Source organism: Endothiovibrio diazotrophicus, from assembly GCF_054657215.1.
This window is the reverse complement of the sequence record NZ_BAAHXB010000017.1, coordinates 1-57671: the sequence shown is the minus strand read 5'-3', so window position 1 is coordinate 57671 and position 57671 is coordinate 1. Positions and strand designations below refer to the sequence as shown.

42 protein-coding genes and 1 riboswitch (1 of these 43 running past the window's edge) are annotated in these 57671 nt (G+C 66.3%); of the genes, 9 read left to right on the top strand and 33 right to left on the bottom strand.

Annotated features, from left to right (window positions below):
* The 3 genes from ACYQ2W_RS06945 to ACYQ2W_RS06935 all read left to right on the top strand — a co-directional run.
* Positions 1–787, top strand: the 3' end of a protein-coding gene (locus ACYQ2W_RS06945; RefSeq protein ID WP_459864631.1) for an FG-GAP repeat domain-containing protein. 1970 nt of this gene lie to the left of the window's left edge; the window shows 787 of its 2757 coding nt (coding positions 1971–2757); its start codon lies off the left edge, out of view; its stop codon occupies positions 785–787.
* 206 nt (positions 788–993) lie between these two features.
* Positions 994–3633, top strand: coding sequence for an FG-GAP repeat domain-containing protein (locus tag ACYQ2W_RS06940; RefSeq protein ID WP_459864629.1), 2640 nt, complete (start codon positions 994–996; stop codon positions 3631–3633).
* 55 nt (positions 3634–3688) lie between these two features.
* Positions 3689–6424: an FG-GAP repeat domain-containing protein gene (locus ACYQ2W_RS06935; RefSeq protein WP_459864627.1), complete on the top strand. Its 2736-nt coding sequence runs from the start codon at positions 3689–3691 to the stop codon at positions 6422–6424.
* Positions 6425–6509: 85 nt separating this feature from the next.
* On the opposite strand, the gene ACYQ2W_RS06930 is transcribed toward ACYQ2W_RS06935, so the two are convergent.
* The 11 genes from ACYQ2W_RS06930 to ACYQ2W_RS06880 form a co-directional block, all read right to left on the bottom strand.
* Positions 6510–8117 carry a GGDEF domain-containing protein gene (locus tag ACYQ2W_RS06930; protein WP_459864625.1) on the bottom strand — a complete coding sequence of 536 codons (1608 nt, stop codon included), beginning with the start codon at positions 8115–8117 and terminating at the stop codon, positions 6510–6512.
* Positions 8118–8316: 199 nt separating this feature from the next.
* A complete protein-coding gene (locus ACYQ2W_RS06925; protein ID WP_459864623.1) occupies positions 8317–8607 on the bottom strand; it encodes a hypothetical protein in 291 nt (96 codons plus the stop codon).
* A gap of 10 nt (positions 8608–8617) precedes the next feature.
* The gene (locus ACYQ2W_RS06920) at positions 8618–9784 is read right to left on the bottom strand and encodes a response regulator (protein WP_459864621.1); all 1167 of its coding nucleotides are present in this window, start codon (positions 9782–9784) and stop codon (positions 8618–8620) included.
* Between the two features lie 41 nt (positions 9785–9825).
* Positions 9826–13101 carry a GAF domain-containing protein gene (locus ACYQ2W_RS06915; RefSeq protein ID WP_459864619.1) on the bottom strand — a complete coding sequence of 1092 codons (3276 nt, stop codon included), beginning with the start codon at positions 13099–13101 and terminating at the stop codon, positions 9826–9828.
* A gap of 468 nt (positions 13102–13569) precedes the next feature.
* Positions 13570–15306: an allophanate hydrolase gene (gene atzF / locus ACYQ2W_RS06910; protein WP_459864617.1), complete on the bottom strand. Its 1737-nt coding sequence runs from the start codon at positions 15304–15306 to the stop codon at positions 13570–13572.
* Positions 15303–18899, bottom strand: coding sequence for an urea carboxylase (gene uca / locus ACYQ2W_RS06905; protein WP_459864615.1), 3597 nt, complete (start codon positions 18897–18899; stop codon positions 15303–15305). The genes atzF and uca overlap by 4 nt, the downstream gene beginning before the upstream one ends.
* A gap of 278 nt (positions 18900–19177) precedes the next feature.
* Entirely contained in the window at positions 19178–19825 is a 648-nt protein-coding gene (locus ACYQ2W_RS06900) for an urea amidolyase associated protein UAAP2 (RefSeq protein WP_459864613.1), read from the bottom strand.
* Positions 19822–20574 (bottom strand): urea amidolyase associated protein UAAP1, encoded by a 753-nt coding sequence (locus tag ACYQ2W_RS06895; RefSeq protein ID WP_459864611.1) that lies wholly within the window; start codon positions 20572–20574, stop codon positions 19822–19824. Before ACYQ2W_RS06895 ends, ACYQ2W_RS06900 begins: the two co-directional genes overlap by 4 nt.
* 157 nt (positions 20575–20731) lie before the next feature.
* On the bottom strand, positions 20732–21529 hold the full coding sequence (locus tag ACYQ2W_RS06890) for an ABC transporter ATP-binding protein (protein ID WP_459864609.1): 798 nt from the start codon (positions 21527–21529) through the stop codon (positions 20732–20734).
* Positions 21526–22344 carry an ABC transporter permease gene (locus tag ACYQ2W_RS06885; RefSeq protein ID WP_459864607.1) on the bottom strand — a complete coding sequence of 273 codons (819 nt, stop codon included), beginning with the start codon at positions 22342–22344 and terminating at the stop codon, positions 21526–21528. Before ACYQ2W_RS06885 ends, ACYQ2W_RS06890 begins: the two co-directional genes overlap by 4 nt.
* A gap of 173 nt (positions 22345–22517) precedes the next feature.
* Positions 22518–23606, bottom strand: coding sequence for a putative urea ABC transporter substrate-binding protein (locus ACYQ2W_RS06880; RefSeq protein ID WP_459864605.1), 1089 nt, complete (start codon positions 23604–23606; stop codon positions 22518–22520).
* Between the two features lie 60 nt (positions 23607–23666).
* Positions 23667–23797, bottom strand: a riboswitch (guanidine-I (ykkC/yxkD leader).
* Between the two features lie 288 nt (positions 23798–24085).
* Here ACYQ2W_RS06880 and ACYQ2W_RS06875 point away from each other — a divergent pair.
* Entirely contained in the window at positions 24086–24406 is a 321-nt protein-coding gene (locus ACYQ2W_RS06875; RefSeq protein WP_459864603.1) for a DMT family transporter, read from the top strand.
* A 252-nt stretch (positions 24407–24658) separates the two neighbouring features.
* Here the strand turns inward: ACYQ2W_RS06875 and ACYQ2W_RS06870 are convergent, their stop codons facing one another.
* From ACYQ2W_RS06870 to ACYQ2W_RS06860, 3 genes are all read right to left on the bottom strand, one after another.
* Positions 24659–25045: a type II toxin-antitoxin system VapC family toxin gene (locus ACYQ2W_RS06870; RefSeq protein ID WP_459864601.1), complete on the bottom strand. Its 387-nt coding sequence runs from the start codon at positions 25043–25045 to the stop codon at positions 24659–24661.
* A complete protein-coding gene (locus ACYQ2W_RS06865; RefSeq protein ID WP_459864598.1) occupies positions 25042–25266 on the bottom strand; it encodes a type II toxin-antitoxin system Phd/YefM family antitoxin in 225 nt (74 codons plus the stop codon). Before ACYQ2W_RS06865 ends, ACYQ2W_RS06870 begins: the two co-directional genes overlap by 4 nt.
* A 66-nt stretch (positions 25267–25332) precedes the next feature.
* Positions 25333–25707, bottom strand: coding sequence for a hypothetical protein (locus tag ACYQ2W_RS06860; protein ID WP_459864596.1), 375 nt, complete (start codon positions 25705–25707; stop codon positions 25333–25335).
* A gap of 307 nt (positions 25708–26014) precedes the next feature.
* Between ACYQ2W_RS06860 and ACYQ2W_RS06855 the strand changes: the two genes are divergently transcribed.
* The gene (locus ACYQ2W_RS06855) at positions 26015–26314 is read left to right on the top strand and encodes a hypothetical protein (RefSeq protein ID WP_459864593.1); all 300 of its coding nucleotides are present in this window, start codon (positions 26015–26017) and stop codon (positions 26312–26314) included.
* 61 nt (positions 26315–26375) lie between these two features.
* On the top strand, positions 26376–27383 hold the full coding sequence (locus ACYQ2W_RS06850) for a rod shape-determining protein (protein WP_459864591.1): 1008 nt from the start codon (positions 26376–26378) through the stop codon (positions 27381–27383).
* 11 nt (positions 27384–27394) lie between these two features.
* Here the strand turns inward: ACYQ2W_RS06850 and ACYQ2W_RS06845 are convergent, their stop codons facing one another.
* From ACYQ2W_RS06845 to nifU, 15 genes are all read right to left on the bottom strand, one after another.
* Positions 27395–27850 carry a type II toxin-antitoxin system VapC family toxin gene (locus ACYQ2W_RS06845; RefSeq protein ID WP_459864588.1) on the bottom strand — a complete coding sequence of 152 codons (456 nt, stop codon included), beginning with the start codon at positions 27848–27850 and terminating at the stop codon, positions 27395–27397.
* A complete protein-coding gene (locus ACYQ2W_RS06840; protein ID WP_459864586.1) occupies positions 27840–28067 on the bottom strand; it encodes a type II toxin-antitoxin system Phd/YefM family antitoxin in 228 nt (75 codons plus the stop codon). The genes ACYQ2W_RS06845 and ACYQ2W_RS06840 overlap by 11 nt, the downstream gene beginning before the upstream one ends.
* A gap of 53 nt (positions 28068–28120) precedes the next feature.
* Positions 28121–30487: a PEP/pyruvate-binding domain-containing protein gene (locus ACYQ2W_RS06835; protein WP_459864584.1), complete on the bottom strand. Its 2367-nt coding sequence runs from the start codon at positions 30485–30487 to the stop codon at positions 28121–28123.
* Positions 30484–32070: a type III PLP-dependent enzyme domain-containing protein gene (locus ACYQ2W_RS06830; RefSeq protein ID WP_459864582.1), complete on the bottom strand. Its 1587-nt coding sequence runs from the start codon at positions 32068–32070 to the stop codon at positions 30484–30486. The genes ACYQ2W_RS06835 and ACYQ2W_RS06830 overlap by 4 nt, the downstream gene beginning before the upstream one ends.
* A gap of 50 nt (positions 32071–32120) precedes the next feature.
* Positions 32121–32309 (bottom strand): hypothetical protein, encoded by a 189-nt coding sequence (locus ACYQ2W_RS06825; RefSeq protein WP_459864580.1) that lies wholly within the window; start codon positions 32307–32309, stop codon positions 32121–32123.
* Between the two features lie 12 nt (positions 32310–32321).
* Positions 32322–33947, bottom strand: coding sequence for an ATP-binding cassette domain-containing protein (locus ACYQ2W_RS06820; protein WP_459864578.1), 1626 nt, complete (start codon positions 33945–33947; stop codon positions 32322–32324).
* A complete protein-coding gene (locus tag ACYQ2W_RS06815; protein ID WP_459864576.1) occupies positions 33944–35641 on the bottom strand; it encodes an ATP-binding cassette domain-containing protein in 1698 nt (565 codons plus the stop codon). Before ACYQ2W_RS06815 ends, ACYQ2W_RS06820 begins: the two co-directional genes overlap by 4 nt.
* Complete coding sequence (locus ACYQ2W_RS06810) at positions 35638–40365, bottom strand: thrombospondin type 3 repeat-containing protein (protein ID WP_459864574.1); 4728 nt, start codon at positions 40363–40365, stop codon at positions 35638–35640. Before ACYQ2W_RS06810 ends, ACYQ2W_RS06815 begins: the two co-directional genes overlap by 4 nt.
* Positions 40366–40422: 57 nt before the next feature.
* Entirely contained in the window at positions 40423–41268 is an 846-nt protein-coding gene (locus ACYQ2W_RS06805) for a prohibitin family protein (RefSeq protein WP_459864572.1), read from the bottom strand.
* Complete coding sequence (locus tag ACYQ2W_RS06800) at positions 41265–42941, bottom strand: cyclic peptide export ABC transporter (RefSeq protein ID WP_459864570.1); 1677 nt, start codon at positions 42939–42941, stop codon at positions 41265–41267. Before ACYQ2W_RS06800 ends, ACYQ2W_RS06805 begins: the two co-directional genes overlap by 4 nt.
* Positions 42932–44554: a cyclic peptide export ABC transporter gene (locus tag ACYQ2W_RS06795; RefSeq protein WP_459864568.1), complete on the bottom strand. Its 1623-nt coding sequence runs from the start codon at positions 44552–44554 to the stop codon at positions 42932–42934. Before ACYQ2W_RS06795 ends, ACYQ2W_RS06800 begins: the two co-directional genes overlap by 10 nt.
* Before the next feature lie 253 nt (positions 44555–44807).
* The gene (locus ACYQ2W_RS06790) at positions 44808–45323 is read right to left on the bottom strand and encodes a YcjF family protein (RefSeq protein WP_459864566.1); all 516 of its coding nucleotides are present in this window, start codon (positions 45321–45323) and stop codon (positions 44808–44810) included.
* Between the two features lie 487 nt (positions 45324–45810).
* Positions 45811–46362, bottom strand: coding sequence for a YcjF family protein (locus tag ACYQ2W_RS06785; RefSeq protein ID WP_459864564.1), 552 nt, complete (start codon positions 46360–46362; stop codon positions 45811–45813).
* A 267-nt stretch (positions 46363–46629) separates the two neighbouring features.
* Entirely contained in the window at positions 46630–47835 is a 1206-nt protein-coding gene (gene nifS, locus ACYQ2W_RS06780; protein ID WP_459864563.1) for a cysteine desulfurase NifS, read from the bottom strand.
* A gap of 185 nt (positions 47836–48020) precedes the next feature.
* Positions 48021–48875, bottom strand: coding sequence for a Fe-S cluster assembly protein NifU (nifU, locus tag ACYQ2W_RS06775; RefSeq protein ID WP_459864561.1), 855 nt, complete (start codon positions 48873–48875; stop codon positions 48021–48023).
* A 441-nt stretch (positions 48876–49316) separates the two neighbouring features.
* On the opposite strand from nifU, the gene ACYQ2W_RS06770 reads away from it, so the two are divergent.
* Together ACYQ2W_RS06770 and ACYQ2W_RS06765 are read left to right on the top strand one after the other, a co-directional pair.
* Positions 49317–50471, top strand: a complete 1155-nt coding sequence (locus ACYQ2W_RS06770; protein WP_459864559.1) for an ABC transporter substrate-binding protein — start codon at positions 49317–49319, stop codon at positions 50469–50471.
* Positions 50472–50496: 25 nt separating this feature from the next.
* Complete coding sequence (locus ACYQ2W_RS06765) at positions 50497–53454, top strand: hybrid sensor histidine kinase/response regulator (protein WP_459864557.1); 2958 nt, start codon at positions 50497–50499, stop codon at positions 53452–53454.
* 387 nt (positions 53455–53841) lie between these two features.
* Here the strand turns inward: ACYQ2W_RS06765 and ACYQ2W_RS06760 are convergent, their stop codons facing one another.
* A complete protein-coding gene (locus ACYQ2W_RS06760; protein ID WP_459864555.1) occupies positions 53842–54198 on the bottom strand; it encodes a 2Fe-2S iron-sulfur cluster-binding protein in 357 nt (118 codons plus the stop codon).
* 18 nt (positions 54199–54216) lie between these two features.
* Complete coding sequence (locus tag ACYQ2W_RS06755) at positions 54217–54501, bottom strand: 2Fe-2S iron-sulfur cluster-binding protein (protein WP_459864553.1); 285 nt, start codon at positions 54499–54501, stop codon at positions 54217–54219.
* A 282-nt stretch (positions 54502–54783) separates the two neighbouring features.
* Between ACYQ2W_RS06755 and ACYQ2W_RS06750 the strand changes: the two genes are divergently transcribed.
* A complete protein-coding gene (locus tag ACYQ2W_RS06750) occupies positions 54784–56721 on the top strand; it encodes a methyl-accepting chemotaxis protein (RefSeq protein ID WP_459864551.1) in 1938 nt (645 codons plus the stop codon).
* A 1-nt stretch (position 56722) separates the two neighbouring features.
* Here ACYQ2W_RS06750 and ACYQ2W_RS06745 read toward each other — a convergent pair whose 3' ends face one another.
* Positions 56723–56860: a hypothetical protein gene (locus ACYQ2W_RS06745; RefSeq protein WP_459864549.1), complete on the bottom strand. Its 138-nt coding sequence runs from the start codon at positions 56858–56860 to the stop codon at positions 56723–56725.
* A complete protein-coding gene (locus ACYQ2W_RS06740; protein WP_459864547.1) occupies positions 56860–57543 on the bottom strand; it encodes a helix-turn-helix transcriptional regulator in 684 nt (227 codons plus the stop codon). The genes ACYQ2W_RS06745 and ACYQ2W_RS06740 overlap by 1 nt, the downstream gene beginning before the upstream one ends.
* Between the last annotated feature and the right edge of the window lie 128 nt (positions 57544–57671).

Sequence of the window (57671 nt, the reverse complement as noted above, 5' to 3'; positions counted from 1 at the left end):
GCTGGCCGCCGTCGACTTCAACGGCGACGGCGCCCTCGACCTGCTGGCCCATAGCGCCCCGCCGGGAGGCGTCGACGCCCACGGCGAGCTCCTGCTGCTGCTCGGGGACGGCAGCGGCGCCTTCCCCGAGATGGCCACCCTCGCCTCCGCCCCCTACCTCTACGCCGCCTACGGCCTGCTGGCGGACGACTTCGACGACGACGGCCACCCGGACGTCGCCTTCACCGGCTACGCCTCGGACATCCCCCTGCAGATCTATTTCGGCGACGGCTCGCGCGGCGTGGCGGAATATGTCGAATACCCCGTGGGCTGGTACCAGAGCGGTCTCGCCAGCGCCGACCTCAACGGTGACGGCGCCCCGAACGTCCTCCCGCTGCTGAGCGACCTCCCCGGCGTGATGGTCCTGCTCCGCCGCAGCGCCGCCGACGGCAACGACTGCCCCGAGTCCTCCCGCGCCACCCTCACCGGCGACCTCAGCACCCTCCACCTGCCCCGGGTGAACTACCGCCACCTGGGCGGAGAGACCGCGGTATCCATGGAGCTGGAGCAGGTCCCCACGCTCCCCGGACTGGTCTACCGGGTCGACCGGATCGAGACGCTCGACGACACGCCGAACGCCGCGTGCGCCACCCCCGACCTTGCCCTGGACCTGACGCTGACCCTGCCCGAACTCCACTACCCGGGGGCCGGCGGTGATACCCGCTTCGAAGTGCGGATGGACTACCGGGCGAGCGACGACGGCGACTACTTCGAGGTGGGGGAGTACCGGCTGCTCGACACCCCCTGACCCGTCATCGGCGCCTTCCCGCATCACAAACCAGGGAAATCCTCCCTGTCACCGGGGAAAGACCCGAAGCGTGCACTTTTGGTATCGACGGATCGAGACGCAGTGAGACCGTTGCAGGCCGAAGGCGATGCGCCTTGCGGCGCGCACCGACAGCCCCCACCACCGAACCGCTGGCCGATGACCACATAACGAACAGGACGCCCACGATGGACCGAAACCGACCACTGATCCGCCGCCTTCTCTTCGGCCTGCTCGCCCTGGCGGCCGCCGCGCTCCCGCCCACCGCCGCGGCGGAGACGGACGCCTCGCCGCGCTTCGCTGGCGAGCGTTACGCCGTCGGCACCTACCCCTCCTCCGCGGTGGCGGGAGACTTCGACGAGGACGGCCACACCGACCTGGTGGTCACCCACATCCGCTCCCTCGATCTGTCGCTGCTGCTGGGCGACGGCACCGGTCGGTTCTCCTCGACGACCACCATCACGACCGGGGGCTACAGCGTCAGCGCCGTGGCCAACGGCGACCTGAACCGCGACGGCCACCTCGACCTGGCGGTGGCCGCCTGGAGCGGACAGCGCGTGCTCATCTTCTCGGGGGACGGTGCGGGCGGTTTCACCCTCACCGCGCAGCAGGCCACCGGCGGCCTGCCGAACCGGATCGTCGCCGCCGACCTGAACGGAGACGGCTGGCTCGACCTGGTGACCCTCAGCGGCTTCGTCTACACCAGCAACGTCTCGGTGCTGATGGGCGACGGCGCGGGCGGGTTTCTCCCCGCCACCACCCTATGGACCACCGGCATCCCGAGCGACGTCACCGTCGCCGACCTCAACGGCGACGGCATTCCCGATCTGGCGATGCCGCAGAGCAGCGACTTCGCGGTCTACCCGGGAACGGGCGACGGCTCCTTCTCCGCTCCGCTCACCTACCCTGTCGGCGACGACCCCACCCGCGTCCGCTTCGGCGAGTTCACCGGGGACGATCGGCTCGATGCGATCGTCGCCAGTACCTACTACGTCGACCCCGGCGAGTGGGGCCAGCGGGTCAGCCTGCTCGCCGGAGACGGCAACGGTGGATTCTCCGAACCGCAGACGGTCGCCGAGATCACCGCCGGGGATTTCGAGGTCGCCGACCTCGACGGCGACGGTCGACTGGATCTGGTGTTGGAGCACGGCGTGATCCTCGCCGACCCCGCCGGGGGATTCGCCCCACCGCTCCGCTTCCCGGTCACCAGCGAGGAGATGGATCGCCGGCAGATAATCCACCGTATACCGGTCGATCTGAACGAAGACGGCCTCCCCGACCTGGTGACCGTCAATCCCTACCGTGACAGCGTCTCGGTGCTGCCCAACCGCGCCCCGATGGAGCCCGCGATCTTCTTCACCGCCTACCCCGTCACCGGCACCCCGTCCGCCATGGCCGAGGCGGACTTCAACAACGACGGCATCGCCGACCTGGCGGTCAGCCACTACGACGACACCGCCGATCCGCCAACGGAGATCACCGCCGGTGCCGTGACCCTGCTGCTGGGCGACGGCGCCGGCGGTTTCACCACCCTCGCGCCGCTGCCGGTGGGCGGCCACCCGCAGGAGATCGTCGCGGCGGACCTCAACGGCGACGGCATCGCCGACCTGGTCAGCGCCGACGAGACGGCCGATGAGCTCTCGCTGCTGCTCGGCAACGGCGACGGCACCTTCGCCACCCCGCGCGCCCTGCCGGCGGGGGGGCAACCGAAGGAGGTCGCGGTGGCGGACGTGGACGGCGACACCCTGCCCGACCTGATCGCCATCAACTACGGCAGCGCGACGGTGACCCTGCTGCGGGGCGACGGAGCAGGGGGTTTCACCCCGCTCGAACCGCTCGCCGTCAATGCCCAGCCGATCCATCTGGCCGTGGGCGACCTAGACGGCAACGGCTACCCCGACCTGATCCTCGACAGCGGCCAACTCGCCTACCTCGAGATCCGCTACAACGGACCCGCCGGATTCGGCGCGCCGGCCCGCTTCCCGGCGGGGGGGCCGGTGAGCGACCTGGCCACCGCCGACTTCGACGGCGACGGCCATCTCGACCTGGCGGTGACCTTCGACACCGGGACCGACCCGAGCGCTGACGCAACCCCGGGCCTGCGGGTGTGGCCGGGCGACGGCGATCGCCACTTCGGCGACCCGATCGAGTTCCCCGCGGTGCAGACCGCCGCGGCCCTGCGCATCGCCGACCTGAACGGCGACGGCACCCCCGACATGGCGGTCGCCTCCCCCGCCGTCGGCGAGGTCGCGCTGGTGCTGAACGACGGCACGGGAGGCTTCGCCGAGGTGATCCACGTCGGCCAGACGGTGACCGGCGCGGCCCCGGTGGTGAGCGACCTCAACGGCGACTCCCGCGCCGACCTGGTCACCCTGAACGACGGCGCGTCGGCCGCGGCCGGGGTCTACCCGCTGCTCCAGCGGGGGGCGGCGGGAGAAGACGGGACACCGATCTCCGACAGTGGCACCGACAGTGGCGACGACGCCTGCCCGCCGGCAACGGTATCGCGCGATCTCCGGCACCTCGTCGTCCCCGCCGTGCGCTACCAGGTGGGACTCGGCGGGCTGTGGTTCCGGCTGGAGCTGCAACGGGTGGCGGACGGTGGCGCGTTGACCTACGCCCTCGCCGCCATGGAAGCCCAAGCGGCGCCGACGGACGACGCCTGCCGCCTGGCGACCCTGTCGCCTGCCGAGGGGATGGTGCTCCCCGACGTCCGCTACGACGCCCCCGGCGGCAGTCTCGCGCTGAGCGTCCGGTTCGCGTTGGAACAGCGGCAACAGGGCATCCGCTTCCGGGTGACCGGTTACGAACTGCTCGCCGAACCGTGAGGCGCTACGGCCCAACCGGCAATCCGGGCAACCGATATCGACCCACGGAGTTCGCATGAAGACCCTTTCGCGATCCCCCCTCCTGAGTGGGGCGCTGGCCATCCTGGCGCTCCTCGGCAGCCCCCTCCCCGCCGCGCACGCCCAGGCGACCGCCGGGGAGCGAAGCACCCTGTTCGAATCGAACCGCTTTGCCGCGGGTGGCTGGGGCATCCTCGCCGCCGACTTCGACGAGGACGGCCTGGAGGACCTCGCCACCACCTCGCAGCGCCTGGTGTCGATCCGCCTGAGCAGCGGCGACGGCCGGTTCACCGTGGCCAGCGAACTGGAGCTCCCCGGGACGCGCTGGCAGGACACCATGCGCGTGGTCGGAGCAGACTTCAACGGCGACGGCCACCTCGATCTGGCGGTCTTCGTCATCGGTTGGACGGAGCGAACGGCGAGCCTCTTCATGGGGCGGGGAGACGGCACCTTCTCCGCCGCCGACACCCTGACGCTGGACGCCGCGATCGAGACCATCGCCGCCGCCGACACCAACCGCGACGGCGCCCCCGACCTGCTCCTCGCCGGGGCGGAGAACGACCCACCGGAGAGCGACCACCGCATCGGCTTCATCCAGCCGATGTGGGGGGACGGCCGCGGCGGCTTCCGCCTCTCCCCCACCCACTACCCGACCGGCGGGAACGACCTCGACCCTACCTGGGAGCCCTACCTCCCCGCTCCCGCCGGTCCGAAGGCGGCGGTGGCGAGCGACCTCGACGGCGACGGCAACCCCGACCTGGTGGTCGCCACCTGCTTCCGGTTCTGGCAGGCGCGTCATCCCGGCCACCTCAGCGTGCTCTACGGCGATGGCCACGGCGGCTTCCGGGCCCCCACCACCCTCGACGACGGGGAGTGCTTCAAGACGGTCGCGATCGCCGACTTCAACGGTGACGGACACCCCGACCTGGTCGCCTCCGCCCCCTCCCGCGAGCAGCTCCTGGTCCACCTCGCCGACGGCGCCGGCGGCTTCGGCGAGCCGCTCGCCCTCGCCGCCGACGTAGGGACCATCGACCTGGCGACGGCCGACCTCGACGGCGACGGCGCGGTGGACATCGTCGCCGGCTCCAGCGCCGCGGTGACCATCCTGCCTGGCGACGGCAACGGCGCCTTTCCCGCCCCCTACTCCTTCCCCGACGACGTCACGAGCGTGCGGATCGCCGACTTCAACGGCGATACACGCCCCGATCTGCTGCTCACCGGCGAACACGGCGCGACCACCCTGCTCAACGACGGCGATCCCCTGCGCCCCTTCCACTTTCCCTTCATCCCACCCTTCGCCGTCACCGGCGCCATGCCGACTTCCGCGGTGAGCGGCGACTTCGACGGCGACGGCCACCCCGACATCGTTACCGCCGACAGCGGCACGCGCACGGTCGGCGAACCGGACCCGGCCACCGGACTGGCGGCGCGGGAACCGGTCAGCGGGATATCGCTGTACCGCGGGGACGGGCGCGGCGGACTCACCGCAGCCGGCTGGTGGGAGATCGGCGCCGGGGGGCTGGGAGGGCTCACCACCACCGACCTCGACGGCGACGGCAACGCGGATCTGGTCGCCGCCGACGGCAGCGCCGGTGAAATCGTGTTGCTGTACGGCGACGGCCAAGGCGACTTCCCGTTCACCGCCACCCTCCCGGTGGAGGGGACCCTGCGCTCGGTCACCCCGGCCGACCTCGATGGCGACGGCCGCCCCGACCTGATCGCGGCGACCGCGAGACCGAACCAGGTCGCACTGTTCCTCGGGGCGGAGGGACGGACCTTCACCACCGGCGCCATCGTCCCCCTCGGCAACCCGCCCCAGTCGAGGAGCTTGGCCGACTTCAACGGGGACGGTCACCCCGACCTGATGGTCTCCACCGCCGAGGAGACGGGCCCGATATTCAACAAGTGGATCATCGGCGACGTCGGGCAGTTGGAACTGCTCGCGGGGGATGGCAACGGCGGCCTCCAGGTGCCGGAGGCGTTCAACATCGGGCGGGTGGCACAGGCGGTCAGGGCGACCGACTTCGACGGCGATGAAACCGCCGATCTGCTGGTCTACAGCGCGCCGCCCTACGACCGGGCGAACGGCGAACTGCTGCTGCTGCACGGCAACGGGGATGGCTCTTTCGCCTCCCCCAGCGTTCTGGTCAGCGCCCCCGATTTCAGTTACCTCACCCACCTGACGGCGGCCGACTTCGACGGCGACGGGCACCCGGACGTCGCCGCCGTCCTATTCTCCGATTTGCGACTGCTGTTCGGCGACGGTAGCGGCGGCATCACGGAGAGCGCCGATTTCACGCTCGGCGGCTATGTGAGCGGCGCGACCGTGGTCGACCTCAACGGCGACGGCGGACCGGAGCTGGTCTCCCTGATACCCAACCTCCCCGCCGTATCGGTGCTCCTCCACCGCAGCACGGCGAGCGCCGACGACTGTCCCACCGCCACCCTCACCGCCGACCTCGCGACGCTCCACCTGCCGCAGGTCGACTACCGCAACCTCACCGGTGAGACGACGATCGCCCTGGAGCTGGCGCGCGACCCTGCGTTGGGGGAACTGGTCTACCGCGTGGAGCGGGTGGAGACGGCCGACGCCACGCAGGAGCCGACCTGTTCCAGCGCGGCCCTCTCCCCGAACCTGGCGCTGGAGCTGCCGGAACTGCACTACCGGGGCGACGGCGGCGACGCCCGCTTCGCGGTGTGGATGGAGTACCGGACGATCGACGGCGGCGACTACTTCGAGGTACAGCGGTACCAGTTGCTGGGCAGCCCTTGAACGAACCCGCTTTGGCCGGCGCTCAGCCAGCGGGAGGATCGGCGTCCGCGGTGGGAAGTTATTCTTTCGCGGGCCCTAAGGTTCCCTACGCCGGCGCCGAGGCCGGCTCGACGGCGGGCGACTCGTCGCTGCAGACCCGGTTGCGCCCCTCCCGCTTGGCCCGGTAGAGCGCCTCGTCGGCGCGCTTGACGAAGCGCTCGGCGCTGTCCTCCGGGTGCCACGCGGAGATCCCGAAACTGCTGGTCACCGTGCCCACCCGGGGATGGTCGTAGGCGGAGAGTAGCGCCCGCAGCTTCTCGGCAAGCCCCGCGGCGGCGTGCAGGTCGTCATCGCGCAGCAGCAGCACGAACTCCTCGCCGCCCCAGCGGCCGAAGAAGTCCACCGCGCGGATCGAGCCGGAGACCAGCTGCGCCACCGCCTTCAGCACCTCGTCGCCGACGTCGTGGCCGTAGTGGTCGTTGACCCGCTTGAAGTGGTCGATGTCGAAGAGGATCAGCGCCATCGGGCCGGGGTGGCGCCGCTTGTGGGCGATCTCGTCGGCCAGCCGTTCGGTGAAGCTGCGCCGGTTGCGCACGCCGGTCAGCGCGTCGTGGGAGGCGAAGTAGTCCTTCTCGGTGAGCAGCCGGTCGGCCACCTCCAGCAGCTGGTTGAAGCTGCGGCTGATGCGCCCGATCTCGTCGCCCGACTCCACCGGGATGCGGTTGGCGAAGTCCTGGCTGGAGGCGATGCCCTCGATGCTGTTGAGCATCCGGTCGAGCGCCCGCAGCAGGCTGACGATCGAGGAGATGGTGAGCGCCGCCACCAGCAACCCGACCAGTAGGGTCGCCGCGATGCCGAGGAACATCAGCCGGTTGAGGCTGGCCAGGTCGTGTCCGGAGCGCTCCACCACCCGAGCGAGCACCCAGTCCTCCACCTCCTTGATGCGGTCCACCGCCGCGGTCGCCGTCGCCCACCAGCGCCCCACCGCCATCCCCGACGGCAGCGCCCCGTCCTCGGCGAAGCGGGTCACCGCCGCCAGGGTGGTCGCCACCTCGGGCGAGGCGAAGCGGGCCTCGAAGCGCTGGCGGCTGGCATCCGAGGCCTCCAGGCGGAACTTGCGCAGCTCCTCGTCGAACAGGCTCTTCAGCCGCACCACGCTCAACCGCGCCTGCGCGTCGCGCCCGTGGTCCTCGATGCCGTAGCCGACGGTGGCGCGCAACTGCCCCAGGTACTCCTTCGCCGCCACCAGCCGGGCGTGGGCGGCGACATCATCCTCCCGCGAGGCGCCATCCGGTCGCCGGGTGAGGCCGTCCATCTCATCGGTCAGCCGGCGGATCACCCGGGTGTAGCGGTCGCGCGCCGCCAGCGGTTTGAAACTGTCGGCATCGACCGACTGACGAATCCCCGCCACCTCGGCGGCCAAGCGCACCCCACCGCCCGCGGCCACCAGCCCCGCCACCGCGTCATCGGTCAGCGTGCGCTGGTGGAGCACCTCCCCGCGGTCGCCGCCGGAGAGGACGATGGTGGTCAACCCCCGCTCCTTTTGCAGTTCATGGACCACCCGCGAATGGGCATCGATACTGCGGGTGTTGTGGGAGATCGCCTCGATCAGACGGTACTGGTCGAGATAGGCGTCGTACTGACGCCACAGGGCGAAACAGAGCGCGACCAGCGCAGAGAAGCCGAGCAGCAGGATCTTTTGTCGGAGGGTCATGGGGAGGGTTCCGGGTCGTCCATCGGGCGCCCCCTGTTGGCGGGGGTCATTGTTGGCGTAGATGGTACGGAACCGCTCCGCGGCTGGCTACCCACCTGAGGCACTTGTCCCAATGAAAATGGTAGCGCGCTGGAAGAACGCCGACACGCCCTCTGACATTAACTTCAGAGCCCGAAAAAACCTACAAAAAGGGTGACCATCATTCTCGAGCCTTATTCGCGCCGACAAAATACCCTGTCAACACCGCGAACAGCTTGTAGAACACAGCGAGAATATTATCCGCCACATCAGAGCCAATAAGAATGAGATACATCCACAAGACTAAAACAACACCGGAGGAACCAATAACGAAATACAAGAAAAATACTATCATCCTCTCTTTCGCATCGACATTTAATTTACTCTGCCCAGCTCCTACATTACCCTCCTTAACTTCTTCAGCTTTTTCTGCCTCTCGACCACATGGAACAAACATCCATCTTCTCAACATCACACCCGCCTCACATCAAATCAGTTTCTGAAGCTTCTCCATCCAAAACTATCCGAACGCTGTTCTTAGTTAAGATATCTCGACCGATGAACGCATCTCGGTCATCGTAGTTCATCAACATCGGGCTATCACCCCAGTTAACAACGGCTCTAAACGTAAAATCAATACCTTTCCGCCCCCCGTTTCTTCCAACAACTGAACACGGCCGTTTAATTAAATAATATTTATAGGATTTCCCCCAAAGCCTCTCTTTTTTCCCCTCGTCATTCACGTTACTATTCCATCTAATTCGCCTCTTTCTCGTAATGATATTATTTTTGACTAGAATCTCATAACTAATACTAGAAAATGGACAGCCGGTATCAAAATCGCCCTTGATCCGCTTTGGCTCACCAGACAAGTCGTAAAATTCAAAAGTGATGGTAGGATAAATAGTATCATCATCTTTACGAGACCAGCCAGTACCATACTCCTCGACGACTACCGGCCTAGAGTAGGCGTAAACCAAGCATCCTTCACTCTCGGAGAATTGATCTAAATCGTCGCTTAGCGGGGCATCAGACATTTTACCGGATGCCACAACTTGCCCAGGACGATGAGCAATCAATACCCAATCTATACTGCGGTCTTTGCAAAACACGTCCCTTACATATGGCATATTCTCCTCATCTGCCCTTTGATAAAGCGAATCAACCTCATCGTCCGAAAGTTGGTGAAACTGAGCAAGCGTTATACAAAATGGGTCTTTCAACCAGGACTTACTCAGATCCGTTCTAATGGGAATCAAGCCTTCATGCGGGCTCTCCATAGATCTTTTTATTTCGTTAATCTCATCGATAAATTTCTTATATCGCACACCAAAAGTCGGCGGCAAAGGCTTCTCAATCCTCATATCCGGACGCAGCTTGTGAACCCTCATTCGCCACTCCGGCTGATCAGCATATGCGCTCATAACAGCAATTGGTATATCGCTATTTATTGTTCGGACTCTCTCTGCAACCTCGATTCCGTCCATATCTGGCATCCTCAAGTCAACGAACACCATCTCACATCGACCAAGGTTTTTCTCAACCAACCTAACGCCATCTTCACCCGTACTAGCAGTCATAACGGACATACCACTTCCCTCAAAAAAAGAGGTCGCCTCACTCAAAAATGTAACGTCATCGTCAATCAATATAGATATACCAGACATCCCGACACCCCCAAATTTCCTAATCACTCGCAACTAACCGGCAGCACGATAACAACGGATGTATATTTTCCAAACTCGGATCTTACCCCAATATTCCCGCCATGACTATCCCTGATAATTCTCTCGCATATGGGAAGCCCGAATCCACTACCCTGGGTACCTTTAGTGGTAAACAAATATTCAAATACTTTCTTACGAACATCTTCATTCATTCCTATTCCATTATCTTTTATCAACACCTCAATACGTTCACCACGCAACTTTCTAACCACGACATCTATACGCCCACCCTTATCCCCCTTTTTATTAATCGCATACACAGAATTATTGATCACATTAACGAACACCTGCTCAATCTGCCTTCTATCCCAACAAACTTTAATATCTTTAACGCCATCCCCTTTATACGAAGCAGCCCATTGAATAACTCCTGCCGGGGTATTTCTGATAAATCGCTGCTCGTAAATATACCCAACATAATCAATTATGTCGCTCAGAGAACACCACCTGAAATCCGGATCTTGACTTTTTGAATACCCCAAAAACCCACCAAATAAATCTTTTAAATATGTTGTCCAATGTTCCAGCTCTTCCAGAACACGGACAGTATTAGTTTTATTTCGAGTAGATTCCGGAATCAAAGAGACTAAAGATGACAACCAATGATTTATCGAGTTCATTGTGTGTCTTGCATCGTGAACAAAACTCAACGCAACTATACCAGGATTTGCCATTTGCGCTGTACTTAATATCTGCTCATTCCTATTTAATATAGTTTCATTTAGCTCGGCGTTTCGCAGAGCGATAGCACTACTAGCCGCTAAGTTTCTTAGAAAATAAATTTCTTTTGGAAGAAAAGAAGAACGCCTTTTTGCGTACACATTAATAACACCGTAAACACTATCACCAGCAACAAGAGGCATAGATATCATGGATTTTAGCATATGCGAACGAGCAAACCCTTGCCTTAAAAATCCCTTTTTTGGATTTTCTATATTATCCACCTCTTGATGAACTTTGGTAACTTTACCACCACCATCGGCATTAAGCCTAACTTTAGCCTCCGCTTTTCGAATAACACCCCATGACACTCCTCCGCCACTTGCCGGCATATCATAGGCAGAATAACTTTTCAAATTTACACCTGTATATGATGCTAATTCGAGAACCTCATTAGGTCCCTTGCTCTTTTTTAACCACACTGTAGCAACAGGCGCCTCAAGCAACTCTGACGCCGTCACACACAATGTATTACAAATCTTTTTTCTTTCAACGTCATCAAATCTCACCTCTCCCAAACGAACAGCAGATTCGCTAAGCCTTTTGTTCTGAATAACAATAGAACTTTCCTGAGCCAATGTATTTATAAAAATAACCTCATGCCCAGAAAAGAAATTCACCTCTTCCGATGCCAGCGTGAGAAGGCCAACCACTCGATTTCCATACAATAGAGGCGCAATCACTTCACTCTCAATATCAATTCCCCCAACGAATTTCCGATATGATGTATCAACTTCACCACCCGGCCATCTGTATGGCTTTCTATGCCTACAAACCCATGAAATCAATCCATGCTCATTAATATTAATATCCGGTATATTATCTTTATTTAACCCATGACAAATGAAAAAATGATCTCTTAGGCTCTCCGAGTCTTTATTGAAAAGACATATATACCCATAGGAACACCCCAGCGCTTCTATCAATTCACCAAGAATTGATTTAAGATTTGCCTTCAAATCATCGTGAGCAGATATACTCCTATGGGTTCTTTCAATTACAGCACTTTTTACTCGGTTACTCTCACTATCTTCGGATAACTTATGGCTTTCAACAGCAGCCCCCATCAAATTACTCAGTGTTTCAAAAAAACCTTGACCAACTTCAGTTAGCGATTTTCCTTCGTTATCCACGTAGTTCGGCTGCGAAAACTCATTATCTCGCACCAAATTAAACATCAATATCGCCCCATAAACCGACGAATCACCACGCTTTATAGGAATATAGGCGATTGGATATGACGGATCGACGCCTATTGCGTTATATTCCTTCCACCCAATATCTTCAGCGGAAACAAATCCCGGACCGCAAAATTCACTACCAACAGTTGGATGAGCAATAATAGATTCCCCTACAAGCTCCTTCTTTGTCGACTTTATTATTTGACACTCTCTTCCTTCCACCCCTTCGTGGTGACTCTTCGTCACCACACACACGTCCATAGCAACGACCTCAACCAAATAGCTCATCGCGGAATCAAAAAGCTCGTCAAGAATGTTTGTCTTCAGCATCAACCTAGACAGTTCATTTAACATTCTCAATTCTTTCTTTTCATTAATATTCTGTATAACCAGCGACACCTGATTTCCAAGGCTCTTCAAGAACCCCTTCTCTTCATCTGCAAATATATGGTAAAAAGGAACCCCAACAATGAGAACCCCAAACGGCATTGACGATAGATTGTTTTTTATCGGTATGATAGCCAAGGAAGTCTTATCAGGAATACCGCCAACCAATCCATCAGCATACAGTTCCGTATTTTTATAGTCAGCACATACAAAAGAACTTTCCGAACCTACAACCTCGCTCCAAATACTACTGCGACAATTGATCGATTTATTTCCATATTTTTTTAAAAACTCACTACCCGCCTTCATATCCATCAATTGTCGGCCGCTATTGAGAATATATATTCCACTAAATATGTAATCATGAAATGCAATCCCTTCAATCAAATCGCATATTTTTTCATAAATATCACCTCCCTCTATATCAGCCAACAAAGAATCTAGATCATTTATAGATGAAGAACGCACCAAATACATGACTTTCCCAAGACACGAGTCAACCATTTTGGCTAGCGAAATAAATTTATCAATTTCATCAGACGAAAATCTTGGCCCAGGACCATCATGCGTAATAGTAATATATTCAAATGGGTGATTTTCGTTCTGAAAAACATAAGCCATCGCATCATCAAATACAATTAAATTGCTATCCAGAACCCCCACAAGAACACCATCTATATTTCTATTTTGAACCCTCAAATAACTTAATTCAGATTTGTCGAATTTACATAATTTTACATTTTCATCACGAGACTTATTGCTTCCTCTCGGGCGGAGCGACTTACATTCACCAATTTTTGAGATGTATGCCAACTGAACACTAGCCCCCTGCAACCAGTCGTCCACATAAATACCCACACTAAGCAATAAGTCGTCAATATTTTCACAACCAACTATTTTTGCCAAATCAGAAGACACATTTGCCAGCACGTTGCTTTTGTTGAAATCCATACCCCCCCCTGATAAACTTATTCTTCTCAACGCTGGTCCGATTATCTAAAAGACCGATTCTTACATATATGATATCCTATAGGATCTCCTAACAAATCCTATACTTTTGCTATACCCCCATACTAACCAAAACAAATTCAGCATCTACTTATAAAACAAAAATCCAACAATCCGATTCTTTTATTTACTTTGTAAATAACACTCCCCTTTTCCGACCATTACGTCCACGTGACCCTTACACGATCGGTGATTCATATCTGCCTTGTAGACAGAGACATGAAACCACACTAAGTCTGCTGACTAGTCTCCCAACGAAGCAGGAAAACCGCCTCGCTCAGTCAACTTAATATGAGCATCAGAAAGATCGCTCTCGAATTTTATAGCCTAAAAAGCCAAAATTCGCGCATCTATGTCATGAAATTGAAGGATAACCAAATCGTCTCACTATTCCAATACTTCGTCTCTCGATCATTCTGCGCCGCGATCGAGGTAATTGCGCCATCCGCCCAGGGCCGTGATCTCCTCCGCCCCGTCAAGCGCCGCCGATTCGCAGAGAAAACCCTTCTCCAGACCACCGTCCGCCAGCTCCACCGAACCGATGGCGAGCGGCGCGGGGACCAGCGCCATGAAGGAGCCGAAGGCCGACTCGGGCAGCTCCCACAGCTCCACCTCGACGGCGCCGCCGCCCTCCTCCACCCGCACCAGCCCCGGCCGCTTCGGCGGACCACCGGGCAGGGCGTAGAAGCGGTAGTTCGGCGCGGTGGAGGTACGCTCCAGCAGACGCGCACCGCGCTCGGCGAGCTGGTGGTTCAGCGGCAAACCCGCCATGTGGGCGCCGCACACCGCCAGCCGCATCCAGCGCCCGCCCTCGCCCGTCTCCTCCTCGCCGAGCAGGCGGGCGGCGTAGTCGGCGAGCGCCGCATCGTCGCAGGCGGGGCCGACCAGGGTGACGCCATAAGGCAAGCCGTTGGCGCCGAGGCCGGCCGGTACGGCCACCGCCGCCAGATCCAGCAGGTTCATGAAGTTGGTGTAGTAGCCGAGATTCGCGTTGAGGCGGATCGGGTCGGCCTCCACCTCGGCAATGGTGTAGATGGTGCCGGCGGTGGGGGTGACAATGAAGTCGACGGTATGCAACTCGCGGTCGGCCTGGCGCTTCAGCTCGGCCAGCCGATATTGGGCCTGGAAGGCGGCCACCGCGCCGGCCTGCGCCGCCGGCTCGATGATCGCGCGGGTCACCGGCAGCAGCGCCTCGGGGTTCGACTCGATCAGCGGCTGCACCGCGGCGTAGCGCTCGGCCACCCACGGCCCCTCGTAGAGCAGGCGGGCGGCGTCGAGGAAGGGCTGGAAGTCGATCGCCACCGCCTCGCCGCCGAGGGACTCCAGCTTCACCACCTGTTCGGTGAACAGCCGCTCCATCTCCGCGTCGCCGAAGAACTCCAACTGGTCCTCGCGCGGCACGCCGAAGATGAAGCGCGGACGCGCCGCCACCCCCGGTGCCATCAGCCGCGCGTAGGGATCGTCGTCGTCGTAGCAGCCGGCCACCGCGGTCACCGCGCGGGCGTCGCTCACCGTGTGGGCGAAGACGGTGACGCAGTCGAGGGTGCGACAGGCGGGCACCACACCACTCGTGCTCAGCCAACCGCGGGTCCCTTTGATCCCTACCAGGTTATTGAAGGCGGCGGGGACCCGGCCGGAGCCGGCGGTGTCGGTGCCGAGCGAGAAGGCGGCGAGCCCCTTGGCCACCGCCACTGCGGAGCCGGAGCTGGAGCCGCCGGAGAGGTAGTCGGGGTTGAAGGCGTTGCGGGTCGCGCCCCACGGCGAGCGCACCCCCACCAGGCCGGTGGCGAACTGGTCGAGGTTGGCCTTGCCCACCGGCAGTGCGCCGGCCTCGATCAGCCGCTCGACGACGAAGGCGGAGCGCTCCGGGGTGTAGGTGAAGGCGGCACAACCGGCGCTGGTCGGCACCCCGGTAAGGTCGATGTTGTCCTTGATCGCGAAGGGGATGCCGTAGAGCGGCAGCGACGCGGGGTCCAGCCCGTCGAGGCGGGCCAGCCACGGCTCCATCAGCTCCAGTGAGGGGGGCGTGATCCACAGGTTGTGGTCGGCCAGTCCGGCCGCACGCTCGACGATGCCGGCGGCGACCTCCCGCGGGGTGGTCTCGCCGTTGCGGTAGGCGGCAAGCAGCGCGTCGATGGTCAGTTTCATGCGTTATTCCCCAGTTTCAATACCAGCAGCGGCTGCCCCGGCTGCACCTGGGCGCCGGCGCGGCAGAGGATGCGGGCGACCCGCCCGGCGTGCTCGGCGTGCAGCCCGATCTCCATCTTCATCGACTCCAGCACCATCAGCGGGTCGCCGGCGGCGACCGCCTGCCCCTCTTCCACCGCCAGTTGCCAGACGCTGCCGTGGACGTGGGCCTCCACCGCCACCTCGCCGTCGGCCAGCGCCAGCTCCTCCGCGTCGGCGTCGATCAGCGCCCCCTCGTCGTGCTCGAAGTGGGCCTGGCCGGTGGCGATCCAGCGCTCGCGCTCCGCGTCGAAGGCGGCCTGCCGCTTCGCCTGGAACGCCTCGATCTGCGCCGCGTTGTCGGCCAGGAAGCGGTTGTAGTCGCGCAGCCGGAAGGTGGTCTCCTCGATCTTCAGCGGGTAGTCACCGCGCGGGAAGCGCTCACGGATATCCTTCAGCTCCTCGGCACTCACCGGGTAGAAGCGGATCTGATCGAAGAAGCGCAGCAGCCACGGTTTGTCGAACTCGCGGGTGCGCCGGTAGCGGTTCCACATCTGTAGCGTGCGGCCGACGAACTGGTAGCCGCCGGGCCCCTCCATGCCGTAGACGCAGAGGTAGGAGCCGCCGATGCCCACCGCGTTCTCCGGGGTCCAGGTGCGCGCCGGGTTGTATTTGGTGGTGACCAGCCGGTGGCGCGGGTCCATCGGCGTGGCGACCGGGGCGCCGAGGTAGACGTCGCCGAGGCCCATCACCAGGTAGCTGGCACCGAAGACGATCTCCTTCACCGCCTCGATGTCGTCGAGGCCGTTGATCCGGCGGATGAACTCGATATTGCTCGGGCACCACGGGGCCTCCTTGCGCACCGACTGCATGTACTTGTCGATGGCCAAGCGGGTGGCTGCGTCGTCCCAGGAGAGCGGCAGGTGGACCACCCGCGCCGGCACCTCCAGGTCGTCGATCTCCGCCAGCGTCCGCTCCACCGCCTCCAGCCGGTCGAGCAGCGCCTCCAGGGGGATCACCCGGCTGTCGTAGTGGAGCTGCAACGAACGGATACCGGGGGTCAGCTCGAGCACCCCGTCGATGGGCTGCTCGCGCAGCTTGAGCATCAGCGCGTGGACCCGGAAGCGCAGGTTGATGTCGAGCGCCATCGGACCGTATTCCACCAGCAGGTATTTGTCGCCGGAGGGGCGGTAGGCCACCGCCACCGGATTCTCCATCTCGCTCAGACGGCGCACCACCGGGTTGCCCAATGCGGCCCGCTCGACCGTCAGAGGTTGCGGCGCGAGGGTCTCGATGGCGGCGTCCCGGGCCCGCTCCATGGCGTTGGCGGTGGCCTGGCTCACCGGCACGAAGCGCACCTTGTCGCCGGGGCTCAACTGCCCCATCTTCCAGCGGTCGGCGCGGACGAGGGTCGCCGGGCAGACGAAGCCGCCGAGGCTGGGGCCGTCGGGGCCGAGGATCACCGGCATGTCGCCGGTGAAGTCCACGGTGCCGATGGCGTAGGCGTTGTCGTGCAGGTTGGAGGGGTGGAGCCCCGCCTCGCCGCCGTCGGCCCGCGCCCACTGGGGCTTGGGGCCGATCAGCCGCACGCCGGTGCGGCTGGAGTTGTAGTGGACCTCCCAGCGGCTGGCGAAGAAGGTATCGATGTCCCGCTCGGTGAAAAAGTCGGGGGCGCCGTGGGGGCCGTAGATGACGTGCAGGGTCCAGTCGCGACTCAGCGCCGGGCGCAGCGCCACGGGCGCTTCGAGGGATCCTGCGGACACGGCCGGCGGCGCCAGATGGAGCACGTCGCCGACCCGCAGGGTACGCCCGCCGTGGCCGCCGAACTGGCCGAGGGTGAAGGTGGCGCGGCTGCCCAGGTAGGCCGGCACCTGGATGCCGCCGGCCACCGCCAGATAGGCGCGGGCACCGGCGCCCTGCACCGCGCCGAGGGCCAGGGTCCGCCCGCGCGCCACCCGCAGCGGGCGCCAGAAGGGGACCGGCTCGCCGTCCAGGGTCGCCGCCATCGGCGCGCCAGTCAGGCAGATGTCGCAGGCGACGTTGAAGCGCAGGGTGGGGCCGTTGACGGTCAGCTCCAGCCCCGCCGCCTGCGGCGGATTGCCGAGCAGGCGGTTGGCGAGGCGGAAAGAGTAGTCGTCCATCGGCCCCGAGGGGGGCACGCCGATGTCCCAGTAGCCCTGACGGCCGGGGAAGTCCTGCACCGTGGTCTGGGTGCCGGGGGCCAGCACGTCGATGGTGGAGGCGTGGAAGTCGAAGTGGTTGAGGTAGCGGGTGGTCGCCTCACCGCGGGCGAACACCCCGTCGGCGACCACCTGGCGCAGGTAGTCGAGGTTGGTCTCGATGCCGGCCAGCTCTACCCGCTCCAGCGCCGCGGCCAGCTTGGCCCGCGCCGCGTCGCGATCGGCGCCGTGGACGATCAGCTTGGCCAGCATCGGGTCGTAGAAGGGGGGCACCTCCACCCCGGCGGCGATCCAGTGGTCGCAGCGCACCCCCTCCGGGAAACGCACATGGGTGAGCAGCCCCGAGGAGGGCTGGAAGCGCTTGCGCGGGTCCTCGGCGTAGAGCCGCACCTGGATCGCGTGACCGGCCGGCGCCGGCTCCTCCGCCGGCAGCTCCAGCTCGCCGGCGGCCAGCCGCACCATCCACTCCACCAGATCGACGCCGGTGACCATCTCGGTCACCCCGTGCTCCACCTGCAGGCGGGTGTTCACCTCCAGGAAATAGAACGCCTCGCTCTGCGGGTCGTAGATGAACTCCACGGTGCCCGCCGAACGGTAGGCCACCGCCTCGCCGAGGCGCCGGGCGGTGGCCAGCATCGCCTCGCGCACCGGCTGCGGCAGGTTGGGGGCGGGGGTCTCCTCGACCACCTTCTGGTTGCGCCGCTGCAGCGAGCAGTCGCGCTCGCCCAAGGCCACCACCCGCCCCTCGCCATCGCCGAAGATCTGCACCTCGATGTGGCGGGCGTGCTCGACGTACTTTTCGAGGAAGATGCCGGCGTTGGAGAAGTTGTTGCGGCCGAGGCGGCGCACCGAATCGAAGGCATCGGAGAGCTCCTCCTCGTCGTGACAGAGCTGCATGCCGATGCCGCCGCCGCCGGCGGTGCTCTTGAGCATCACCGGATAGCCGATCATCGCCGCCTCCTGACGGGCGTGCTCCAGCTCCTCCAGCAGGCCGGTGCCGGGCAGCAGCGGCACCCCGCTCGCCTCGGCCAGGGCGCGCGCGGTGTGCTTGAGGCCGAAGTCGCGCAGCTGCTTCGGGGTGGGGCCGATGAAGGCGATGCCGCGCGCCTCGCACGCCTCGGCGAAGGCGGCGTTCTCGCTGAGGAAGCCGTAGCCGGGGTGGATCGCGCGAGCGCCGCTGGCCTCGGCGACCTGGAGGATCTTGCCGACGTCGAGGTAGGTGTCGGCGGCCAGCGCCTCGCCGATGAGGTGGGCCTCGTCGGCCTGCTCGACGTGCAGCGAGTGGGCATCGGCCTTGGAGTAAACGGCCACCGAGCCGACGCCCATGGCGCGCAGGGTGCGCTGGATGCGGCAGGCGATGGCGCCGCGATTGGCGATCAGGACCTTTTCGAACATTGGAGTACGCCTGTCACGGGTCGTCCCGTGGAATGAATCGCGGCAGCGGGGTCGTCCCCGGCCGAGGTAATCATGGAACATCCAACCGACGGCACCACCCTCCCCTGTAGGAGCGGCCCCTAGGCCGCGATGGTGCGGAGTGCCGCAGGCTGAATCTGCTTGCGGGGGTTGGCGGAAGGGGCGCCCGGCTTCCGCATCCTGCTCGCGCCAAGCACCTGCTTCCCTGTAGGCAATCGCGGCCTAGGGGCCGCTCCTACAGGGAACGCCGTGCCCCCCGCTCAATCCCAGATCAACATCCGCGCCGGCGTCGGGTTGTAGGCGTTGCACGGGTTGTTGAGCTGCGGGCAGTTGGAGACCAGCACGATCACGTCCATCGCCGCCTCCAGCTCCACGTACTTGCCCGGCGCGGAGATGCCGTCCTCGAAGGTGAGCCCCCCCTCCGGCGTCACCGGCACGTTCATGAAGAAGTTGATGTTGCCGGTGAGATCCCGCTTGCCCATGTCGTAATCCGACTCGGCCAGCGCGATCAGGTAGTTGTCGCGGCAGTTGTGCATCGGCCGCTTGTCCAGCGCGTAGCGCACCTGGTTGCTCTCCGCGGCGCAGGCGCCGCCCAGGGTGTCGTGGCGACCGCAGGTGTCGGCGACGATGGTCAGCATCACCCGGCCCTGGTCGGAGCGCAGCCGCGAGCCGGTGGTGAGGTAGATGTTGCCCTGGCCGCGCACGGTGTCGGCGGCGCTGTAGCGCTCGCTCGGGTCGGCCGCGTTGTAGAACAGGGTGTCCACCGCCTGGTTGCCCTTGAGGTCGACGATACGCAGGGTCTGGCCCGCCTTCAGCTCGTGCAGCCACGGCTCGCCGGCGGGGACCTCGAAATCATAGACCGCGGTGGCGGGGTCACGGGTACTTTCGATCAGTTGCTGTTCACTCACCGGTCCGCTCCTCCGTATTGGCAGTGGTAGATGGCGGTATTGTCGAAGCCGCGGCGGTTCTCCTCGCAGGAGGTACGACAAGGGTCGTCGTCGCCCGGCGGGTCGTTGCGCCAGATCGCCAGCTCCACCGGCTTGGGGTTCCAGCCGTGGGCCAGATCCAGCGGGTGGGGGCAGGTATTGAGCACCACCAGGGTGTCCATCTCGGCGCGCAGGTCGACGAAGTCGCCCGCCTTCGAGTGGCCCTCGTGGAAGTGCAGCGCACCGGAGTCGTCGACGGTCACCTTGGAGAAGAGATTGAGGTTGGCCACCAGGTCGCGCTTGCCCAGCCCCCACTTGCCCAACTCGATCAGGAACAGCTCGCGGCCGTTGCGGTGGAAGCCGTTGCGCAGCTCCTGGTAACGCCCCTCGCCGTACTGGCGGCGCACCTCCTCGGCGTTGGAGACGCCGCACATCGTATCGTGCCAGCCACAAGAATCTTCGGTCAGCGAGAGCAGCACGCGCCCCATGTCGGAGTAGCAGACGTGGCCCTTGGTGAGGAAGGCGGTGTGCTGCGCCTTCAGGGTGTCGGCGGCGTTGTAGCGCTCCAGCTTCTCGGCGGCGTTGTAGGCGAGCAGCGAGACGTTGGCCCCGCCGTTGGGGTCGGTGAGCCGCAGGGTGAAGCCGCGGCGGATGATGAAGGACCAATTGCGCGCCCCCGGGAGGCTCTCCCGGTGGACCACGCGGGTCGGGTCGAGGTCGGTCTGGGTCATGGTCGTACTCTCGAAATCAGGGTGTACGGATAGCCGGTTGAGATCGGGTAGGGCGGATTAGCGCTAGCGTAATCCGCCAAATCGGAGCTGCCTCCGGCGAAGGTGCCCTCGTTCCCGGCGGATTACGCTGTCGCTAATCCGCCCTACTACGCTCCATTCAACCGGCGGCGGCCTCCAGGGCCTTGGGGGTCTCCTCCTCCACCTCCTCGCGGATCTCTTCGTAGAGGGTGCGGTCGGCGAGCCCCACCGGCAGGTCGTAGGTGATGCCGGCGCCATAGGCGTTGGGCGCCTGGGGGTCGAGACGCAGCTTGTCGAAGACCAGCAGCCGGGTGCCGAGGTAGAACCCCTCGGCCAGGTCGTGGGTGATCATGAACACCGTCGGCCGGCGCTGCTCCCACAGCGACAGCACCAGCTGGTGCATGTCCGCACGGATGCCCGGATCGAGGGCGCCGAACGGCTCGTCAAGGAGCAGCACCCGCGGTTCGGTGATCAACGATTGGGCCAGCGCCAAGCGCTGCTGCATGCCGCCGGAGAGTTCGTGGGGATAGCGGTTGGCGGCCTGCGTCAGCCCCACCGCCTCCAGCATCTCGTCGACCTGCTCCAGCGCCCGCCGACGGGCTGCGCCGAACAGCCGGGCCACCAGCGGCGCCCCCTTCAGCTCCAGCCCGAGCAGCACGTTGCGGCGCACCGTCAGGTGGGGGAAGACCGAGTAGCGCTGGAAGACGATGCCGCGATCCGGCCCCGGCTCCCGGGGCAGCGGCGTGCCGTCGAGGAGGATCTCGCCGCGGGTGATCGACTCCTCCCCGAGCAGCAGCCGCAGGAAGGTGGTCTTGCCGCAGCCGGAGGCCCCCACCACGGTGCAGAACTCCCCCGACGCCACCTTCAGGTTGATGCGCTCCAGCACCACCTGTTCGCCGAACGCCTTCCACACGTTCTTCAGCTCGACGGTGCTCATCGGCCCCCCCCGTGGTACCAGGGGAAGGCGAGCCGCGAGAGGCCGCGCAGCCCCAGGTCGGTGAGGTAGGCGAGCAGGGTGATCCACGCCACATAGGGGAGGATCACGTCCATCGACAGGTAGCGGCGCACCAGGAAGATGCGGTAGCCGAGCCCGTCGGTGGCGGCGATCGCCTCGGCGGCGATGAGAAAGATCCACGCCGCGCCGAGCGACAAGCGCACCGCGTCGAGCAGTCGCGGCAGCAGCTGCGGCAGCACCACCCGCAGCACGATCTGCCAGGTGGAGGCACCGAGGCTCTGCGCCTTGACCATCAGCTCGCGGGGAAGCTCCTCGACCCGCTGGCGCAGGTCGCGGACGATGAACGGTGCGGTGCCGAAGACGATCAGCACCACCTTGGAGAGTTCGCCGAGGCCGAAGACGATGAACAGGATCGGCAGCAGCGCCATCGGCGGGATCAGCGAGAGGGCGTCGACGAACGGCGAAAGCCCCGCACGGATCAGCGGCACGGTGCCCAGCGCGATGCCGAAGAGCAGACCGATCAGCGCGCTGATCCCCACCCCGCCGGCGAGGCGCTGCATACTCGCCGCGGTATCGGCCCACAGCACGATCTCCCCACTGCGCCGGCTCGGCACGGAGGCCATGCGATGGACCGCATCGCCGAAGCTGGCAAAGGAGGGCAGCAGCTTGTCGTTGGGGTTCTCCGCCAGCCGCGCCCCGGAGGCGACCAGATAGACCGCCAGCAGGAGCACGAAGGGGAGCAGACCCAGCGACCAGCGCAGGCCCCTGCCGGGGGTCTGGTTGATCAGGCGTTTCATGGGGATTGGAGTTCCGCGTCGATTCTCGTAGGTCGCGGCTACTGCCGCGACGGAACGGGGGCACCAACGACGAACGCTGGGACGCACCGTCCGACCGCCACCGCCCGCCCGGAACGGGTGAACGGACGATCAGACGACGGTGCCTCCGTTCGCGTCGCCGCGGTAGCGGCGACCTACAGCTTGCCTTCCGCGGCCAGCGCCATGTAGTCGGCATTGAAGCGCAGCTTCACGTTGCCCTCGTCGCCCACCACCTTGCCGCCGGGGAAGGCGACGCCGATGAAGCCGGCATCCGCCGCCCCCTCGCCGAGCAGGCCGTGATCGAAGGAGAAGCGGGCGACGTGCTCCATGGTCTTGGCCGCCTCGGCACTCTTGGCGAAGGCCACCGCGTCGGCCGGCTGGTAGAACATGCGGGTGGTGGCGAGCTGGGCGTCGAAACCGGCCAGATCGGTGCCGGAGGCGCTGGCCATGGCGCTGCGCGCCTCCTTCGCCTTGGCGCCGTCACCGGACATCGTGCGCATGATCTCGTACCAGGCACCGGTCAGCGCCTTGCCCAGGGCGGGGTGGGCCTTCAGGGTCGCGGTGTTGACCACCATCAGGTCCATGATCTCGCCGGGGATCCGGCTGGAGTCGAACACCTTGTGGCTGTCCGGGGTGGCCAGGATCTCGCTCAGCAGCGGGTTCCAGGTGACCACCGCGGTGACCTCGTCGGAGGCGTAGGCGGCGACCATGTCGGCGTCCGAGGTGTTGACCACGGTGACGTCACGCTCGCTGGAACCGATGGTCTCCAGGGCGCGGGCGAGCAGGTAGTGGGAGACCGACAGCTCCACCAGATTGACCCGCTGGCCCTTGATGTCGGCCAGCTTGTCCTTGCCCTTGAGCACGATGGCGTCGTTGCCGTTGGAGAAGTCGCCGACGATCAGCGCGGTGGAGTCCACGCCGCCGGCCGCGGGGATGGTCAGCGCGTCCATGTTGGTCATCACGCAGCCGTCGAAGGCGCCGGCGGTGTACTGGTTGATCGACTCGATGTAGTCGTTGATCTGCACCACCTCAATGTCGATGCCGTACTTGTCGGCCCACTTCTTGACGATGCCGGCGTTGGCGCCGTAGTCCCACGGCATCCAGCCGACGTAGATGCTCCAGGCGACGCGGAACTTCGGTTTGTCGGCGGCGGAGGCCGGCGCGCTGAACAGCCCCATGGCGAACAGCAGCGCGGCCAGGATGGCAAAGAGACGGGAAGGGAGGGAAAGGCGTTGAAAGGTCATGGACACTCTCCGGTTGGTTACCGTGGAATCGACACGAGAGGAGCACGCAACGGGGTGCTGACCTCCCGGGCTTTTATCCCGCCGTGTAACCCCGAAGGAAGGCGACCACGAACGGCGCTTTTCCAGAGAGGTCGGCGGCTCTCGGACCAGACATCCGCGCCGTGCGGACCGGAACCCTAGCCACCTATTTTGACCAGATTGTATCGATGGACCAATCGGAACCGCAGGGTCGCCGTTGGTGCTCCTCGCACGGAAGGGAGAGCCAGTTCCGTGCCACTCGAATGAAATTCTTGTAAAACAGTCGGTTAAGCGATCTGCCACGAAATGTGCGCCCGCCGACACGCCCCATCGGGGTGCAGCCGGAGAACCCCACTCGCCATCATGGTGCGTACAATGCGCCATTTTCGCTGCCCTGAGCCTGGAATGGATGTTGCCTCGCCGGAAACCTCTGCCCACCCCAACGCAACCACGGAGCCCCCATGGCCTGGACCCACCTCATCATCGCCGGCCTGTTCGAGATCACCTGGGCGGTCGGCCTCAAGTACAGCGTCGGCTTCACCCGCCTCTGGCCCAGCCTGTTCACCGCCGCCACCGCGCTGGCCAGCTTCTACTTCCTCGCCTCGGCCCTGCGCACCCTGCCGATGGGCACCGGCTACGCGGCGTGGACCGGCATCGGCGTGGCAGGCACGGCGATCGCCGGGATGATCCTCTTCGACGAGCCGCGGGAGTGGGCACGGTTGGCGTGCATCGGGTTGATCATCACCGGTATCGTCGGCCTCAAACTGCTATCCACCGAGTGACGTACTCCATACCCGACAGCGCGACTACAAAAACCGGAAGACGGTGGAATCACCGTAGCCGAGGATGCGCAGCGCTCCTAACGGCCCTTCACACACCCTCGCCAAACCAATAGAGCGCCATCCCCATCTCGCTGGCCACATCCCTCATCAGCCGATCCAATTGACGCAATGATGCGCAAATTTCTCGGATACTCAACCGACGCGTCACCCTTCCTACACGGAATGAAATTCACGCCACTGCGTGACGAGATCTCACCAGATACGATCGACGCCATAATCGGAAAGAATGCCGTCGGCGCTGAGTAGTGGCACGTCCTCCTCCATCGCCTGGGCCACCAGCATTCGATCGAACGGATCGCGGTGGTGGAACGGGAGGTGGGAGAGACGGTAGGTATGCTGCAGGGTCATCGGCAACGAGGTCAGCCCGTTGTTGCGCACGCGGCGTTCCATGAACTCCCGCGGCGGCTCGGCCAGCGAGAGCTTTCCCAGGCCGTACTTCACCGAGATCTCGAACCCGCTCACCGCGCTGAGGAGGAGTTCGTTGCCGCCATCCAGGAAGAGCGCCTTCGCCCGATCCGATAGCCGGGAATCTTCGGTCACCAACCAGAGGAAGACGTGGGTATCGAGCAGGAGCCTCAACGAAAGTGCTCCATGAACGCCTCGGGCAACTCGTCGAAGTCGGCGGCGATGGTGACCAACCCCTTGGCCTCTCCCAACCGCCGCCCCCCCGCCGCCGGATTGACCGGCACCAGGCGAACCGCCGGCTTGTTGGCGCGGGCGATCACCACCTCCTCCCCCTCCTCGGCCCGCGCGATCAGGGCCGAAAGCTGGGATTTGGCGTCGTGGACGTTGACCTGCATGGCGAAACCCTCATTAGCTAATTAATGGGTCCCACTGTAGATCCGCAGGCCGATCGCGTCAAACACCTAGTCGCTGCACTCTGCCGCGTGGCGAGAGGCGCGGCAGTAGTTTTCCGCCACCTGGAGAAGTGCCTGTGCGAGCGGTTCGTCGGCGGAGAGGGGCCCGTCCAACGCCCGCGCCAGATCCAGGCCGAAATCGCGGCAGAAGTGTTCCAGCCGCTCGCCCAGGAGCGTTTGGCTCCCATCGTCCAGCTCGGCGATCCACGCCGCCAGCTCCCGGTCGGCAAAGCACTGCCGGGACCAGGCGACGAAACGGGAGGTGAAGGCCTTCCGATCCCTTCCCCTCAGGCGGCTGACGTTATCGTGCGCCCAATCCCCGATATCCCCGACGAACTCCCGCAGGTCGGCAGCGACCGCGCTGTTCCAGTACTGTTTGATCATTTGGCTTCTCAACTCCGTTGAGGTAGTGCTGATTGAATCGGTGGACCTGCCTTCTGCCCGCATCCGTCACGTTGGCTCAGGCGGCTCGGCGATGTCCATCGCCTTTCCGCCGATGGTACTATGAGTGGCGTTGCGAACCGTATGCGGGATGGCCTCCCCGGGAGACGCCGGCGCGGCGCGACGGGATCCCTGACGCGCCGCAATGCGGCCGTTTTTCCATCGGGAAGCACCAATTAGAGTTTCACATTGCCGGGGCAAGATCGGGCGACCTGATTCGACGCCTCCATCCGACTCAAAGGGCTACACCATGATTAGCGAAGGACTTTACAAGCTCGCCGTGCTCAAGGTGGGAATCATCGCCTTCCCATTCGGTCTCGTCGCCGCCGCGTTGACATGGAGCCGCCAGCCGCGGGGAAACGTGGTGCTGCGGCGCAGGCACGATGCGCCGGCACCCCGCCCCGCCCCGGCCCCGGTGTCCGAGACGAAGCCGGCCACAGTCGCGCGGCATCCGGGCAGCGGCGGCGAGATGACCTCCGGCCGCGGGGAGCGTTCGGAGATGCTGCGGCAGATCATCGAGGAAAACGTGATCCTGCGAGCGGCGAGCTGATCGCGGCCCACCACCCGGCTCCCGTCGGGAGCCCCATCCACTCCGACGCGGAGAAAGAGCCATGCCCACCGTCTATCGCGCAGGGATCGATCTCGGTACCAGCCGATCCACCATCACCACCTCGACCGGCCGGCGGTTCGACACCCGTACCTGCGTCGGCTTCCCCAAGGATCTGATCGCCCGCAGGCGCTTCGGGGACCGGCCCCTGCTCGGCGACGAGGCGTTGGACCATCGCCTGGCGGTGGACCTGGTATGGCCGCTGGCCGAGGGGGTGGTGGAGGAGGAGCCCCGGGCGTTGGAGGCGACCGCGCTGATCCTGCGCCACCTGATCGACGAGGCGCTGCCGGAACGCACCCCGGAGGACAGCGTCTACGCGGCCATCGGCGTGCCGGCCCAGGCGAGCATCGGCAGCAAACGGGTATTGATCGAGATCACCCGGGAGTTCATCGACAAGCTCCTCATCGTCAGCGAGCCCTTTGCGGTGGCCTACGCCATCGAGCGCTTCGACGAGTGCCTGATCGTCGATATCGGCGCCGGGACGACCGACATCTGCCGCATGCACGGCTCCATCCCGGATGCCGAGGATCAGGTCACCCTCCCCGTCGCCGGCAACTTTCTCGACCAGACCATCGCCCGCGCGATCGAGGAGAAGTATCCGCAGGCGCAGATCAGCGCGGAGATCGTCCGGCGCATCAAGGAGAAGCACGGCTATCTCACGAAGGTCTCCGAGCCGGTCCTGGTCACGCTGAACAATCGCGGTATCCCGACGGAGTACGACCTGACCGAGATCCTCCGAGAGTCCTGCCTGCGGATGAGCCAGCCCATCGCCGCGGCGATCCAGGAGCAGGTGGGCAGTTTCGATCCGGACTTTCAGGCACGCCTGCGCCAGAACATCATCATCGCCGGCGGCGGATCGCGGCTCAAGGGGATCGATCTGGCGATCGAGAACAGCCTCAAGGACTACGGCGGGGCGAACGTGGAGTGCGTGCAGGACGCGGAGTACTGCGGCTGCACCGGCGCGCTGAAGATGTGCGCCGAAATGCCCGACGAGTACTGGGAAAGGATCTGACCTTCATCGAATCAGGGTTCCTCACCAAACCAATGGAGTTCCATCCCCATCTCGCGTGCCGCGTCCCCCATCACCCGATCGGCGGTCGCGACCGCGCGGATATCGAAATGGCGGGAGGTGGCGAGGTGGATCGCATCGAGGGTTCGCAGGGGGAGTTCCGGATAGAGGACGATGAGGTTGGCCGCCTCGTCCAGCCGACCATCATCCACCGGATAGAGCTGGAGATGGCCCCGCGCGATATCGTCCAGAAAAGCCGAATAGAGCACCGATTCCAGTTCCCGGTCGATATCGCCCATGCGGCGGCGACGGGCGAGCAGCGAACGCATTTCGGTGCGGGTCAGGCTGCTGACAACCGCAACGTCGATGGTTTGGATGAAAGACGAGAAGGATTCGGAACCCGCCTCGCTGAGGTACCACTTGGCCAACGCGCTGGTATCGAGATAGATCGCGACACCTTCATCGCTCATCGCGCTCTTCCCGGATCAGGGTCGCCGAATCGACTTCTAGCGGAGCGGTGCGCCGCCGCAGGTCGGCATGGTCCGGCCGGGTTCGCGGCGCCCCGATCGGCAGGATCCGGGCGATCGCCTTGCCGTTGCGGGTGACCACCAACTCGCCGGCGTCGCTCACCAGCCGATCCAATTGACCCAACGATGCACGCATCTCGCGAATGCTCAACTGATGCATATCTCCCCCAAACCAAAGTGCTACATATCGAATTATTGTAGCACCAACCCTTTTCACCGCCTCTCCAACACCCGCACGATCCCCCGCTCGCAGTCCAGCTCCACCCGGTCGCCATCGGCCAGGGTCTGGGTGGCGTTGGCCACGGCGATCAGGCATGGCTTGCCGATCTCGCGGGAAACCAGCGCCGCGTGGCAGAGGATGCCCCCCTCGTCGGTGACGATCCCGGCGGCGCGGTACATCAGCGGGAGGAAGCTCGGCGTGGTCATGCTGGTGACCAGGATGTCGCCCTCTTCGAAGCGCTCGCTCTCCCCGGCCGGGTCGCGGATCACTTTGACCGGGCCGCGGGCGGAGCCGGCGTTGGCCACCTGCCCCGGCATCTCGTCGCTGCCGAGCACCTGCGTCTCGATCCGCTCCCCCTCCTCCACCCCGCTCTTCAGCAACACCCCGTCGGCCTGCTGCATGCAGGTGAAGCCTTCGCTGGCGCGCCGCTCGGCCTCGGCCAGGATCGCCGCCGCCGACGGCCCGCGCAGCGCCTCGACGATCTCCGCGCTGCTCAGGTTGAGCAGGGTGCGATAGCCGACGCCGAGCCGCCCGGCGACCTCCAGCCAGAGCGGTTTGAGGCACTGGAAGTCGCGGTAGTAGTGCTCGGTGGTGTTGTTGCGGTGGTAGAGCCAGCGACGCATCCAGGTCAGCTCATAGGCGAGCCCGGGGTACTTGCGCGCCACCCGCTCCAGCTCGGCGCACTCCTCCCGCATCTGGCGGGCGCCCTCGGCCTGGCGCGCCTCCACCTCCCCGGCGAAGCGCTCGCGGAACTGGGCGGCGAAGTGCTCGACCCCGTGGGCCTCGCCGATCACGTCGGTGCAGCCGAGGAAGCGCCAGCGGCGGGTGAGCTGATCGAGCAGGGCGGCGATCTCCGGCTCGTCGAGGATCGCCTCCGACCACGCGTTCCAGCCGAGGGCGCGCCGCGCGGTGAGGCAGAGGCGGTCGAGGTCCTGCTCGCGCTGCTGCGCCGGGTTCTGCAGGCAGCTCAGGGTCAGCTTGATGAAGTCGGCGTCGGCCTCATCCGGATCCACCGCCATCATCTCCTCGCGCAGCAGCTCGCCGAGCGCGCCGAGGAGGAAGATCGGCGCGTTGTAGATCGAGGTCATGCGCTGGTTGAGGCGGTCGAAGCGCTCCAGCCACTCGATCAACGCCCCATCGGAGAAGGGGCCGAAGTCGGTCTGCTCGGTCAACTCGGTGAACACGGTGAAGGCCTCCACCTCCGCCAGGTAGCGCGCCTCGATGCGCCCCGGATAGGTGATGTCCTGGCGCAGCCTGGCACGCAGGAAGCGGTCGAGGCGGCGGTCCAGGGTGTCGTCGATCCAGATGTCCACCTCCCCCGCCGGGTGCTGCACGCTGGGCTGGTAGAGGTGGTAGCCGGCCAGGCTGAAGGGCAGCTCCAGTTGCTCTTGCGCGTAGTGCCAATAGCCTTTGACGTTGGCCTCCTCGAAGATCGGCGAGAGGATGCGCGAGAAGAAGCGCTTGCGGTAAGTGGGCGCCGGCGGGTGCCCGCTGCCCGCCGCGGGCAGCGTGGTGATCGGCCGGCTTTGCACGATGCGCACCGTCTCGTCGATGCACCACTCGATATCGCAGGGGCAGCCGCTCGCCTCCTCGATGCGGGTGGCCAGCGCCGCCAGCAGACGCAGGTGGCCGGTATCCAGGCGCAGCTCGCTGCCGTCCAGCGGCAGGCTGTGGTTCTCGCCATCGACCCGCACCAGCTTGTGCCCCTGGGTGTGGCGCTCGCGCTCCAGCAGGGTGCCGGTGCGTTTGTCGAGCAGATAGCGGTCGGGGGTGATCTCGCCGGCCACCAGCGGCTCGCCGAGACCCGCGCACGCCTCGATCACGATCTGCTCCGGATCGCCGGTGAGCGGGTGGCAGGTGAAGAGCACGCCGGCGGCGCGGCTCTCCACCATCTCCTGGACCACCACCGCGATCGGCTCCTCGTGGTCGCGGTAGCAGCGCACCCGCTCGGCCAGGGTGCTGGCGAAGCAGTCGCGGATCGCGGCGAACAGCCGCTCCGGGGTGACGTTGAGGTAGCTCTCGAACATCCCGGCGTAGCTCTTGTCGGCGGAGTCCTCGCTGATCGAGCTGCTGCGTACGGCGAAGTATTTGCCGCGCAGCCGCCCCAGCCGCGCGCCGATCTCGCGCTCCATGGCGGCGGGAAAGCACCCGGAAAGGATCCGCTCGCGGGCCTCGGGCGCCGCGGTGTCGATGGCGTTCTCGCGGAGGAAACGCCGATAGGCGCCGCTGGTGACCACGAAGCCGTCGGGCACGTTGACCTCGAGGGCGGCGAGGCGGGCCAGCGAATGCCCCTTGCCGCCGACCGCTTCCCGGTGCCCCTCGCCGATCTCGGCGAAGGAGAGGGTGTATTCGGTACTCATGGCAGGTAGTGGATCTCGGTGGGGGAGAGCCCGGCGTAGGGCACGTCGAAGACCGGCACGCTGTAGGCCCCGACCAGATGGAACAGCAGCAGGTGTCCCTCCGCGATCCCCACCGGCAGCAGGCGGTCGCGGGCGATGATGTCCTCGCCGTCGCAGGAGAGCGAGGCGATGTGGTAGGACATCACGTCGAGGTGGCTGTGGTCGCTGGTGATCGGGTAGTTGAAGCGGTGCACGCCCATCATGAACAGCGCGCCGAAGATACTCGCATCGACGTAGAGCCAGCAGCCATCGGCGCGCTGCGAGACGGTGATCACCGGGCAGGCGAGCAGCCCCGCGTCGCCGACGATGATCCGGCCCGGTTCGGCGCAGTAGCGCAGTTGCGGGCGCCGGCCGGCACTCAGCGCCTCGCCGATGCGCTCGATCTGCGGCACCTCCGGGTGCATGTTCATGGGGAAGCCGCCGCCGACGTTGACCAGGGTGAGCGGGATGCCGATCGCGGCGGCTTGGTCGAACAGCTCATGGACCACCTCCTGCAGTTGGCTCCAGGAGTCGGGCAGTTCGTTCTGGCCGCCCACCTGGAAGGTCAGTCCATACGGTTCCAGACCGCGCGCCTGCGCATGGCGCAGCAGCGGCAGGATCGCTTCCGCCTCGGCGCCGTACTTCGAGGAGAGCTTGACCTGGGCCCCGCGGTCGTTGGAGCGCAGGCGCAGCAGCAGGCGGCAGCCGGGCGCCTCGGCGGCCAGCTTGTCGATCTCCCCCGCGCAGTCGGCGACGAAGGTGGGCACCCCGGCGCGGCGCGCCCGGCGGATGTCTTCGCGGCGTTTGACCGGGGCACTGAAAAGCAGTCGCCCAGCGTCGGCACCGGCGGCCAAGGCGAGTTCGATCTCGGCGAAGGAGACCGCCTCGAAGTGGGCGCCGAGGGCGTGCAGGGTGGTGAGCACGCGGTGATCGGGGTTGCTCTTGATCGAGTAGTGGACCGTGTAGCCGGGCAGCGCGGCGGCGAAGCGGCGGTAGTTGCTCGCCACCTGATCGAGGTTGAGCAGGTAGCCGGGCAACCCGCGGCGGCGGATCCGCTCGAGGTGCTCGGGTGCGGGCCGCCAGGTTCCCCGGTAGTAGTCGCGGGGCCGCAGTTGCGGCTGGCGGCTCTTCAGGTAGGGGAGCGTTGGCAAATGGTCCGCGGCCTCCTCCCACTCGCGGGCGAAGCGCTGCCGCTCCCGCTCCGGCGAGAGATCGTCGGCGGCGATCAGCCGCGGCGCCTCCTCCGGGAGGGCGGAAACGAGGTGATAGACCCGCTCGCCGACGATCAGCATGCTCTCGCCGCCGGTCACGCGCGCAGGGCAGAAGCGGACCTGCCACGGCGTGATGGTGGGCACCGGATCGTCCGCATCGAGCAGCAGGCTGGCCGGCACGCGTCGGCGTTCGAGGGCGTGCAGCCAGGGGTGGAGACGTGGGCCGAGCAGGGCGAACAGCAGGCTCGCCCGACCACGGAACAGGAAAGGCAGCCGCTGTTCGGCGATCGCCGCGAGCGGATCACCGCCGACCGCCATCGGCACGGCCGCGGGGGGCGCCCCCCGATCGGTCATTCCAAGGGGATTCATATCGATCATTACGCAATTGGAGAGTGGACGGGGAATCAGCTACCGGGCTCGCGGCGGTCCGAGGCGAGCAGCAGCAGCAGGCCGATGATCGGCGTGAGGACGATGGAGCCGAAGAAGTAGCCCCAGGCGCCGAGCTTTCGCCGCCGCCCGAGGACCCCGATGATGATGCACAGCGCCAGATAGAGGACGATGTATTTGGTGAACGGAAGCACGGCCGTGAGCATGGGTGTTCTCCACTAGGTGGGGGATGAATCGTGAGTCTCGACCAGTCGGCCGTATTCCAGCCGATAGAGGTGGTCGGCGACGTGGAAATAGCGGTCGTCGTGGGTCACCGCGATGACCGTCCGCCCCTCCCGCTTCAACTGCGGCAGCAGCTCGGTATAGAAGAAGGCGCGGAACTCCGGATCCTGGTCCGCCGCCCACTCGTCGAGCAGCAGCAGCGGCTTCTCCTCGACCAGCGCCATCGCCAGGGCGACCCGCTTCTTCTGCCCGCTGGAGAGCGCGAGGTGGGTCAGGCGCCCCCCCTCCATGCGCGTCTTGTGGGCGATCTGCAGGATCTCCAGCCAGCGGTTGACCTGTTCCGTCTTCGTCTCGCCGATGGTCTGGCCGTAGAGCCGATCGAACAGGTGGCAGTCGAAGAAGATCGGCGCCAGGACCTCCTCGTAGCGTGCCTCGTCGATCGGCAGGCCGTTGACCCGCACCGCCCCCTGCTGCGGCGGGTAGAGGCCGGTGAGCAGCTTGAACAGGGTCGATTTGCCGCTGCCGTTGCCGCCGACGATGAAGTGGATGCGGCCGGCGGCGAAATCGAGCGACAGCGGGCCGAGGGAGAACGCCTCCCCCGCCTGCGGGCGGTAGCGGTAGCGCAGGCCGTCGGTGTCCAGCCGCGCGAAGTGGGCGACCGCTCGGGGGGCGTGCTCGGCGGGCCGCTCCCCGGCGGACGCCGGCAACTGCCGCTCGATCTCCTCCAGGGTGTGCAGCGCGCGCCCCGCGTCGAGCAGTTGCGGCGCGTCGCGCAGCAGCGAGGCGGGGATGCAGATGGCGACCACCGCCGCGGTCACCGCGACCGCGGAGAAGCCGGGTTCGAGCGCGGGGATCAGGAACACCATCGCCCCGCCGAGCAGCAGCAGCACCCCCTCGGCGGTAACGTAGTTGGCGGCCACCCAGCGCTGCCGGCGCAGCCACGCCGCTTCCAGCGCGGTGAGGCGGGCATCGACGGCGTGGCGGAAATAGTGCTCGCCCCGGGCGACGTTGAGCTTCAGCTCCTTGTAGCCCGAGACCAGGTCGTCGAGGGCGGCGAACAGCGCCCGCTGGTGCTGCGCGCTGCCCTCGTTGGCCGCCTTCATCCAGCGGCGGTAGCCGACCAGCGACAGCGCGCCGAGGCCGAGCAGGGTCGCCAGCACCACGGTGAAGGCGGTGCTGGAGAGCCAGAACAGCGCCAGCAGCACCGCGGCGCCGCGCACCCCGAGGGTGAGGATCTTGGAGAAGAGGCCGGTGATCTCCGACAGCAGCCGGGTGCCGGTGGCCATCGACTGGAAGATCGCCACCGCCCCGAGCCGCTCGAAATCCATCAGCGAGCTGACCAGCACCCGCTCTATGATCGACAGCCGCAGGCGGAAGACGTTGTTCTCCAGGTGGATGAAGACCAGCAGCAGCGCGTAGTGGCGGGCCAGGGTGGCGAGCACCAGCGAGAGCAGGCTGAGCAGGAAGAAGTCCTCGGGGATCGGCTGGCCGGGCGGGGTGCCGGCGGCGTGGCCGGTGACGAAGAAGTTGGCCGCCGAGAAGAGGCCGAAGGTGGCGACCATCGCCCACAGCTGGCGTGCGTCGCCGCGGGAGCGGGGCAGCAGGGAGTGGAGATTGATCATGACGGCATCGGCGGCGGGCCGGCGGAGAGGATGACGCCGTCGGCCATCTGGACCAGCCGGTCGGCGTGGTGGAAGTAGCGGTCGTCGTGGGTCACGCAGATCACCAGCTTGCCCGCCGCCTTCAGCTCCGGCAGCAGGCCCTCGTAGAAGTAGCGGCGGAACCCCGGATCCTGGTCGGCGGTCCATTCGTCGAACAGGTAGATCGGCCGCTCCTCGGTCAGGGCGGTGATCAGGGCGAGGCGCTTGCGCTGCCCGCTGGAGAGTTCGGAGCGTTCGAAGGCGTCGCCCACCAGGCGGGTCTTGTGGCCGAGCTGAAGGACGTCGAGCAGGCGCGCGACGCGGTCCGCGTCTACCGGGCGGTCGCTGTAGAGCCGCGGGAAGAGGTGGAAGTCGGCGAGCACCGCCGAGAAGAGCCCGCGGTGGTCGGGGGGCGCCAGGCGCTTGCCATCGACGGTCAGCGTCCCGCGGCTCGCGCGGTAGAGGCCACACAGCAGCTTCATCAGGGTCGACTTGCCGCTGCCGTTGCCGCCGGTGATGAACACCACCTCGCCGGCGCGCAGGGTGAGGTCGAAAGGCCCGACGCAGAAGCGCTCGCCGCCGCCTCCTTCCCCTGCTGCGCCATCGTCCCCGGCACCGGCCTCACCGCCGTAGCAGTAGCTGACGCCGTTCAGCTCCAGGCGCTCGAAGGCGGCCGGGGGCTGCTGGCCGGGCACCTGCGGATCGCGCCCCACCGCCAGCTCCCGCTCCAGCTCCGCCAGGCCGTCGGTGGCCAGCCCGGCGCCGATCAGGCCGGGCACGGCGGTCAGCAAATCGACGAAGGGGGTCCACAGGAAGGCGAGGAAGATCGCCGCCCCGGCGACCCCGGTGGTGCCCACCTGCGGCAGGACGAAGACGATGGCGGTCAGGGTGGGGAAGTAGATCCAGTAGAAGAGGCTCAGCTTGCGCGCGTAATAGGCGCCGGCCACGGTGCGCGCCTGCCGCGCCTCGACGGCGCTCGGCTCCAGGTGGTTGCTGACCAGATCGCGCCCCTTGCGGGGATCGCACTTGAGCTCCTTGAAACCGGCCAGCAGGTGGTCGAGGCGGGCGTGGAAGCGCTTCTCGCTGGCGTTGGCGTTGGCGGTCTCCTCGACCACCAGGCGCATCTCGCGGCGGAACAGCAGGAAGCTGAGATAGAGCCCCATCGACAGCACCACGAAGGCGTCGAAGGAGACGAACGGCAGCACCACCAGGCAGCCGGCGACGGTGGCCACCGACTGCAGGGAGTGGAAGGCGCTCATGCTGGTGCCGGTGATCAGCGGCAGCTCCAGCGCCAGGGCGGCGTGCAGACGGCGGGTGCCGATGCGCTCGATGCGCTCCAGCTCGTTGTGGCGCAGGTGGTCGATCAGCCGGCGGTAGAGGGCGTTGCCGGCATCCCCCACCAGCCGGTTGGCCCGCCCCAGGGCGTGGTACTTGGCGGCCATGAAGAGCAGGGTGAAAAAGAGGAAGAGCAGCGCGTCGGCGCGCTCCACGCTCTCGCCGTGAAGCAGGGCGTGGGCGCCACGGGTGAGGTAGAGGATCGCCAGCGCCTGGAACAGCCCGCCGGCGGCGACCAGGGCCAGGGTGTAGGCCATCCGCGCCGGGGCGTGGCGCAACAGCAGCCGGTAGAGTCCGAACAGCGGTTCGCCGCGCAGCGCACCGAGCAGCGAGGCGATCACGGCGTCTCCTCCGGCGCGGGCGGCTCGCGCAGCTGGCCGATGGTGATGGTGATCTCCACCCGGCGGTTCTGCTGGCGCCCCTCCTCGGTGGCGTTGTCGGCGATCGGCTGACGGCTGCCCCGACCGGAGATGGTCACCTGCTTCGAGGAGAGCCCCTGGCGCCGCAGGTAGTCGCCCACCACCCTGGCGCGCTGCACCGACAGGCGCTGGTTGAGGGCGTTGCCGCCGAGGTTGTCGGTGTGGCCGACGATCTCCATGTGGCTGGCGGGCAGCGCCGAGTACTTGTGCGCCAGCTCGTCGAGCCGCCGCTTGGCGGCAGCGGTGAGGTCGTAGGAGGCGACGTCGAAGGCCTCCTTGGAGCCGAGCACGATGCGCTTCACCTCCTGCACCGCGCAGCCCTTGGCGTCGACCACCAGCTTGATCGGCGAGGCGGGACACTGGTCGAGGTAGTCGAGTACGCCGTCGCGGTCATGGTCGAAGGGACAGCCGCGCTCGTCGACCCCCGCCGGCAACGCCGCCGGCGGGGTCTGCAGGCAGGCGTCGCGATAGTCCGCCACCCGATCGTGGTCGAGGTCCGCCGGACAGCCCTCGTCATCCACCCCGTGGGTCAACTCCTCGGGCGAGTTGCGCTTGCAGCGGTCGCGGTAGTCGGGGTGGCCGTCGCCGTCGGAGTCGAGCGGACAGCCGTCGTCGCCGACCCCTTCGGCCAGCGCCTGCGGCGTGTCGGTGGCGCAGGCGTCGCGATAATCCGGGACACCGTCGCCGTCACCATCCAGCGGGCAGCCGGCGGCGTCCACCCCGAGGGTCAGGGCCTCCGCCGGGTCGCCGGGGCAGCGGTCGAGGTAGTCGGCCACCTGATCGCCGTCGCTGTCGAGCGGACACCCCGCCTCGTCGATGCCGAGGCGCAGCGACGCCTCGCTGTCCTGCGGGCAGCGGTCGCGGTAGTCGGCGACCCCGTCGCGGTCGCCGTCGAAGGCGCATCCCTGTTCGTCGACCCCGCTCTCCAGCGCCTCCGGCGGCGTCGCCGGACAGCGGTCACGGTAGTCGCCGACCCGGTCACCGTCGCGGTCCAGCGGACAGCCGGTCGCGTCGACCCCCCGGGTCAGCTCCTCGGGCCGGTTCTCGGCGCAACGGTCGCGGTAGTCGGGATAGCCGTCGCGGTCGCTGTCCAGCGGGCAGCCGCGGCCGTCGACCCCGTTGGCCAGTTCCTCGGGCGCATTGCGCGGACAGGCGTCACGGTAGTCCGGCACCCCGTCGCCGTCCGCATCCTGCGGACAGCCCGTCTCGTCCACCCCGTTGACCAGCGCCTCGGCGGGGTCCGCCGGGCAGCGGTCGTGATAGTCGGCCACCTGGTCGCCATCGTCATCCAGCGGACAGCCGTGGCCGTCGACGCCGACGCGCAGTGCTTCAGGGGCGTCCGTCGGGCAGCGGTCGCGGTAGTCCTCCAACCCGTCGCCGTCGCGATCCGGCGGACACCCCTGCGCGTCCACCCCAAATGCGACCGCCTCGGCCGAATCGGCGGGGCAGCGGTCCCGGTAGTCGGCGATCCCGTCGCCGTCGCCGTCGCGCGGGCAGCCGTCGGCGGTCACCCCGGCGGCGACCATCTCCGCACTGTCGTTGGCGCAGCGGTCGAGATAGTCGAGCACCCCGTCACCATCGCGATCGATGGGACAGCCCCGCGCGTCGACGCCGCCGGCCGACGCCGCCGGCGGCGTCGCCGGACAGCGGTCCGCGTAATCGGCCACGCCGTCCCCATCGCCATCCAGCGGGCAGCCGGCGGCATCCACCCCGGCGGCGGCGCTCTCGGCGCTGTCCCGTGGGCAGCGGTCGAGGTAGTCGGCGACCCCGTCGCCGTCGCGATCGACGGCGCAGCCCTGCGCATCGATCCCGGCCGCCAGCGCGGCCGGCGGCGTCGCCGGGCAGCGGTCGGCGAAGTCGCCCACCCCGTCGCCGTCGCCGTCCAGCGGACACCCCGCCACGTCGACCCCCTTGGCCAACGCCTCCGGCGCGTCGGCCTTGCAGCGGTCGCGGTAGTCGGGGTGGCCGTCGCCGTCGCCGTCGACCGGACAACCCCGGCCATCGACCCCATTGGCCTGCGCCTCGGGCGCATCCGCGGCGCAGTCGTCGCGATAGTCCGGCACGCCGTCGCCGTCGCCGTCCAGCGGGCAGCCTTCACCGTTCACTCCGCTCGCCTGGGCCTCGGCGCCGTCCCGCGGGCAGCGGTCGCGGAAGTCGGGCACCCGGTCGCCGTCGGCATCCACCGGGCAGCCGCGGCCGTCGACGCCGTTGACCAGCGCCTCGGGCGCATCCGCGGCGCAGTCGTCGCGGTAGTCCGGCACGCCGTCGCCGTCGCCGTCCAGCGGGCAGCCTTCACCGTTCACTCCGCTCGCCCGGGCCTCGGCGGAGTCCTGCGGGCAGCGGTCGCGATAGTCGGCCACCCCGTCGCCGTCGCCGTCGCGGGGGCAGCCGGTCCCGGTCACCCCGGCGACGATCATCTCCGGCGTGTCGAGGGCACAGCGGTCGAGGTAGTCGCGCACCCCGTCGCCATCGCTGTCGAGCGGGCAGCCGAATGCGGTGAAGGCGAAGGAGAGCGCCTCCGGCGGGTCGTTGGGGCAGGCATCGCGGTAGTCGGGGAAGCCGTCGCTGTCGCGGTCGATCGGGCAGCCCTGCGCGTCCACTCCGGGAGCGGCCAGCTCATCGGCGATGTTGAACGGGCAGGCGTCCAGGTAGTCGGCGACGCCGTCGTGGTCGTAGTCGACGGGGCAGCCGCGGCCGTCGACTCCGTAGGCGTTGGCCTCGGCGCTGCCGTCGGGACAGGCGTCGCGATAGTCGCCGACGCAGTCGCCGTCGCGGTCGAGGGCGCAGCCGTAGGCGTCGACCCCGTCGGTGATCTCGTCGGGTTCGTTGAAGGGGCACTCGTCGAGGTGGTCGGCCATGCCGTCCTCGTCGCTATCGAAGGCGCAGCCGTGGAGGTCGACCCCGAAGGCGACCGACTCGGCGGTATCCTTGGGACAGGGGTCGCGGTAATCGGCAAGGCCGTCGCCGTCGCTGTCCACCGGGCAGCCCTCGGCATCGACACCGAAACGGTTGAGCTCGGCGGGATCGTTGGGGCAGCGGTCGAGCCAGTCCCACACGTCGTCGCCGTCGGCGTCCGGCGGGCAGCCTGCCTTGCCGATGCCGTGGCTCAACTCCTCGGCGGTGGTGCCGGGGCAGCGGTCGAGGTAGTCGCGCACGCCGTCGTGATCGAGGTCCGCCGGACAGCCCTGCTCGTCCACCCCGTTGGCCAGCGCCTTCTTGCTGTCCTTGGGGCAGTCGTCGTGGTAGTCCTCGACTCCGTCCTCGTCACCGTCCACCGGGCAGCCGCGCCGCTCGCCGTCGGGGTAGACGCCGGCGGTCAACTCTTCCGGCCGGTTGTCGGGGCAGGCGTCGAAGACGTCGAGCTGGTTGTCGTCGTCGCGGTCCACCTCGAAGCAGTCGGGCAGGTCGCTGGTGAAGTCGGAGTCCTCGGTGCGCTTCCCCGCCAGGTCGAGGTATTCGATGCCGCCGTCGGGCTGCAGGTGCTTGAGCACCAGCTCCTTGAGCGAGATGTCGCCGTAGTCGTTGAAGTCGAACGGCCCGGTCACCCCCTTGCACGGGCGCATGTAACGCAGCTCGTCGGCCATGCGGATGGTGGAGACCCGATCGGCCAGCTTCAGGCTGCGGGCGATCAGATAGATCGAGTCGTAGCCGAGGGCGGCCTGGCGGTCGGGGGTCTGCTCGTAGCGGTCCTGGAAGCGGCGCGAGAAGTTGCGCGCGTAGACCGAGTGGTCGTCGAACACCGAGGGGATGTACAGATCGGGAGGAGTCGGGTAGCGCTTGTGGATCTGCTTGATCTCCTCCCAGAAACGGTGGGTATCCATCGACTCGGAGCCGATCACCGGGCTCATCGTGCCGCGCTTGCGCATCTCGGCGTAGAGCGGGACGCTGACCCGGTCGTTGGAGATGAGGACCACCGCATCGAACGGATCCTCGCTGCGCTGCAGGTCAACCGCCAAACGGGTGTAGTCGCGCTCCCCGAGGTTGCGGAAGAAGGAGCGCTGGAAGACGACGCGCATGCCCAGCTCGTCCAGCGCGTAGGCGGCAAAGGCGTCGCCCACCTCGTAGCTGGTCGGGTCGCGGTCCTGCAACAGGGCGATGGAGCGGAAACCGAGGTTGTGGGCGAAGCGAGCCAGGTATTCGCCCCGCGAGGTGTTGTTCGGCGAGAGGCGGAACACCTGCTGGAAGCGCAGGTTGGTCAGGCTGTTGTTGGTGGCGGTGGGGGAGATGAAGAGCACCCCCTTCTGGTCGTAAAGGTTGCACACCGTGGTGGTGGCGAAGGGGGAACGGTGACCGACCGCGGCCACCAGATTGGGATTCTCCTTGACCAGACGGCGCACGGTCTCGCCGGCCACGCGCTTGATCGCGTCGCCGCCGGTGGCGGTGGAGACCTGGTCCTCGGCGCTCGCCTCCAGCGGGCTCTCGCCTTCGTCGTAGATCGCCTTCAGACGGTGGTTGAGCACCCCGCCCGAGACGTTGATCTCCTCCAGCGCAAGGGCCACGCCCTCGTTGAAGTGGTCCTGGTCGGCGGGCCACACCACAGCGATGGCGAGGTCCCCGCCGGTCGGCCCTCCGCGGTCGGCGAAATGGACGTAGTAGGCGACCGGCAGCAGCGCGAGCAGGATGGCGAGGAGGATCCAGGGACGCATGGCGGAGGGTCGCTCGGAGGAGGAAGGCATGGTTGAGGAACGCATATCGGGTAGCGGTCAGCGGCCGAGGATGATCGGCAGTCCATCCTCTCCCGCGCCGATCACCACCACCTTGGCGTTCTCCGAGGTCGACAGCTCGCGGGTCGCCTCGATGCCCTTCCAGCGCAGCTGCTTGTCGTCGAGGGTCTCGGCGATGGTCTTCTGGTAGTCGCGGATCCCCTCGGCCTCGATCTTCTTGCGCGCCGCCTCCTGGCGCGCGCGCTTGAGCTTGAACTCGTAGGCCAGCTCCTTCTGCTCCTCGACCAGCTTCTCCTCGATCGCGCCGCGGACGTCCTCGGGCAGCTCGACGGTGCGGATGATGATGTCGTCGATGACCACGAACTTGCGGCTCACCTCCTCGATGGCGCGCAGGATGATGTCGTTGAGGATGCCGCCCTTGTTGCTGTAGACCACCTCCGGGTCCTGCTTGCCGATGTTCTTACGCAGCACCGACTCGATCTGCGGGATGACGATGGTATCGACGTAGTACTGTCCCACCTGCTGGTGCATCACGCCGAGCATGTCGTACTGCGGGCGGTAGCGCACCGCCAGGGTCAGGGTGATCGGCAGGCCGCGGTTGGTGAGGATGCGGAACTCGTGGCGCTTGGTCTGGATGCGCGTGTTGTAGACGTACATCCGGTTCCACGGCGCCACGAAGTGCAGCCCCTCGCCGAAGACCTGATCGGTAACCGTGCCGCCGAAGAACAACCGGTAGAGCACCGCCCCTTCGCCCGGCCCGACGATCACCAGGATCGACTTGAAGTAGAAGATGAAGACCAGCAGGAAGATGATCAGCGCGACGATGATGTAGTGGGCGCGCGCCATCACCTTCTCATGCAGGCGGAACAGCCAGTTCATTTTCATTCGGGATCGTCTCCTGAGGGACTGCCGGCGGGGGAGATGAAAGGGTCGGCGGACGGTTTCAGCCGGCGGAGCCGACCGACGTCCAGTTCCACCAACTGGTCGCACAGATCGAAATAGCGGTCGTCGTGGGTCACCGCGATGACCGTCTTGCCTTGACGCTTGAGCATCGGCAGCAGCTCACGGTAGAAATAGTCGCGAAACTCCGGATCCTGGTCGGCCGCCCACTCGTCGAAGACATAGACCGGCACCTCTTCGAGCATGCAGGCCGCGAGGGCCACGCGCTTCTTCTGGCCGGTGGAGAGGTCGAGACGGGAGAATCCGTCGGCGTCGCTGTAACGCACCTTGTGGTCGATGGCGAGGACCTGGAGAAAGCCGTTGAGCCGCGCCTCGTCCACCTCGGCGACGCCGTAGATGCGATCGAACAGGTGGAAATCGCTGAAGATGATAGCGAACAGCAGACGCCGCCGGGCCTGCGGAATCGCCTCGCCGTCCACCAGGATCTCCCCCGCATCGAGCGGGTAGAGCCCGGTGAGCATCTTCATCAGGGTAGACTTCCCGCTGCCGTTGCCGCCGACGATGAAGGTGATGGTGCCGGCCTCGATGCGCCAGTCGATGGGACCGACGCCGAAACCGGTGCGACCGTCGCTGCCGGTGTAGTGATACACCGCGCCGTGGAATTCGATCGAACGGTGCAGGGACGGCGGGGTAAGGGTGGCCTCCTCGCCCTCGCTCGGCCGCGCCGCCGCGGCGCGGGTGAGGATTTCGCGCACCTGGTGGAGACGCCCGGCCGCCTGGTTGGCCCGCGCCACCACCGGAGAGTCGCGCATCATCGTGGCGATCGGCATCAGGCAGAGGATGACGATGGCGCGCACCTCGACGCTCGCCTCCACGCTGGCGATCAGCGGCAGGATGAAGACGATGAGCGTGCCGGAGAGCAGGATGGCGCTGTCGGCGAGCAGGAAGTTGGCGGCGTAGGCCTGCCCGCGGGCGGTGTTGGAGCGCCGCAGCTCGTCGGCGTTGCGGCGGAAGCCCTGCTCGAAGAAGCGCTCGCCCTTGGGCCGGTGCAACTTGATCTCCTTGAACCCGGCGACGATCCCCATCACCGCCTCGAAGTAGCCGCTCTCGCACGCCTCGCCGGCCGCCTCCAAGCGGCGCGCGCGCTCGAAGTTGTAGAGGTAGGCGATGCTGAGAGCGGCGAACACGCAGAGCACGATCAGCCCGGCGGGAATCGACAGCCACAACAGGTAGGATAAGAAGATCAGCAGCAACGTCGCCATATAGAGGAGGTTGGCGAGGATCTCCGCCGCCTCCGCCACCACCTGGGTATCCACCGCCAGGGAGCCGAAGACCTCGCTGCGGCCGATGCGCTCGTACTCGGGCAGTTCGATGCGCAGCAGGGCGCCGATGATCTCCACCCGGAAGCGGTGGGTCAGCTCGGCGAGCCACGCCGCGGTATCGACGAAGGTCTTGCGCCGCGCGATCAGGATCAGACCGAGCAGCACGAGAAAGGCCAGCGGGATGCGCTCATCGACCTGCCCCACCAGGGCCAGATCGACGGCGTGGACCAGCATGATCGCCATCAGGCAGTCGGCGGCGGCGCCCATCACGGTGGCGCGCAGCAGCCGCTTGAGCCACGCGTCACCGCTCTCGGTCAGCAACCGGATCAGGCGCATACGCCCCCCTGCGGGAGGTCGGTGATCCGCCCCAGCTCCATGTGGATCACCCGGTCGGCGCGGTGGAAGTAACGGTCGTCATGGGTCACCGCGATGACGGTGCGGCCTTCGGCCTTCAGCTGCGGCAACAGTTGGTGGTAGAAGTAGCGGCGGAACCCCGGATCCTGGTCCGCCGTCCACTCGTCGAAGATCAGCACCGGGCGCTGTTCGAGACAGGCGGCGATCAGCGCCAGCCGCTTGCGCTGGCCGGTGGAGAGGCGGGTAGTACTGAAGCGGTCGCCCTCCAGGCGGGTCTTGCCGCTCAGTTGGAGGTCCTGCAGCAGCCCCTCCGCCAAGCCGTGGTCGATCCGCTCGACGCCGTAGAGCCGATCGAACAGGTGGTAGTCGGTGAACACCGCCGAGTAGAGCGGTCGCAGGTCGGCCGCCTCGACCGGCGCACCGTTGAGCAGCAGCTCCCCCTCGTCGGCGCGGTAGAGACCGGTGAGCAGCTTGAGCAGCGTCGACTTGCCGCTGCCGTTGGCCCCGACCACGAAGAGCGTCTCGCCGCGACGCACGGTGAGGTCGATGGGACCCACCGAGAAGTGGGAGTCGCCACGGCGCGGGTAGTGAAAGCGGACCTCGCGCAGCTCGAACGCCTCGAATTCGGCCTCCGCCCCGGCGCCGGCGGCAGGCAGCTCCGCCAGCTCCTGCTCCAGTTCATCGAGCCGGCGCAGCGCGGCCCGGCTGCGCATCAGGTAGGGGATGTAGGAGAACAGGCCGATGATGTGCTCCCACAGGTAGTAGGTAACGCTGAGCAGCAGCACCACACCGGTGATCACGTCCATCTGGGTCAACCCCAGCGCGACGGTGCCGAGGATGGCGTAGATGCACAGGTCGAGCAGCACCATGCCCCAGGCCGAGTGGCGCCCCAGCTCCCGGCGCCGTTCCAGCGCCTCCTCGGAAGCGGGCAGGAAGAAGCGGTGGTAGAGCTCGCGCGCCTTGGCCGGGGCCACCTTGAGCTCGTTGAACCCCTCCAGGATGTGCCGGGTGATGCCGAAGAAGCGCTCCTCGGCGGCGCTCGCCGCCGCCGCCACCGCCTCCTGGCGGCGGTGCCCCGGTCGGTACGCCCAGATGGAGAGGGTGACGATCCCGGCCATGGCGCAGAAACCAATCGGCGAGACCGACAGCACGTAGAGCAGGCAGGCCGCGAGCAGTGCGATGATCTGCAGCGAGAGCACCGCGATCCAGGCGGCCGAGGAGAGGGTGGCGGTATCCCGCGTCAGGCGGGCGTGGATGCGATCGGCGCCGATGCGCTCGATGTCCTGGAGTTCGGCATCGCGCAGCCTCAGCGCGATGCGCATGGCGATATCCGAGGCGGTGCTCTCCGCCATGGCGACCGCCCGGCGCAGCGCCACCTGCTTGCATAGGGAGAAGGCGAGGATGGATGCCAGTGCGTAGTAGAGGTGGTGGGGATGCTCCACCCCGGTGCGGGCCCCCTCCGCGCCGTCGGTGACCAGCACCAGGGCGCTGGCCTGGAACAGCGCGGCCAACAGCGAAAGGACGATGATCAGCGCGGTCTCATGGGGGGATTCCCTGAGGAACAGCCCGAAGAAACCACCTTTGAAATCCGTCATGGGGAGGGGGGACCAAGCGGCAGGGAAGACATCGAAAGGGGGCAACCGAGGCCGCCCCCTTAGGGCCCGCGAAAGAATAACTTCCGGTTTTGGGGCGTTGAGACGCCCGTCCGGCAAGGCGCGCAAAGGGGCGCATACTTGCCGTAGGCAACCCTTTGCGCAACGCCGCCGGACGGAGCGGATCGGCGTTCCAAAACCGCAAGTTATTCTTTCGCGGGCCCTTAGGGCTAGCGAAAGAGCGGAGAGTCGCCGCTTAGCTGGCCTTGGCCGCCGCCGCGACGTCCTTGCCCTCTTCCACCGCGCTCTTGAGGTCTTCGCGGTACTGGGCGGGGTCGAGGTCGTCGAGGGTGCCGTTCTTCTCGAAGTGGCTGATGAACACCCGGCCGACGGCGTAGGTGAGCGCGCCGCCGAGGATCGACATGCTGGCGCCACCGGCGAGCGAACCGAAGCCGGGGATGATCTTGACCACGCTGGCCAGGGAAACGGTCGCCACGGTGGGCAGGATGCCGCCGATCAGCGAGGTGATGATGGAGCGGCCGACCTTCTCCTTGAACGGCACGCCGTACTCGTTGCACAGGCTGTGAACCATCTTCATCTGGATACCGATCAGGGCCGCCACGTCGAGGACGGGCACCGGCACCAGGCCGACCGCCATGGAGGCGATGACGTAGCTCTTCACCGTGTTGAGGGCGGGTTCCCGATGCATGGATACGTCCGCAGCGGCGGGCGAAACGGTGCTCTCGGTGGCGGAATTGGCAGTGGTGGTCATGACGAACGCTTCTCCTTGAAACAAAACTTGGGGTGGGCGGCACACGGGGCCCGACGCAGGGGATCCGCGCGGATTCCATGGCGATCGAACAGTCGTTGGCGCGGCCTATTATCCGAAGCGGGTGATTTCGAATCAATGGTCCACCGGGATTTTTTTGAAAATAGATACCACTTCGCCGATCGGTCGCGAATAAGTGGTCATAATAACGCAGAAAACCCGGCTGAAACGGCGCTTAAAGGCTCCTCGGCGTGTTATTTCCTGTTCATCTCTTGTTCATTTCTTGTCATGAAAGACGCCCTCCACCACATCGCTTGGTGGGGGGGCGAGCGCTTCCGCCGAGAACCATTAATTTATTTCGACTACCGACAATTCAAAACGCCACATTCGAGCCGTATAAAAGGCATAAATAGTCTTGACTCGCAACCGCCGTGACCGCTCTTTTCCCGGCTCAACTTCCGAGGCATGCGGCGGCGGTGAAACCTCGCCCTCATTCCGTCGCGGCGGCGTCTCCCTCCCGTGCCGCGACCGCCACCCCCCGCCCCTCCACGAAGGCGTCGCGAAGCCGGTCACGATAGCGGTCGGGCGCGAAGTCGATCAGCGTCCCGCCGCGCTCGAAATGGTGGATGAACACCTTGCCGACGGCGTAGCTGAGGGCACCGCCGAGGATCGCCATGCTGGCACCACCGGCGAGCGTGCCGAAACCGGGGAGGATCTTGATGATGCTGGCCAGCGAGGCGGTGGTCGCCGTCGGCAACATGCCGCCGATCAACGAGGCGATGAGCGAACGACCGAGATTCTCCCTGAAGGGAACCCCGTACTCGTTGCACAGCGCGTGGACCATCTTCACTTGGACCCCCACCAGGGCCACCACATCGAACAGCGGCAGCGGCACCAGGCCGATGGCCATGGAGGCGATGACGTGAGTCTTGACGATGCCGCCGGAGGCCCCCGGAGTACCGGGCTCGAGCCGCACCATCGCGCCGGGGTGAACGCCGCCCCGAAACGCGGAGCCCTCTGTGCTGCCGACAATCTTTTTCATGAACGATCCGATCTCCCGATTCGAGTGCGGCGGCATTGTCCGGGAGGCCGCCCGCCCGAGCGAGCAAGTCGCCCCCGGGGCCGCAAAGAAGCGCGCACTATGCAAGATGTAGTGGAGCGGAATCAACCGACCGGTCAAATGTCTGCCGGGCGATGGGGGATCGGGTCACGGAAACGAGAGAACGGAGGGCCGGAGAGCGCTCGCTGCAAAAGCAACACCGCCCCCGAAAAAAGACGGGGGCGGCGTTGGGGACGCGCAATCGGCGGATCAGGCGAAGGCGGGGCTGAAGCTCTCCGCCGGCACCGGGCCGTCGGCGTTCCAGTAGGGCGACAGCTTGCGCAGACGCTCGATGATCGGCGGTACCGCGGCGATCACCCGCTCCACCTCCTCCATCTTGTTGAAGCGGCTGAAGGAGAAGCGCACCGAACCGTGGGCGGCGGTATACGGGATGCCCATGGCGCGCATCACATGGGAGGGCTCCAGCGAGCCGGAGGTGCAGGCCGAGCCGCTGGAGGCGGCGATACCGCCATGGTTGAGCATCAGCAGGATCGCCTCGCCCTCGATGTACTCGAAGGCGATGTTGGCGGTGTTGGGCACCCGGTTGGCCGGGTCGCCGGTGACGAAGGCGTGGCTGATCTGGGAGAGGATCCCCTCCTCCAGCCGGTCGCGCATCTTGGAGACGCGGCAGACGCCGTTGGTCAGGTAGTCCTGGGCCAGCTCGGCGGCAATCCCGAGGCCGACGATCGAGGCGGCGTTCTCGGTGCCGGCGCGGCGCCCGCGCTCCTGGTGGCCGCCGCGCAGCAGCGGGCGGAAGCGGGTGCCGCGGCGCAGGTAGAGGGCGCCGACCCCCTTCGGAGCGTGCAGCTTGTGGCCGGAGAGGGAGAGCATGTCGACCTTGGTGCCGTGGATCTCGATCGGCACCTTGCCCACCGCCTGCACCGCATCACTGTGGAACATCACCCCCTTGGCGTGGGCCAGCTCGGCCATCTCCTCCACCGGGAAGAGGGTGCCGGTCTCGTTGTTGGCCCACATGATCGAGGCGATCGCCACCTGGTCGGAGAGCGCCGCCTTGTACTGATCCAGGTCGATGCGCCCCTGGCCGTCCACCTCGATGCGGTGGATGGTGTAGCCCTTCTTCTCCAGGTGCTCGCAGACGGTGAGGATCGCCGGGTGCTCGACCACCGAGGTGATGATCTCCTTGCGTTCGGGCTGCGCCTCGAGGGCGGAGAGCAGCGCGGTGGAGTTGGCCTCGGTGCCGCAGGAGGTGAAGACGATCTCGTCGTCGCGCTCGGCGCCGACCAGCCGCTGCACCTGGCTGCGCGCCTCCTTGAGGGCGCGACCGACCTTGTCGCCGAAGCGGTGCATCGAGGAGGGGTTGCCGAACTGCTCGGTGAAGAAGGGCAGCATCGCCTCCACCACCTGCGGGTCGACCATGGTGGTGGCGTTGTTGTCGAGATAGATGTCGTCGCTCATGGCGAGCTCCTTGAAGAGTAAGATTTATCCGCAAATGAACGCGAATAAACGCAAAGGAGGGAATTGCGCCTGCGGCGCAGCAAACAAGAGGAGAGACGCTCCGCTCAATGAACTAGAACACGCAGGAGATGCTTTGCGTCCCATTTGCGTTCATTCGCGTTCATTTGCGGAAAACTCTTCGACTCTTAGGCGATCTTGCCCATCAGGGCGGCGGGGAGGACCTTGACCGGCTCGCCCAGCTCCTCGATCAGCCGCTGCTGGATCCCCTGCAGGGTCATCTGTGCCATCTGGCAGCCGGAACAGGCGCCGGTGAGGTTGACGAAGATCTTGTCGCCGTCCACCTCGACCAGCTCGACGTCGCCGTGGTCGCGCTGGAGCTGCGGGCGCAGCGATTCGAGCACCAGTTCGATACGGCGCATGCGCTGTACGCTGGTCAGCTGGGCCGGGGCCGGCTCGGGCTCCGGCTCGGGCATCTCTTCGAGGCAGTAGGCGAGGATCTCCTCGATCTTCTCGTGGCACGAGGAGCAGCCGCCACCGGCCTTGGTGTAGTTGGTCACCTCCTCCAGGGTGGTCAGCCGGTTGGCCTTCACCGTCTCGGCGATCATCACCTCGTCGATGCCGAAGCACTTGCAGACCAGCGCCCCCTCCTCGTGGTCGTCGTGCCACTCCTCGCCGCGGTAGTTGGCCACCGCCGCCTGCAGCGCCTCGCGGCCCATCACCGAGCAGTGCATCTTCTCCGGGGGCAGCCCCTCCAGAAAGTCGGCGATGTCCTGGTTGGAGACGTTCAGCGCCTCGTCGAGCTTCATCCCCTTGATGATCTCGGTCAGCGCGGAACTCGAAGCGATGGCCGAGCCGCAGCCGAAGGTCTGGAAGCCGGCATCGATGATGGTCTCGTTCTCCGGGTCCACCTTGAGGGTGAGGCGCAGCGCGTCACCACAGGAGATGGAGCCCACCTCGCCCACCGCGTTGGCGTCCTCCACCGCACCGGCGTTGCGCGGGTTGAAGAAGTGCTCTTTGACCGTTTCGGAGTAATCCCACATGGCGACGACCTCATAATAAGTTGAATTCTGGCGCGAAAAACAGAAAAGACAGAAAAGAGAAGATCCCTTTCCCTCTCGGGTGCAGGCGTTGTGCCACCCGGCCGACATGGCGTAACTCGTTGATCTGAAAAACACTCAATCGCTCTCCCAGCACAATACTTGAGTATTTATGTCGACGACGGTGGAACGCTTTGTAGGCTTTGCGACAGATACGTCCGGTCCGCGCGTCCCGTTGCGATGTCGCCCCCCGCCTCCCCACCCGTTCGCTTCGGACCGGAGGTCGGGGCTACCGGGCATCACGGGTGAAGATTCGGTAATATCCGGTTAGCCTTTTCAGAAGGGGTCAGGAACGAACCGCGGAGCCAGCTCCCCGCCCGGGTAGCCAAAAGTCAGGCGTTCCGTCCCCTCGTACATCGTTCCTCGACCGGACGAGGCCGCACCATGCTCCTGCTGTTACTGCTCTTCACCCTCCCCGCCCTGGCCGCCCCGCCGAGCCCGGTACTGCTTGGCTTCGACGGCGCCTACGGACTCCACAACAGCACCTCCGCCCGGGCCATCGAGCAGGGCATGCGCGTCGCCATCGACGAGATCAACGCCGCCGGCGGAGTGCTCGGCGGGCGCCCGCTGGCGCTGATCACCAGCGACAATCGCTCGGTACCGGCCCGCGGCATCGACAACATCCGCGCCTTCGCCCAACAGCAGGACCTGGTGGCGGTGTTCGGCGGTCGCTTCAGCCCGGTGCTCCTGCAGCAGCTTCCCGTGGTGCATGGCGAGAAGGTGATCCTCGCCGACGTGTGGGGCTCGGCCGACCGCATCACCGATCACGACTACCACCCCAGCTACACCTTCCGTCTCTCGTTGCGCGACGCCTACGCGATGCCGACGATGCTCCGCCACGCGACCGCCAAGGGGGCCGCGCGGGTCGGCCTGCTGCTCCCCAACACCGGCTGGGGCCGCAGCAACGAGGCCGCCGCACGCCGCTTCTCCGCCATCCACCCGCGCCCCGCGATCACCACCTACCAGTGGTACAACTGGGGCGAGGAGAGCCTGCTGCATCAGTTGCGCGCGCTGCGCGCCGCCGGCGCCGAGGCGTTGGTGGTGGTGGCCAACGACGTCGAGGGCTCGATCCTGGTGCGCGAAATGGCCGCCCTGCCGCCCGCCGAGCGGATGCCGATCATCAGCCACTGGGGGGTCACCGGCGGCCACTTCGTGGAGAATTGCGGAGCCGCCCTCCACCAAGTGGACTTCTCGGTGGTCCAGACCTTCAGCCTGTTCCGCGCCGATCCGACGATCCGGGAACGGGTGATGGCCGCCGCCAAGCGGCTGTTCGAGATCACCGCACCGGAGCAGGTGGAGGCGCCGGTGGGCTTCGGCCACGCCTACGACATGGTCCACCTGCTGGCACGGGCGATCGACGCCGCCGACACCACCGACCGCCCGGCGGTGCGCGACGCCCTGGAGCGCATCGGCGACTACCACGGCCTGGTCCGTGACTATCACCACCCCTTCGGCCCCGACGACCACGACGCCCTCGACCCCGAAGACGTCTTCATGGCCCACTACGACGAGCACGGGGTGCTCCGCCCGCTCCCCTGAGCCGGCCGTCCGTCGCCCCGTCCCGATGCGCCGCAGCCTCGCCTACACCATCGCCGCCGGCACCGCCCTGGTGACCGCGCTGTTCGTGCTGGTCCTGCTCTACCTCTCCGAACAGGCGATGGAGCGGGTGGTGCGCCGGCAGGTGGCGCAACTGCTCGCCGACACCGCCGACGAACTGCAACATACCGCCCTCGACAAGCTCTCCAAGCTGCGCGACGACCTGGCGCGGCTCGCCGGCAACACCCTGATCGCCAACGCCCTGGTCGATGACGTCGGCCGCGAGCTCTACCTGCGCTCCTTCCTCCAGGGCTACCGGGTGGTGGACGACATCCCGCTGGCGGTGATCGTCACCAACTATCGCGGCGCCGCGATCGCCGACAACCGCCCCGACTGGCCGAAGCCCCGGCAGCTCACCGAGTGGGCGGCCGCGGTGGTCGCCGACAACCGCCCGGCGGTGCGCCTGGTGCGCGTCGATGGGGCGGACTACGCGCTGTTCGGGGCGCCGGTGATCTACGCCAACACCGGCACCGCCGAGGGGGCGCTGCTGTTCCAGATCCGCCTGGCGGACCTCACCGGCTCCAAGGAGATGCGCCGCCACTGGATCTACTCCGGCCGGATCGAGGGCATCGACCTCACCCTCCACGACCTCACCGACGGCACCGTCGCCACCCTGAGCGAGCAGCGCCCCCGCCGCCCCGCCGCCACGCCGGCCGCCGGCGAGACCGCCTTCGCGGGCCTCGCGGTTCGCGCCCACCTCCACGGCGAGCCGCAGCTGCTGGAACGGGAGGTGGCGGCGCTGCGCAACGACTACCTCCTGCTGGCGCTGCTCGGACTGCTCGCCGCAGCGCTCGCCGGCGGCCTGCTGGCGCGACTGCTCAGCCGACGCATCGCCCGGCTGGCCGCCGACACCCGCCGCCTGATCCGCGCCGACGAGCCGGTGGCCCGCCTCCAGGTCGAGGGAAGCGACGAGGTGGCGCAACTGGCCAGCGCCTTCAACACCGCGCTGGACCAGTTGGAACTCGCCCAGAACGACGCCCGCGCCCACGCCGAACACGCCCTCGCCCTGCAGCGGGACAAATACCGCGGGGTGGTCGACCGTGCCGGCGAGGCGCTGCTGATCTTCGATGCGGAGGGAGGGATCCGCGAGGCCAATGCGGCGGCGGCGAAGCTGCTCGGCTATCGCCCCGAGCGATTGGAGCGGTTGGGCTTCGCCGACCTTTTCGACGCCGCCGACCAGAACCCGACCCCGCCGACCGCCCCCACTACCTTCGAGACCGAACTGCGCGCCGCCGACGGCAGCCCCCTGGCGGTGGAGGTCAACGCCGGCCGGCTGACCATCGACGACCGCCCCCACCTGCTCTGGCTGCTGCGCGACGTCGGCGAGCGGCGCGCCATGCAACGCGCGCTGATCGGCGCCAAGGAGGAGGCCGAACGGGCGAGCCGCGCCAAGAGCGCTTTCCTCGCCACCATGAGCCACGAGATCCGCACCCCGATGAACGCCATCCTCGGGGTGGCCGACCTGCTCGCCGAGACGCCGCTGGACGAGGAGCAGGAGCACTACGTGGCGATGTTCGCCAGCGCCGGCGAGAACCTGCTGCAGATCATCAACGACATCCTCGACATCTCCAAGATCGAGGCCGGCCAGGTGGAGCTGGAACGGCGCCCGTTCTCGCTCGCCAGGAACGCCGCCGACGCCGTGGAGATCGTCCGCGGGCGGGCCCACGGGAAGGGGCTGAAACTGATCACCTTCGGCTTCGAAGCCCTCCCCGAGCGAGTGGTGGGGGACCCGGTCCGGCTGCGTCAGGTACTGATCAACCTGCTCGGCAACGCGGTGAAATTCACCGAACGGGGCTGCGTCGCCCTGCTCGCCGACGGCAGCCCGCTGGGCGAGGAGCGCTGGCGACTCACCTTCTACGTGGTCGACACCGGCATCGGCATCTCCGCCGAGCAGCGCGAGCGGGTGTTTCAGGAGTTCACCCAGGCCGACTCCACGATCACCCGGCGTTTCGGCGGCACCGGCCTCGGCCTGGCCATCTGCCGGCGGCTGGCGGGGCTGATGGGGGGGAGCCTGTCGCTGCACAGCCGCGAGGGGCACGGCACCACCTTCCGCTTCACCGTCGAGCTGGAGGGCAGCTCCGAAGGGGACGCGGAGGGCCCGGCTGAAGCGCTCACCGGGCGCCACATCCTCACCCTCCACGACCACCCGATCCACCGCGACTTCTACGAGAGCAGTCTGGCCGCCTGGGGGGCCGAGGTGACCCCGGTGGAGCAGCCGCAGGGGTTCGCCCGACGCTGCCTGGAGGAGTGGGCGCGGCGCCCCTTCGACCTCCTCTTCATCCACCACGAACGGCTCGACCGCGGGGCGCTGCTCGACGAGCTGCGGGCGCTGCGCGCCGCCCCCGAACTGACCGGGCTCTCGATCATCCTCTGCGGTACCCTGCATGGCCGCGACGAGCTGGCACCGCTGCACGCCCTCGACGTGGTCTTCCTCCCCGACCGCCACGACGACCAGTTGCTCGCCCGCGGCATGCGCCTGGCGCTCAACCGGGAGGCGCGACACCGCGAGCGGCGCACCGTCGATCCCGCAACCACCGCCGGCATGCGAGTGCTGCTCGCCGACGACAGCACCGACAACGTGGAGCTGTTCCGCGCCTTCGTCGCCCGCCAGGGGATCGAGCTGGTGGTGGCGGGTGACGGCGAGGAGGCGGTAGGGCACTACCTGGAGTACGACGGCGCCTTCGATCTGGTGCTGATGGACATCGAGATGCCACGCAAGGACGGCTACGGCGCCACCCGCGAGATCCGCCAATGGGAGCGTTTCCACCGCCGGCCGCGGCGACCGATCCTCGCCCTCACCGCCCACGCCCTGGAGGAGCACGTCGCCCTCTCCCGCGAGGCGGGCTGCGACGAGCATCTGGCAAAACCGCTGAAGAAGCAGGCGCTGCTCGAAGCGCTGGCGCGCTACGCGCCGCCAAAGCGGTGACCGTTCGCGACGACGCTCCGATCAGTCGGCGGGCGCTCCCCCTGGTTACCACGCTCCGCGTGGTAACCCGATCTCCACACCGGCACCGCCCTCGCCGATGGACGCTCCGCGTCGGCCCCACGACAAACAACACCACCGTGCCCGAGCCCGGACGCAGAGCGTCCAGGGACCCCGGTTACGACGCAGAGCATCCAGGGACCCGGTTACGACGCAGAGCGCCAGGGACCCGGTTACGACGCAGAGCGCCAGGGACCCGGTTACGACGCAGAGCGCCAGGGACCCGGTTACGACGCAGAGCGTCGTAACCAGAAAACCACAAAACAAAAAAAGGCGCCGAAGGGGCCGCTGCGGCCCCCTCGACGCCCTTGCTGCCGGCGACGCCGCGGATTACTCCACGCCGTACTCCACCCGCAGGTCCTCATCGCGCACGATCATCTGACAGGCCAGCCGCCACGGGTGGTCCATGTCGGTGACCGCCATCTCGTCGACCTGCTCCTGGGTGATCTTGCCGAGGCCCTTGAGCACGGTGATCTCCTTGTCGGTGAGCGGGCCGCCCTTCTCCTTGCCGTCGGAGAGGTGGGTGACCTTCACCAGGCAGGTGCCGCACTCGCCATCCTGGCAGTTGAAGGCGATCGGGATCTTGTTCTCCTTGGCGATCTTGAGGATGGTGTCGGTGTGACTACCGGCCACCGCGTAGACGGTCTTGTCCTTGTACTCGGGATGGCTGAAGGTGATGTTGGCCATGTGGGAACCTCCTCGGGATTAAGCCGGTTTGACGGTGCAGTCGCCCAGGACCTGGGCCTGACAGGCGATGCGGTGATTGCGGCCGGCACTCGCCTCGCGCAGCAGCTTGTCCTCCAGCACCGACGGCGAGGTGAGGTTGTTGGCGCCCTCCACCACCTCCATCAGGCAGGTCCCGCAATCACCCTCGCGGCAGCCGTAGATGATCGCGCTGCCCACCTTCTCGGAAAGCTCGATGACCCGGATCCCGACCGGCGCGTTGACCGTCACGCCGATGTCGGCGAATGTCACTTTTGCCTTAGGCATGAGATGCCTCCTTAATATGTGAATGCTTCGAAACAGGTCCCGCCGGACGCAGGACCGCCTCCCTTAGATCAACTTGCATGCCAATCACGACGGCCGGCCAAGAGCTTGAAATTCCAATTCATTGCGCGCTCTGATTCGGCGCAATCCGGGGATAGTCCGGACATTTGTAAGGTTAATGACAGCCCGACCCACGTTGCCCTCCCCTCCCCGTGATGGGAAAATTCCCGATTCAACTGCCGCGGCAGACACGGAACGCGACCACCCGATACGGAATACCGCCCCATGAAGCAACTGAGCCTGAAATCCCGTTTCACCCTCTATCTGAGCGCCATCGGTCTGCTCTCGCTGCTGATCGGCCTGACCTACTTCCTCGCCGTCCGTGGCGAGCTGGTCGCCAGGGCGATCGAGGGACGCGAAGAGCTGCTGCTCGCCGCGATGGAGGAGAAGATGGACGAAAAGCGCGACATCGGCGTCACCAACGCCATCGCGCTGTCGATGAACGGCGAACTCCGGGAGGCCCTGCGCAACAACGACCGCCAAGCGGCCGTCGACGTGCTGGCGCGGGTCCACGACACCTACAAGGCCAACTCCAACTTCAAGGGCATCCGCGTCCACCTCCAGGACCGGGAGGGGCGCTCGTTCGTACGCAGTTGGGATCCGCAGCGCTTCGGCGACCCGCTGCGCGCGACCCGCCCCGGCATCGACCGGGTGATCCGCGACCACAAGGTGGTGGTGAACTTCGAGAACGGCGACACCGGCATGCGCATCCGCGCCATCGCCCCGGTGATGGCGGGGAGTGAATACCTCGGCTCCATCGAGTTCATCCAGGGGGTCGGCAGCGTCAGCCGCGACTTCGAGAAGCTCGGCCGGCGCTACATCCTGCTGCTCGACCCGCAGGCGGTCGCAAGCGGGCTCGACGGCAACCCGCAGGTCGGCCCCCTGACGGCGGCGAGCAAGCGCTGGTTCAGCGACGCCACGCTGGCCTTCGCCCGCAGCATCGACCTGCAGCGGCTGCGCACCGACGGGCGGGTGCTCGACCAGGAGTGGTTCGCCACCTACCGCGAGGTGAAGGACCCCAACGGCCAGGTGGTGGGCATCCACCTGGTGGGCGAACCGGCGACGGTGGCCGCCGCCGAGATCGCCGACGTGACCCGCGTCGCCCGCTCCTTCCTGATCCTCATCGTGGCGCTCACCGCGGTGATCGTCGGCATCGTCCTGCTGCTGCTCAACCGCTCCCTGATCGCCCCCATCGGCGAGGTGGTGGCCCTCCTCGGGCGCTCCGGCAACGACCTCAGCGTGCGCCTGCCGATCCGCCGGGAGGACGAACTGGGGCGGCTGTTCAGCCACGTCAACCACTTCTTCGAGCAGCTCGGCGGGGTGGTCGGCCAGGTGGGCGGGGCGATCGGCGAGCTGGGCGGGGCGACCGCGCGGATGACCGCGGTGAGCCGGCGGACCATCGACGGGGTCCAGCGCCAGCAGGCGGAGACCGACCAACTGGCCAGTGCCATGACCGAGATGGCCGCCACCGCCCAGGAGGTGGCGCGCAACGCCGCCGAGGCGGCCACCACCACCTCCCATGTGGACGACGAGGCGCGCAACGGCGGCAGCGTGGTCGGCCAGGCGATCGAGGCGATCGACGCCCTGGCCGCCGAGGTGCAGCACGCCGCCGAGGTGATCCAGCGGCTGGAGAGCGACAGCGACGCCATCGGCCGGGCCGGCGAGGTGATCCGCGAGATCGCCGAGCAGACCAACCTGCTGGCGCTCAACGCCGCCATCGAGGCGGCCCGCGCCGGTGAGCAGGGGCGCGGCTTCGCGGTGGTCGCCGACGAGGTACGCGCGCTGGCCAGCCGCACCCACGAGTCGACCCAGGAGATCCAACAGATGGTCGAGCGGTTGCAGGGCGCCGCCCGCGACGCGGTGCAGGTGATGGAGAGCGGGCGCGAGCAGGCCGCGGGCAGCGTCGCCCGGGCCAACCGCGCCGGCGAATCGCTAAAGGCGATCATCGCCGACATGGCGCGGATCACCGACATGAACGCGCAGATCGCCAGCGCCGCCGAGGAGCAGCGGGCGGTGGCCCGGGAGATGGAACAGAACGTCACCCGCATCAGCGGCATCGCCGAACAGACCGCCAACGGCGCCCACGAGACCGAGGCGGCCGAGGAGGAGCTGGAGCGGCTGGCCGAACGGCTGAAGGGGCTGGTGGGTCAGTTCCGCACCTAGCTCAGAAGATCTTCTCGATCGACGTGGCGCCTGCCGTACAGGTGTCGCAAAGGGGGTAGACGATACCCCGGGTGGTGGAGGAGAACTCCATCCGCAATCGATAGTTGATATCGCCGGAAGGTGCGGACAAGCGGGTCATCAATGTTCGTCCGGATAGCGCGCCAGGAAATCCTCCAACCGCCGACCGGTGGTGAGCTCGAACCCCTCTCCCCCCTCCATCAGCCGCTCCATGCGATCGAGACGGAAGTGGCGGAACTCATCGCGTAGCTCGCACCAGGCGACCAGCGTCCAGGTCCGCCCCCAGTAGGCGAGCCCCAGCGGCCACACCGTGCGCACCGAGCGCTCGCCGTCGGCGCGGCGGTAGTGAAAGCTCACTTTGCGCCGGGCGCGCACCGCCTGGCGCAGCAGGTGGAGGGCGTCGGCCACCGCCGCCTCGGGGCCGAACGGCGGTACCAGGAGCGCGTTGCGCGCCAGCTCCGGCAGCAGCCGCTCCGGCAGCACCGCCTCGATCCGCGCCACCGCGCGGGCCGCCGCCGCGGCGAGCAGCGGGTCGCTCCACACCTCGACCATGCGCACCCCGAGCAGCAGCGCCTCCAGCTCCTCCTCGTCGAACATCAGCGGCGGCAGCCGGAACCCCTCCATCAGCCGGTAGCCGAGCCCCGCCTCGGCGATGATCGGGATACCCGAAAGGGTGAGGTCCTGGATGTCGCGGTAGACGGTGCGCGTGGAGACCTCCAGCCGCTCGGCAAGACTGCCGGCGGTCAGCCAGCGGTCGCTACGCAGCTCCTGGATGATCCGGAACAGGCGGTCGGCGCGGCGCATAACACTATTTGCGGGCGCGTAGCGCCGCCTCCATCGCCACGCCGACCCAGCGACGCAGCTCCTCGGGTTCCTCCAGCACCTCCACCGGCACCGACCAGAAGTTCATCCGGGTGGTTTTTCCCTTCGAC

What these genes read in the sequence shown, in the direction of transcription:
- ACYQ2W_RS06940 (WP_459864629.1), top strand. Translation starts at nt 994, where the DNA reads ATGGACCGAAACCGACCACTGATCCGCCGCCTTCTCTTCGGCCTGCTC.
- ACYQ2W_RS06935 (WP_459864627.1), top strand. Translation starts at nt 3,689, where the DNA reads ATGAAGACCCTTTCGCGATCCCCCCTCCTGAGTGGGGCGCTGGCCATC.
- ACYQ2W_RS06930 (WP_459864625.1), bottom strand. Translation starts at nt 8,117, where the DNA reads ATGACCCTCCGACAAAAGATCCTGCTGCTCGGCTTCTCTGCGCTGGTC.
- ACYQ2W_RS06925 (WP_459864623.1), bottom strand. Translation starts at nt 8,607, where the DNA reads ATGTTGAGAAGATGGATGTTTGTTCCATGTGGTCGAGAGGCAGAAAAA.
- ACYQ2W_RS06915 (WP_459864619.1), bottom strand. Translation starts at nt 13,101, where the DNA reads ATGGATTTCAACAAAAGCAACGTGCTGGCAAATGTGTCTTCTGATTTG.
- atzF (WP_459864617.1), bottom strand. Translation starts at nt 15,306, where the DNA reads ATGAAACTGACCATCGACGCGCTGCTTGCCGCCTACCGCAACGGCGAG.
- uca (WP_459864615.1), bottom strand. Translation starts at nt 18,899, where the DNA reads ATGTTCGAAAAGGTCCTGATCGCCAATCGCGGCGCCATCGCCTGCCGC.
- ACYQ2W_RS06895 (WP_459864611.1), bottom strand. Translation starts at nt 20,574, where the DNA reads ATGACCCAGACCGACCTCGACCCGACCCGCGTGGTCCACCGGGAGAGC.
- ACYQ2W_RS06890 (WP_459864609.1), bottom strand. Translation starts at nt 21,529, where the DNA reads ATGAGCACCGTCGAGCTGAAGAACGTGTGGAAGGCGTTCGGCGAACAG.
- ACYQ2W_RS06885 (WP_459864607.1), bottom strand. Translation starts at nt 22,344, where the DNA reads ATGAAACGCCTGATCAACCAGACCCCCGGCAGGGGCCTGCGCTGGTCG.
- ACYQ2W_RS06880 (WP_459864605.1), bottom strand. Translation starts at nt 23,606, where the DNA reads ATGACCTTTCAACGCCTTTCCCTCCCTTCCCGTCTCTTTGCCATCCTG.
- ACYQ2W_RS06875 (WP_459864603.1), top strand. Translation starts at nt 24,086, where the DNA reads ATGGCCTGGACCCACCTCATCATCGCCGGCCTGTTCGAGATCACCTGG.
- ACYQ2W_RS06865 (WP_459864598.1), bottom strand. Translation starts at nt 25,266, where the DNA reads ATGCAGGTCAACGTCCACGACGCCAAATCCCAGCTTTCGGCCCTGATC.
- ACYQ2W_RS06860 (WP_459864596.1), bottom strand. Translation starts at nt 25,707, where the DNA reads ATGATCAAACAGTACTGGAACAGCGCGGTCGCTGCCGACCTGCGGGAG.
- ACYQ2W_RS06855 (WP_459864593.1), top strand. Translation starts at nt 26,015, where the DNA reads ATGATTAGCGAAGGACTTTACAAGCTCGCCGTGCTCAAGGTGGGAATC.
- ACYQ2W_RS06850 (WP_459864591.1), top strand. Translation starts at nt 26,376, where the DNA reads ATGCCCACCGTCTATCGCGCAGGGATCGATCTCGGTACCAGCCGATCC.
- ACYQ2W_RS06845 (WP_459864588.1), bottom strand. Translation starts at nt 27,850, where the DNA reads ATGAGCGATGAAGGTGTCGCGATCTATCTCGATACCAGCGCGTTGGCC.
- ACYQ2W_RS06840 (WP_459864586.1), bottom strand. Translation starts at nt 28,067, where the DNA reads ATGCATCAGTTGAGCATTCGCGAGATGCGTGCATCGTTGGGTCAATTG.
- ACYQ2W_RS06835 (WP_459864584.1), bottom strand. Translation starts at nt 30,487, where the DNA reads ATGAGTACCGAATACACCCTCTCCTTCGCCGAGATCGGCGAGGGGCAC.
- ACYQ2W_RS06830 (WP_459864582.1), bottom strand. Translation starts at nt 32,070, where the DNA reads ATGACCGATCGGGGGGCGCCCCCCGCGGCCGTGCCGATGGCGGTCGGC.
- ACYQ2W_RS06825 (WP_459864580.1), bottom strand. Translation starts at nt 32,309, where the DNA reads ATGCTCACGGCCGTGCTTCCGTTCACCAAATACATCGTCCTCTATCTG.
- ACYQ2W_RS06820 (WP_459864578.1), bottom strand. Translation starts at nt 33,947, where the DNA reads ATGATCAATCTCCACTCCCTGCTGCCCCGCTCCCGCGGCGACGCACGC.
- ACYQ2W_RS06810 (WP_459864574.1), bottom strand. Translation starts at nt 40,365, where the DNA reads ATGCGTCCCTGGATCCTCCTCGCCATCCTGCTCGCGCTGCTGCCGGTC.
- ACYQ2W_RS06805 (WP_459864572.1), bottom strand. Translation starts at nt 41,268, where the DNA reads ATGAAAATGAACTGGCTGTTCCGCCTGCATGAGAAGGTGATGGCGCGC.
- ACYQ2W_RS06800 (WP_459864570.1), bottom strand. Translation starts at nt 42,941, where the DNA reads ATGCGCCTGATCCGGTTGCTGACCGAGAGCGGTGACGCGTGGCTCAAG.
- ACYQ2W_RS06795 (WP_459864568.1), bottom strand. Translation starts at nt 44,554, where the DNA reads ATGACGGATTTCAAAGGTGGTTTCTTCGGGCTGTTCCTCAGGGAATCC.
- ACYQ2W_RS06790 (WP_459864566.1), bottom strand. Translation starts at nt 45,323, where the DNA reads ATGACCACCACTGCCAATTCCGCCACCGAGAGCACCGTTTCGCCCGCC.
- ACYQ2W_RS06785 (WP_459864564.1), bottom strand. Translation starts at nt 46,362, where the DNA reads ATGAAAAAGATTGTCGGCAGCACAGAGGGCTCCGCGTTTCGGGGCGGC.
- nifS (WP_459864563.1), bottom strand. Translation starts at nt 47,835, where the DNA reads ATGAGCGACGACATCTATCTCGACAACAACGCCACCACCATGGTCGAC.
- nifU (WP_459864561.1), bottom strand. Translation starts at nt 48,875, where the DNA reads ATGTGGGATTACTCCGAAACGGTCAAAGAGCACTTCTTCAACCCGCGC.
- ACYQ2W_RS06770 (WP_459864559.1), top strand. Translation starts at nt 49,317, where the DNA reads ATGCTCCTGCTGTTACTGCTCTTCACCCTCCCCGCCCTGGCCGCCCCG.
- ACYQ2W_RS06765 (WP_459864557.1), top strand. Translation starts at nt 50,497, where the DNA reads ATGCGCCGCAGCCTCGCCTACACCATCGCCGCCGGCACCGCCCTGGTG.
- ACYQ2W_RS06760 (WP_459864555.1), bottom strand. Translation starts at nt 54,198, where the DNA reads ATGGCCAACATCACCTTCAGCCATCCCGAGTACAAGGACAAGACCGTC.
- ACYQ2W_RS06755 (WP_459864553.1), bottom strand. Translation starts at nt 54,501, where the DNA reads ATGCCTAAGGCAAAAGTGACATTCGCCGACATCGGCGTGACGGTCAAC.
- ACYQ2W_RS06750 (WP_459864551.1), top strand. Translation starts at nt 54,784, where the DNA reads ATGAAGCAACTGAGCCTGAAATCCCGTTTCACCCTCTATCTGAGCGCC.
- ACYQ2W_RS06745 (WP_459864549.1), bottom strand. Translation starts at nt 56,860, where the DNA reads ATGACCCGCTTGTCCGCACCTTCCGGCGATATCAACTATCGATTGCGG.
- ACYQ2W_RS06740 (WP_459864547.1), bottom strand. Translation starts at nt 57,543, where the DNA reads ATGCGCCGCGCCGACCGCCTGTTCCGGATCATCCAGGAGCTGCGTAGC.